This is a genomic window from Bradyrhizobium sp. Gha (assembly GCF_900113735.1).
Classification (GTDB): Bacteria; Pseudomonadota; Alphaproteobacteria; order Rhizobiales; family Xanthobacteraceae; genus Bradyrhizobium.
Window position 1 is genome coordinate 1 of the sequence record NZ_FOQM01000033.1, and the last position, 55,882, is coordinate 55,882.

Annotated in this window: 56 protein-coding genes and 5 pseudogenes (1 of these 61 cut by a window edge); 27 read left to right on the forward strand and 34 right to left on the reverse strand. The window is 60.8% G+C overall.

From position 1 onward, the window contains the following. Positions 1-154, reverse strand: a 154-nt coding sequence (locus BM222_RS30100; protein ID WP_143106094.1) for a DUF4372 domain-containing protein, incomplete at its 3' end; no start/stop codon positions are given. A gap of 261 nt (positions 155-415) precedes the next feature. Between BM222_RS30100 and curA the strand changes: the two genes are divergently transcribed. Together curA and BM222_RS30110 are read left to right on the forward strand one after the other, a co-directional pair. After that, entirely contained in the window at positions 416-1,438 is a 1,023-nt protein-coding gene (gene curA, locus BM222_RS30105) for an NADPH-dependent curcumin/dihydrocurcumin reductase (protein ID WP_177243560.1), read from the forward strand. Positions 1,439-1,634: 196 nt separating this feature from the next. Further along, the gene (locus tag BM222_RS30110; protein ID WP_092236351.1) at positions 1,635-1,934 is read left to right on the forward strand and encodes a hypothetical protein; all 300 of its coding nucleotides are present in this window, start codon (positions 1,635-1,637) and stop codon (positions 1,932-1,934) included. A 33-nt stretch (positions 1,935-1,967) separates the two neighbouring features. Here BM222_RS30110 and BM222_RS30115 read toward each other — a convergent pair whose 3' ends face one another. From BM222_RS30115 to BM222_RS30130, 4 genes and pseudogenes are all read right to left on the reverse strand, one after another. Further along, positions 1,968-2,339, reverse strand: a complete 372-nt coding sequence (locus BM222_RS30115) for a VOC family protein (RefSeq protein WP_092236354.1) — start codon at positions 2,337-2,339, stop codon at positions 1,968-1,970. Positions 2,340-2,431: 92 nt separating this feature from the next. Further along, positions 2,432-3,109 carry a helix-turn-helix transcriptional regulator gene (locus tag BM222_RS30120; protein ID WP_092236357.1) on the reverse strand — a complete coding sequence of 226 codons (678 nt, stop codon included), beginning with the start codon at positions 3,107-3,109 and terminating at the stop codon, positions 2,432-2,434. Between the two features lie 166 nt (positions 3,110-3,275). Then, positions 3,276-3,386, reverse strand: a pseudogene (locus BM222_RS43120) (metallophosphoesterase); the annotation flags it as partial. A 68-nt stretch (positions 3,387-3,454) separates the two neighbouring features. Further along, a pseudogene (locus tag BM222_RS30130) lies at positions 3,455-3,793 on the reverse strand (acriflavin resistance protein); the annotation flags it as partial. A gap of 135 nt (positions 3,794-3,928) precedes the next feature. On the opposite strand from BM222_RS30130, the gene BM222_RS30135 reads away from it, so the two are divergent. Together BM222_RS30135 and BM222_RS30140 are read left to right on the forward strand one after the other, a co-directional pair. Then, positions 3,929-4,351 carry an MAPEG family protein gene (locus BM222_RS30135; RefSeq protein WP_092236564.1) on the forward strand — a complete coding sequence of 141 codons (423 nt, stop codon included), beginning with the start codon at positions 3,929-3,931 and terminating at the stop codon, positions 4,349-4,351. Positions 4,352-4,385: 34 nt separating this feature from the next. Continuing rightward, entirely contained in the window at positions 4,386-5,687 is a 1,302-nt protein-coding gene (locus BM222_RS30140; protein WP_092236366.1) for an RsmB/NOP family class I SAM-dependent RNA methyltransferase, read from the forward strand. A 259-nt stretch (positions 5,688-5,946) separates the two neighbouring features. On the opposite strand, the gene BM222_RS30145 is transcribed toward BM222_RS30140, so the two are convergent. The 3 genes from BM222_RS30145 to BM222_RS30155 form a co-directional block, all read right to left on the reverse strand. Then, entirely contained in the window at positions 5,947-6,156 is a 210-nt protein-coding gene (locus BM222_RS30145; RefSeq protein WP_027532363.1) for a cold-shock protein, read from the reverse strand. 267 nt (positions 6,157-6,423) lie between these two features. Continuing rightward, a complete protein-coding gene (locus BM222_RS30150) occupies positions 6,424-6,756 on the reverse strand; it encodes a DHCW motif cupin fold protein (RefSeq protein ID WP_092236368.1) in 333 nt (110 codons plus the stop codon). A gap of 65 nt (positions 6,757-6,821) precedes the next feature. Then, a complete protein-coding gene (locus tag BM222_RS30155) occupies positions 6,822-7,193 on the reverse strand; it encodes a nuclear transport factor 2 family protein (RefSeq protein ID WP_092236371.1) in 372 nt (123 codons plus the stop codon). 149 nt (positions 7,194-7,342) lie between these two features. On the opposite strand from BM222_RS30155, the gene guaA reads away from it, so the two are divergent. Both guaA and BM222_RS30165 read left to right on the forward strand, forming a co-directional pair. Further along, on the forward strand, positions 7,343-8,941 hold the full coding sequence (gene guaA, locus BM222_RS30160; RefSeq protein ID WP_177243561.1) for a glutamine-hydrolyzing GMP synthase: 1,599 nt from the start codon (positions 7,343-7,345) through the stop codon (positions 8,939-8,941). Between the two features lie 290 nt (positions 8,942-9,231). Further along, positions 9,232-10,488 (forward strand): tyrosine-type recombinase/integrase, encoded by a 1,257-nt coding sequence (locus BM222_RS30165; RefSeq protein ID WP_092236568.1) that lies wholly within the window; start codon positions 9,232-9,234, stop codon positions 10,486-10,488. Here the strand turns inward: BM222_RS30165 and BM222_RS30170 are convergent. After that, positions 10,454-10,738 carry a helix-turn-helix transcriptional regulator gene (locus BM222_RS30170; protein ID WP_092236377.1) on the reverse strand — a complete coding sequence of 95 codons (285 nt, stop codon included), beginning with the start codon at positions 10,736-10,738 and terminating at the stop codon, positions 10,454-10,456. The genes BM222_RS30165 and BM222_RS30170 overlap by 35 nt on opposite strands. 554 nt (positions 10,739-11,292) lie before the next feature. Here BM222_RS30170 and BM222_RS40415 point away from each other — a divergent pair. From BM222_RS40415 to BM222_RS30245, 15 genes are all read left to right on the forward strand, one after another. Then, the gene (locus BM222_RS40415; RefSeq protein ID WP_143106095.1) at positions 11,293-11,628 is read left to right on the forward strand and encodes a hypothetical protein; all 336 of its coding nucleotides are present in this window, start codon (positions 11,293-11,295) and stop codon (positions 11,626-11,628) included. Positions 11,629-11,767: 139 nt separating this feature from the next. Beyond that, positions 11,768-13,246, forward strand: a complete 1,479-nt coding sequence (locus BM222_RS30185) for a DUF3631 domain-containing protein (protein ID WP_092236387.1) — start codon at positions 11,768-11,770, stop codon at positions 13,244-13,246. A 166-nt stretch (positions 13,247-13,412) separates the two neighbouring features. Then, on the forward strand, positions 13,413-13,574 hold the full coding sequence (locus BM222_RS41455; RefSeq protein ID WP_177243562.1) for a hypothetical protein: 162 nt from the start codon (positions 13,413-13,415) through the stop codon (positions 13,572-13,574). 222 nt (positions 13,575-13,796) lie between these two features. After that, a complete protein-coding gene (locus tag BM222_RS30190; protein WP_143106096.1) occupies positions 13,797-14,228 on the forward strand; it encodes a hypothetical protein in 432 nt (143 codons plus the stop codon). 109 nt (positions 14,229-14,337) lie between these two features. Further along, positions 14,338-14,595, forward strand: a complete 258-nt coding sequence (locus tag BM222_RS30195) for a hypothetical protein (RefSeq protein WP_143106097.1) — start codon at positions 14,338-14,340, stop codon at positions 14,593-14,595. A gap of 12 nt (positions 14,596-14,607) precedes the next feature. Beyond that, entirely contained in the window at positions 14,608-15,270 is a 663-nt protein-coding gene (locus BM222_RS30200) for a hypothetical protein (RefSeq protein ID WP_092236395.1), read from the forward strand. 11 nt (positions 15,271-15,281) lie between these two features. Then, a complete protein-coding gene (locus tag BM222_RS30205) occupies positions 15,282-16,100 on the forward strand; it encodes an ATP-binding protein (protein ID WP_092236398.1) in 819 nt (272 codons plus the stop codon). Between the two features lie 41 nt (positions 16,101-16,141). Further along, positions 16,142-16,717, forward strand: coding sequence for a hypothetical protein (locus tag BM222_RS40420; protein WP_143106098.1), 576 nt, complete (start codon positions 16,142-16,144; stop codon positions 16,715-16,717). After that, positions 16,717-17,190, forward strand: coding sequence for a hypothetical protein (locus BM222_RS30215; RefSeq protein ID WP_143106099.1), 474 nt, complete (start codon positions 16,717-16,719; stop codon positions 17,188-17,190). The genes BM222_RS40420 and BM222_RS30215 overlap by 1 nt, the downstream gene beginning before the upstream one ends. Positions 17,191-17,317: 127 nt before the next feature. Then, on the forward strand, positions 17,318-18,034 hold the full coding sequence (locus BM222_RS30220) for a hypothetical protein (protein WP_092236408.1): 717 nt from the start codon (positions 17,318-17,320) through the stop codon (positions 18,032-18,034). After that, positions 18,031-18,525: a hypothetical protein gene (locus BM222_RS30225; protein ID WP_092236411.1), complete on the forward strand. Its 495-nt coding sequence runs from the start codon at positions 18,031-18,033 to the stop codon at positions 18,523-18,525. Before BM222_RS30220 ends, BM222_RS30225 begins: the two co-directional genes overlap by 4 nt. After that, entirely contained in the window at positions 18,500-20,776 is a 2,277-nt protein-coding gene (locus tag BM222_RS42415) for a VapE domain-containing protein (protein ID WP_244547321.1), read from the forward strand. The genes BM222_RS30225 and BM222_RS42415 overlap by 26 nt, the downstream gene beginning before the upstream one ends. A 414-nt stretch (positions 20,777-21,190) precedes the next feature. Beyond that, positions 21,191-21,610, forward strand: coding sequence for a DUF5681 domain-containing protein (locus BM222_RS30235; RefSeq protein WP_092236414.1), 420 nt, complete (start codon positions 21,191-21,193; stop codon positions 21,608-21,610). Next, the gene (locus BM222_RS30240) at positions 21,594-21,953 is read left to right on the forward strand and encodes a hypothetical protein (RefSeq protein WP_092236417.1); all 360 of its coding nucleotides are present in this window, start codon (positions 21,594-21,596) and stop codon (positions 21,951-21,953) included. Before BM222_RS30235 ends, BM222_RS30240 begins: the two co-directional genes overlap by 17 nt. A 406-nt stretch (positions 21,954-22,359) precedes the next feature. Further along, entirely contained in the window at positions 22,360-23,046 is a 687-nt protein-coding gene (locus tag BM222_RS30245) for a recombinase family protein (protein ID WP_092236574.1), read from the forward strand. A gap of 1,002 nt (positions 23,047-24,048) precedes the next feature. Here the strand turns inward: BM222_RS30245 and BM222_RS30250 are convergent. The 6 genes and pseudogenes from BM222_RS30250 to BM222_RS30275 all read right to left on the reverse strand — a co-directional run bounded on the left by BM222_RS30250 (position 24,049) and on the right by BM222_RS30275 (position 31,386). Next, positions 24,049-25,704 (reverse strand): GMC family oxidoreductase, encoded by a 1,656-nt coding sequence (locus BM222_RS30250; RefSeq protein ID WP_092236420.1) that lies wholly within the window; start codon positions 25,702-25,704, stop codon positions 24,049-24,051. 22 nt (positions 25,705-25,726) lie between these two features. Then, positions 25,727-26,815: a mandelate racemase/muconate lactonizing enzyme family protein gene (locus BM222_RS30255; protein ID WP_092236424.1), complete on the reverse strand. Its 1,089-nt coding sequence runs from the start codon at positions 26,813-26,815 to the stop codon at positions 25,727-25,729. An 11-nt stretch (positions 26,816-26,826) separates the two neighbouring features. After that, positions 26,827-27,780, reverse strand: a complete 954-nt coding sequence (locus BM222_RS30260; protein ID WP_092236586.1) for an ABC transporter permease — start codon at positions 27,778-27,780, stop codon at positions 26,827-26,829. 27 nt (positions 27,781-27,807) lie between these two features. Next, a pseudogene (locus tag BM222_RS30265) lies at positions 27,808-28,803 on the reverse strand (ABC transporter permease); the annotation flags it as partial. Beyond that, entirely contained in the window at positions 28,796-30,340 is a 1,545-nt protein-coding gene (locus BM222_RS30270; protein WP_092236427.1) for a sugar ABC transporter ATP-binding protein, read from the reverse strand. The pseudogene BM222_RS30265 and the gene BM222_RS30270, both read right to left, overlap by 8 nt. Before the next feature lie 71 nt (positions 30,341-30,411). Then, positions 30,412-31,386: an ABC transporter substrate-binding protein gene (locus BM222_RS30275; RefSeq protein ID WP_092236589.1), complete on the reverse strand. Its 975-nt coding sequence runs from the start codon at positions 31,384-31,386 to the stop codon at positions 30,412-30,414. Between the two features lie 81 nt (positions 31,387-31,467). Between BM222_RS30275 and BM222_RS30280 the strand changes: the two genes are divergently transcribed. Then, positions 31,468-32,382, forward strand: coding sequence for an FCD domain-containing protein (locus tag BM222_RS30280; protein WP_244547322.1), 915 nt, complete (start codon positions 31,468-31,470; stop codon positions 32,380-32,382). A gap of 1,188 nt (positions 32,383-33,570) precedes the next feature. Here the strand turns inward: BM222_RS30280 and BM222_RS43470 are convergent. The 10 genes from BM222_RS43470 to BM222_RS30335 all read right to left on the reverse strand — a co-directional run bounded on the left by BM222_RS43470 (position 33,571) and on the right by BM222_RS30335 (position 45,099). Beyond that, positions 33,571-33,897, reverse strand: a complete 327-nt coding sequence (locus BM222_RS43470; RefSeq protein WP_502690956.1) for a DUF6894 family protein — start codon at positions 33,895-33,897, stop codon at positions 33,571-33,573. Next, on the reverse strand, positions 33,839-34,042 hold the full coding sequence (locus BM222_RS30290; protein WP_092236436.1) for a hypothetical protein: 204 nt from the start codon (positions 34,040-34,042) through the stop codon (positions 33,839-33,841). Before BM222_RS30290 ends, BM222_RS43470 begins: the two co-directional genes overlap by 59 nt. Beyond that, positions 34,039-34,239, reverse strand: coding sequence for a hypothetical protein (locus tag BM222_RS30295; RefSeq protein WP_092236439.1), 201 nt, complete (start codon positions 34,237-34,239; stop codon positions 34,039-34,041). The genes BM222_RS30290 and BM222_RS30295 overlap by 4 nt, the downstream gene beginning before the upstream one ends. A 301-nt stretch (positions 34,240-34,540) precedes the next feature. Then, complete coding sequence (locus tag BM222_RS30300; protein ID WP_092236442.1) at positions 34,541-34,939, reverse strand: response regulator; 399 nt, start codon at positions 34,937-34,939, stop codon at positions 34,541-34,543. A 1,652-nt stretch (positions 34,940-36,591) separates the two neighbouring features. Continuing rightward, positions 36,592-37,224, reverse strand: coding sequence for a LabA-like NYN domain-containing protein (locus BM222_RS30310; RefSeq protein ID WP_092236591.1), 633 nt, complete (start codon positions 37,222-37,224; stop codon positions 36,592-36,594). Between the two features lie 1,181 nt (positions 37,225-38,405). Further along, a complete protein-coding gene (locus tag BM222_RS30315; protein ID WP_092236448.1) occupies positions 38,406-40,097 on the reverse strand; it encodes a methyl-accepting chemotaxis protein in 1,692 nt (563 codons plus the stop codon). Positions 40,098-40,678: 581 nt separating this feature from the next. Next, positions 40,679-41,224 carry a hypothetical protein gene (locus BM222_RS30320; RefSeq protein ID WP_143106100.1) on the reverse strand — a complete coding sequence of 182 codons (546 nt, stop codon included), beginning with the start codon at positions 41,222-41,224 and terminating at the stop codon, positions 40,679-40,681. Between the two features lie 1,054 nt (positions 41,225-42,278). Further along, on the reverse strand, positions 42,279-43,784 hold the full coding sequence (locus tag BM222_RS40425) for an alpha/beta hydrolase family protein (RefSeq protein WP_143106101.1): 1,506 nt from the start codon (positions 43,782-43,784) through the stop codon (positions 42,279-42,281). Beyond that, positions 43,781-44,191: a hypothetical protein gene (locus BM222_RS40430; RefSeq protein WP_143106102.1), complete on the reverse strand. Its 411-nt coding sequence runs from the start codon at positions 44,189-44,191 to the stop codon at positions 43,781-43,783. The genes BM222_RS40425 and BM222_RS40430 overlap by 4 nt, the downstream gene beginning before the upstream one ends. 407 nt (positions 44,192-44,598) lie before the next feature. Further along, positions 44,599-45,099 (reverse strand): recombinase family protein, encoded by a 501-nt coding sequence (locus BM222_RS30335; protein WP_349509888.1) that lies wholly within the window; start codon positions 45,097-45,099, stop codon positions 44,599-44,601. A gap of 171 nt (positions 45,100-45,270) precedes the next feature. Between BM222_RS30335 and BM222_RS30340 the strand changes: the two genes are divergently transcribed. Continuing rightward, complete coding sequence (locus BM222_RS30340; RefSeq protein ID WP_092236457.1) at positions 45,271-45,510, forward strand: hypothetical protein; 240 nt, start codon at positions 45,271-45,273, stop codon at positions 45,508-45,510. A gap of 29 nt (positions 45,511-45,539) precedes the next feature. Here the strand turns inward: BM222_RS30340 and BM222_RS30345 are convergent, their stop codons facing one another. From BM222_RS30345 to BM222_RS42420, 3 genes are all read right to left on the reverse strand, one after another. Continuing rightward, a complete protein-coding gene (locus tag BM222_RS30345; RefSeq protein WP_092236460.1) occupies positions 45,540-45,818 on the reverse strand; it encodes a hypothetical protein in 279 nt (92 codons plus the stop codon). Continuing rightward, positions 45,818-46,261, reverse strand: coding sequence for a hypothetical protein (locus BM222_RS40435; protein WP_143106103.1), 444 nt, complete (start codon positions 46,259-46,261; stop codon positions 45,818-45,820). Before BM222_RS40435 ends, BM222_RS30345 begins: the two co-directional genes overlap by 1 nt. Before the next feature lie 1,058 nt (positions 46,262-47,319). Beyond that, the gene (locus BM222_RS42420; RefSeq protein ID WP_244547323.1) at positions 47,320-47,556 is read right to left on the reverse strand and encodes a manganese catalase family protein; all 237 of its coding nucleotides are present in this window, start codon (positions 47,554-47,556) and stop codon (positions 47,320-47,322) included. Between the two features lie 617 nt (positions 47,557-48,173). On the opposite strand from BM222_RS42420, the gene BM222_RS30365 reads away from it, so the two are divergent. The 3 genes from BM222_RS30365 to BM222_RS30375 are packed head-to-tail and all read left to right on the forward strand — an operon-like array spanning position 48,174 to position 49,551. Beyond that, a complete protein-coding gene (locus BM222_RS30365) occupies positions 48,174-48,737 on the forward strand; it encodes a phosphatase PAP2 family protein (RefSeq protein ID WP_092236471.1) in 564 nt (187 codons plus the stop codon). Beyond that, positions 48,734-49,081 (forward strand): DUF3147 family protein, encoded by a 348-nt coding sequence (locus BM222_RS30370; RefSeq protein ID WP_092236474.1) that lies wholly within the window; start codon positions 48,734-48,736, stop codon positions 49,079-49,081. Before BM222_RS30365 ends, BM222_RS30370 begins: the two co-directional genes overlap by 4 nt. After that, entirely contained in the window at positions 49,078-49,551 is a 474-nt protein-coding gene (locus BM222_RS30375; RefSeq protein ID WP_177243566.1) for a DUF3147 family protein, read from the forward strand. Before BM222_RS30370 ends, BM222_RS30375 begins: the two co-directional genes overlap by 4 nt. Before the next feature lie 27 nt (positions 49,552-49,578). Here the strand turns inward: BM222_RS30375 and BM222_RS30380 are convergent. Together BM222_RS30380 and BM222_RS30385 are read right to left on the reverse strand one after the other, a co-directional pair. Further along, positions 49,579-49,945 (reverse strand): annotated as a pseudogene (locus BM222_RS30380) (YciE/YciF ferroxidase family protein); the annotation flags it as partial. 329 nt (positions 49,946-50,274) lie between these two features. Next, positions 50,275-51,546 (reverse strand): DUF892 family protein, encoded by a 1,272-nt coding sequence (locus BM222_RS30385; protein WP_092236477.1) that lies wholly within the window; start codon positions 51,544-51,546, stop codon positions 50,275-50,277. A gap of 184 nt (positions 51,547-51,730) precedes the next feature. On the opposite strand from BM222_RS30385, the gene BM222_RS30390 reads away from it, so the two are divergent. Then, the gene (locus tag BM222_RS30390; protein WP_092236480.1) at positions 51,731-52,228 is read left to right on the forward strand and encodes a ferritin-like domain-containing protein; all 498 of its coding nucleotides are present in this window, start codon (positions 51,731-51,733) and stop codon (positions 52,226-52,228) included. A 226-nt stretch (positions 52,229-52,454) separates the two neighbouring features. Here BM222_RS30390 and BM222_RS30395 read toward each other — a convergent pair whose 3' ends face one another. The 4 genes and pseudogenes from BM222_RS30395 to BM222_RS30410 form a co-directional block, all read right to left on the reverse strand. After that, the gene (locus BM222_RS30395; protein ID WP_092236483.1) at positions 52,455-54,077 is read right to left on the reverse strand and encodes an alpha-amylase family glycosyl hydrolase; all 1,623 of its coding nucleotides are present in this window, start codon (positions 54,075-54,077) and stop codon (positions 52,455-52,457) included. Positions 54,078-54,284: 207 nt separating this feature from the next. After that, positions 54,285-54,790: pseudogene (locus BM222_RS43475) on the reverse strand (inorganic diphosphatase). Positions 54,791-54,962: 172 nt separating this feature from the next. Next, positions 54,963-55,442, reverse strand: coding sequence for a DUF2269 family protein (locus BM222_RS30405; protein ID WP_092236486.1), 480 nt, complete (start codon positions 55,440-55,442; stop codon positions 54,963-54,965). Then, positions 55,442-55,882, reverse strand: the 3' portion of a protein-coding gene (locus tag BM222_RS30410) for an SDR family oxidoreductase (protein ID WP_092236489.1). The gene runs 834 nt beyond the window's last position; 441 of the gene's 1,275 nt are visible here — the last part of the coding sequence; the start codon falls outside the window, past its right edge; it ends in the stop codon at positions 55,442-55,444. Before BM222_RS30410 ends, BM222_RS30405 begins: the two co-directional genes overlap by 1 nt.

Below are 55,882 nucleotides of genomic sequence, written 5' to 3' on the forward strand. Positions count from 1 at the left end.
CAGAAAGTTGGCCGTACAGCATCGCCACGAATTGCGACTTGGTCGGCAGCCGCCGTACCCGCGCATCCGCATCATGTTCTTCCACAAGCCCTTCAAACTGACGCCACGGCATCAGCTTCAGGACGTCGCGAAATACTGTATTGTGGTGCGGCATGGCGCTGATCTCCTGTCGTGTCCCGGAACGCTTGCAGACGTCCAGAACCGACTAGAATCAACGCCATGCGCCTTGTCCACAAAATCTAAACCGGACAGCCGTGGGCTTGACCGGGGCATCCAGTACGCCGCAGCTTCTCGGCTCATTCACAACCGCCTCTGGAATACTGGGTCGCCCGATCAAGTCGGGCGACGACGGGTGGGAATTGCTTCATTCCCACGTACCTCCTAAATGACTGCAACAAGCAATCAGGAGGAAGCCATGTCCCAAGGCAAGCGCATCGTTCTCGCCGCGCGTCCCGTCGGCGAACCAAAGTCATCCGATTTTCGTCTGGAGGAATTCGCACCTCCTTCGCCCGGCGCAGGCGAGGTGCTGCTGCGCACGATATGGCTGTCGCTCGATCCCTATATGCGCGGGCGCATGAGCGAGGGGCCGTCCTACGCCGCGCCGGTGCCAGTCGGCGGCGTCATGGAGGGCGAGGTGGTGAGCGAGGTCGCGGCCTCCAACAATCCTGATTTTGCCAAGGGCGACATCGTTCGTGCACGGAGCGGCTGGCAGACGCACGCAATCTCGAACGGCAAGGGTCTCATCAAGGTCGATCCCAAGCTCGGTCCGGTCTCGACCTCGATCGGCGTGCTGGGCATGCCCGGCATGACCGCCTACACCGGCCTGCTCGACATCGGCAAGCCGCAGGAAGGCGAGACCGTCGTCGTCGCAGGTGCTTCCGGCGCGGTCGGCTCGGCGGTCGGGCAGATTGCGAAGATCAAGGGGGCGCGTGCCGTCGGCATTGCCGGCGGCAAGGACAAGTGCGACTACGTGGTGAAGGAGCTCGGCTTTGATGCCTGCATCGATCATCGCGATCCCGATCTCGCCGCGAAGCTGAAGGACGCCTGCCCCGGGGGGATCGACGTTTATTTCGAGAATGTCGGCGGGGCCGTGTTCGAGGCTGTCTTCCCGCAGCTCAATGCGTTCGCACGCGTGCCGGTCTGCGGCTTGATCGCCCATTACAACGATACTGAAGCGAAGCCTCCGAAATGGGCGGGCGCGATGATGCGCAACATCCTGACCAAGCGGCTGACCTTCCGCGGCTTCATCGTCTCGGATTTCGCCTCGCGCCACGGCGATTTCCTGCGCGACATGTCCGGCTGGGTCCGCGACGGCAAGGTGAAGTACAAGGAGTTCGTCACCGAAGGCCTGGAGAGCGCCCCTAGCGCCTTCATCGGGCTCCTGAAGGGTGCCAATTTCGGCAAGCAGCTGGTCCGGGTCGGGCCGGACAAGGCTTGAGCTTTCAAAGCTTGGGACGTCGCGTGGCGGCTTGGAGCGTCTTAACATTGCTCCAGCGCCACACCCCCGGCCTCAATGGTTAACGAAGAGTGACCCATCGGCCACAACTGTCCGTAAATGGCGCAGCGTGTGACCGGCGGTTCATTGACGTCAGGGCGAAGGCATTGAATCAGTCGCGCATATTTAGGGTGTTGCGATGTTAGAGATCGGTATTTTCTGCGTAATTCTGCTGGCTGCCGCCTATTGGGCGGCCATGTACGTCATGGGCCGCCATGACGACGTCATCCACGGCAAGTTCGTGCACAGCGAGGACGAAGGCACGTCCGTGCAGCCTCGGATGCCGGCACCTCCACCGCGCTTCCCGAAACGCCCGGTCAGGGCAGTCGAGCCCGCCAAAATCGCTCCTGGCAATGATGCGGCGGGCAAGCTCGTGACCAGCGAAGCGTTGCAGTCCTTGCTGGCCGCGATCCAGCAGGACCTCAAGAACGTCGCCTGAGCGGCGCGCTCGGAAGCCGCCGGTGCAGGTGGCTCATGCGGCCTCCGGCGCGAACACGCGCAAACGATGACCATCCGGATCGAGCGCGACGAAGGTCGTGCCGAAGTCCATTCGGGTGGGCGGCTGGGCGATGGCAAGTCCGCGCGTTTTCCAGGCGGTGTGCGTTTCCTCCACGGCGGCCGCGTCGGAGACCGTGAACGCCACCTCGCTGCAGCCAGGCTGCCCTGCGGTCTTCGGTTCGACGCTGGCGCGCGACCACAATCCGAGCATCACGCCATCGCGCAAGGGCAGCATCGCGAATGTCGGCGACTGCTGGATGATGGGGATGTCCAGCAACTCGTTATAGAACTTGGCGCTTGCACCCGGGCTTCCGACATGGAGCAACAGGAAGCTGAAGTCTGGCATGTGAGGTCTCCTTGTTCAGCGCTCTCTGAAGTGAGCGCGATGCAGAAACCCATAGCGCGGTATGCTGTCAGTTTATGTCAGTAGTGTCGATGTCACTGTTCCGGCACGCCCTCCAAGAGGTGCCATTCCTTCAGCAGCGCGGCGCGCCGTCGCGGATAACGTTTGGCCGTCGATTTGAGCGCCGTGATGCGGTCGGTCCGGAAGTGCCGATAGCCCTCGCGAAGTTCGCACCAGGCGACGACGACGCGCACGCGATCGAAAAACGGCCAGATCGTGCGCCTCGATGGACTTCCCTTGCCGTCAGCGTAAGCGATCTGCAGCTTGCGCTCGGCACGAATCGCGTCGCGGATGGCGGCGAGCTCGGTATCGCCGGCCGCGCTCGGTTCGCAGGGGCCGATCAGCAGGCTCGAGCCATCAAGGTTGTTGCGCAAATCCTCGGGAAGCACCGCTCCGATCTTGGCGGGCGCGTTGCGGGCGGCGGCACCGAGCGGCTCATCCGCGCGTTCCGACACCCAACGTGAGCCGAGCACCAACGCCTCGATCTCCTCCTCGGTGAACATCAGTGGCGGCAGCATGAAGCCGGGCCGCAGCACGTAGCCGACACCAGCCTCGCCGTCGATATGTGCGGCTTGCGCCTTCAAGGTCTCGATATCGCGGTAGAGCGTGCGGAGCGACACGCCGAGCTCGTCGGCAAGCGCGCTGCCTGCGACCGGGCGTCGATGCCGGCGCAGCACCTGAATCAGATCAAGCAGTCGTTGGGAGCGGGACATGGACGAGCCTCGGACGAAGCATACTACGTCATATGCTGCCAGGAAATGGCAGCATGAGAATATCGGCTCGAGGCGCTGCCAGTGTCGGGGCGAAGCGGACGTCTAGTGCTCGCCGCCCATCTGGGCCAGGAGCTCTTCGATATCGACATCGACCTGGCCCGCCGCGCGGACGTGGCGGGTCGATGTGCTCGCTGACCGCCTGAAAGTTCGCGATCAGGCCGGGAAAGCGCCGGCCGAGATGCGTGTCGGAAATCTGGGTGAGACGAAATTCGGACATGCGCAAAGTATCGGCGCGGCGAACGTCGGAACGATGACGTCAGCGCAAAACCTACGATGAAACGAAGTTTAAAGCACGCGATAGCGGATCGTGTAGGCATCCTGCGGCGCGACGGAGCCGACGACCGGCGAGGCGATGCGATCGGCGAGGTGCCACGGGCCGAACTGCTCGGTGGGATGCGGCTCGGCAGGCAGGCGCAGGCGGAACTCGAACGTGCCCTTGCCGGGCAGGTTCACCACCGACACCCGGTCAGCGGTGCGATAGTTCAGCGCCACCGCGCCGCGCAGCAGCGCGCGTCCGTCGGCGAGGTCGCTGACACCGTCAACCAAAGCGAGGGTCTGGTTGCGGTCGGTATGCAGTTCGATCTGGGTGTCGGCCGACGCTGTCGTCAGGGTCTCGCGCGGCACGCCAGCGGCCAAAATCGCTTGAGCGATCGGCAGTTGGTCGTGTGATCGGGAACGCCGGTTCAACTGATCGATTGTCATGACCAGCACTGACGGCTAATGGACGCGGGCGGCGGCTTCCGCCCGATGGGAAAATCGATGTCCGTTCAAATGGTTTTGCTGCCGGTCTTCGCTCAGATCGGGCTCACCTTCGCGCTCCTGATCGGCATGGTGTTCGGGCGGCGCAATGCGCTGGTCTCGGGCGAGACCAAGATCCGCGACATTGCACTGGGAGAGCCGAACTGGCCGAAGGGCGCCACACAAATCGCCAATTGCTACCGCAACCAGTTCGAGCTGCCGGTGCTGTTCTATGCCCTGATCGCGCTGGCGCTGCCTTTGCGACATGCCGATCTCTTCATCGTGCTGATGTCGTGGGTGTTCGTGGTGACGCGCTTTGCCCATGCCGGCGTGTTCGTCACCTCGAACAATTTCGGCCACCGCTCCTCGGTCTGGCTTGCCAGCGTGCTGGTGCTGCTGGCGATGTGGATTTACTTTGCACTGAAAATTCTGTTGCTGATCTGACGCTTACAGGTCGGATCTGATCCGAAAGATTCAAATGACTCCCGCTGCCCGGCTGTCCGCAGCCATCGAACTGATCGACACCATCGAGAAGGACCGCGTGCCTGCGGCCAAGGCGCTGAAGGAGTGGGGCACCGCGCACCGCTTTGCCGGCTCCGGCGACCGCGCCGCCATTGCCGGCCTGGTCTGGGACGTGCTGCGCCGTTACGCCTCGAGCGCGTTCCTGATGGACGCCGACACGGCCCGCGCGCGGCTCATCGGCATGCTCCGCCTGGAGCGGAACATGGACACCGCGACCATGGCCGCGCTGTGCGACGGCAGCCGGTTTGCGCCCGAGCCGTTGACCGAGGCCGAGCAGGCCGCGCTCAGCCAGCGCTCGCTGAAAGATGCGCCGGCCGCGATTGCCGGCGACTATCCGGAATGGCTCGATTCGCATCTCGCCAAGGTGTTCGGGGAGGACCGCGTCGCGGAAGCCGCGGCGATGGCGAGCCGGGCGCCGCTCGATTTGCGCGTCAACACGCTAAAATCGAGCCGCGACAAGGTGCTGAAGGCGCTTGCTCATCTTCATGCGAAACCGACGCCATGGTCGCCAAATGGCCTGCGCGTCGAGCTTTCGGCCGATGCGCGCAATCCAGGCATTCAGGCCGAGGAGGATTTCATCAAGGGCGGCGTTGAGGTGCAGGATGAAGGATCGCAGCTTGCGGCCCTGTTCACCGCGGCAAAGCCCGGCGAGCAGGTGATCGATCTCTGCGCCGGCGCCGGCGGCAAGACGCTGGCGTTGGCCGCGATGATGCAGGGCAAGGGCCGGCTGATCGCGACCGACAGCGACAAGCGCCAGCTCGCACCCATTCACGAACGCCTGTCGCGCGCCGGCGTGCACAACGCCGATGTCCGCACACCCAAGGGCGACGCTGATACGCTGGCCGACATCAGCGCCACGGCCGACCTCGTCGTCATCGATGCGCCCTGCACGGGAACCGGGACCTGGCGCCGCAATCCCGACGCCAAATGGCGCATGCGCCCGGGTGCGCTGGAGATTCGTCTGAAAGACCAGGCCGAGGTGCTGGAGCGCGCGGTTCCGTTGGTGAAGGCGGGCGGCCGCATCGCCTACATCACCTGCTCGGTATTGTCGGAGGAGAACGGTGAGCAGGTGAGGGCCTTTGTCGCCAAGCATGCCGGGTTCACGGTGGTGCCGCCGGAGCAGACCGCGAGCGTGCTCTGGGACAAGGCCGAGGCGTTTGCGGACGCCGCGTTGCAATCGCCTGAGGGCTGGCTGATGACGCCCCGCCGCACCGGGACCGACGGGTTCTTCGTGTCGATTCTTCGTAGGGCGGGTTAGCCGTGCGGGACTGCGCGCAGCGCAGACCGCTCGGCGTAACCCACCATTTCTGTTTCCTCGGATAGAGCCAGTGGTGGGTTACGCCGAGCAGACGCGCTTCGCGCATCTGCGGGGCTAACCCACCCTTCGGAACTGCCACATGAGGCAACACCGTTGACCCCAAACAAAAACCCCGCGAACCGGGTGCCGGTCGCGGGGTTTCTGAACTCGACGATTCTGACCGGTACGTCCGCGATCAGATCGCGAATGTCGCGGTCAACTAGCCGGCGCGGAGGTTGTCGGCCGAGGACTTGCCGCTGCGGCGATCAGCAACGATGTCGAAAGAGACCTTCTGGCCCTCATTGAGGGTCGACAGACCGGCGCGCTCGACGGCGCTGATGTGAACGAAGACGTCCTTTGCGCCGTCATCCGGCTGAATGAAGCCAAAGCCCTTTTGGTTGTTGAACCACTTCACGGTGCCCATTGCCATAGTCATTTCCTTTCAATTGACGATGCACTCAGGGGGACAAATGCGCATCGTTGCGCCCATCGTCCCGGTTGGTCGATTTTGGAGAAATACCTGAAACGTGCTCGTCCATTGAAATAAGACGGAGCGGCCCAGTCGTTCGGCCAAGGATCGATGTTCACAACCTAGCGATTTTTTGGGGCAACTTCAAGGCGGCACGCGCTCGTGGCGAGCCAGCCAGGTTTTGCTATTTTGCGCTGCACACCGCCCTCTGAAAGATAGTTCCATCAGTCAATCCACGATGAAAAGCGTCGCGCCGACGGATGTCGACGAGCGATGCGCGGCATCACCGAAATCCGAGACCTGGTAGCTCATCCCGGGCGTCAGCTTGAATTTGCGCCCGTCGCGCAGCTCGCTATCGAGCTCACCCGCGAGCACGTAGAGGACGTGGCCACGGTCGCACCAGTGATCGGCGAGATAGCCCGGCGAATACTCGACCATCCGCACCCTGAGATCGCCGATATCAACCGTGCGCCATTTGGCTTCGCCGGTCTCGCCGGGATGCGTGGTGACCTCGACCTTGCTCCAGTCGGTGACGGTGAAGGGCGAGGTGGGGAGCTTCATGGGGAGGGTCCTGTCGCAGTAGCTGATAATGCCTGTGTTAGCGCACGCTCACGCCGCAGTCTCCGTCACTGCGGCAAATGGTTCGCCGATCCCTGCACGATCAGCCCCGCATCATTCACACGCAGATATTCGCAAATCTTCTTGCCGCGCTCGTTTTCGTAAAACACAACCAGACTGTCAGGGCTGACATACACATCGATCAGGGTGAAGTGCAGGTTCGGTATCAATCCCAGCGCCTTGCGCCAATAGGCCCGCAAGCTCTCCTTGCCGCGCACGGTGCCGCTGGCATCGAATCCCAACCCCGGGATGCGATCCGAGGTCATCACGGTCGCGTCGTCGTAGAGCGTCAGCACGCGCTCGAGATCGCGCGCATTCCAGGCCTCGACCCAGGTCCGGCCGAGCGCGGCAAGCGTTGATGGCGGATGAAGCTTCGACATGGCGTTCTCCCTGATAGCCCCTGTTTGCTGGACGGGCCATATTAGGTCAATAATACTTACCTATATGCATCGGTCCATACCCAAACAAGCATGTGGGCGCGCGCGGACGCGCGGTTGCGGGCCAAGGGCTCATCGCGTATTGGCTTGCCATGACAGCAGCACAGAACGACCGCTCCGCGTCGACGCCCTCGGTGGCCTCGGCGCACGACAAGATTCTCATCGTCGACTTCGGCAGCCAGGTGACGCAGCTGATTGCGCGTCGCGTGCGCGAGGACGGCGTTTATTGCGAGATCGTCCCGTTCAACAAGGCCGAAGCCGCGTTCAACGAGATGAAGCCGAAAGCGGTGATTCTCTCCGGCGGCCCTGAATCGGTGCATGAGGCCGGCTCGCCCCGCGCCCCGCAGGCGATCTTCGAGTCCGGCGTGCCCGTGATGGGCATCTGCTACGGCCAGATGACCATGGCGGCCCAGTTGGGCGGCACCGTCGAGGGCGGCCATCACCGCGAATTCGGCCGCGCCGATGTCGAGGTGAAGGCCGAGAGCAAGCTGTTCGAGGACGTCTGGTCGTCAGGCAGCAAGAACCAGGTCTGGATGAGCCATGGCGACCGCATCACCAAGATGCCGCCGGGCTTCTCGGTTGCCGGCACCTCGCCGAACGCGCCGTTCGCGATCATCCAGGACGAGACGCGCAAATATTACGGCCTGATGTTCCACCCCGAAGTGGTGCACACGCCCGACGGCGCCAAGCTGATCCGCAACTTCGTCCGCAAGATCGCAGGCCTCTCCGGCGACTGGACCATGCGCGCCTTCCGCGAGGAGGAGATCGCAAAGATCCGCCAGCAGGTCGGCAAGGGCAAGGTGATCTGCGGCCTCTCCGGCGGCGTCGATTCCGCCGTCGCGGCCGTGCTGATCCACGAAGCCATCGGCGACCAGCTCACCTGCGTGTTCGTCGATCACGGCCTGCTGCGTCTCGACGAGGCCAGGACCGTCGTCGACCTGTTCCGCCACCACTACAACATTCCGCTCGTGCACGTGGATGCGTCCAGGCAATTTCTCGGCGAGCTCGAAGGCGTCACCGACCCCGAAACCAAGCGCAAGACCATCGGCCGCCTCTTCATCGAGGTGTTCGAGCAGGAGGCCAAGAAGATCGGCGGCGCCGACTTCCTCGCGCAAGGCACGCTCTATCCCGACGTGATCGAGAGCGTCTCCTTCACGGGCGGTCCCTCCGTCACCATCAAGTCGCACCACAATGTCGGCGGTCTCCCCGAGCGCATGAACATGAAGCTCGTCGAGCCCTTGCGCGAGCTGTTCAAGGACGAGGTGCGCAAGCTCGGGCGCGAGCTCGGCCTGCCCGAAATCTTCGTCGGCCGCCACCCGTTCCCGGGCCCGGGCCTCGCCATCCGCTGCCCCGGTGACATCACCAAGGACAAGCTCGACATCCTGCGCAAGGCCGATGCGGTCTACATCGACCAGATCAGGAAGCACGGCCTCTACGACGACATCTGGCAGGCCTTCGCCGTGCTGCTCCCGGTCAAGACCGTCGGCGTCATGGGCGACGGCCGCACCTACGACTACGTCGTGGGCCTGCGCGCCGTCACCTCGACCGACGGCATGACCGCGGACTTCTACCAGTTCGACATGAAATTCCTGGGCGAGACCGCCACGCGCATCATCAACGAGGTGAAGGGCGTGAATAGGGTGGTGTACGACGTGACGAGCAAGCCGCCCGGGACGATTGAGTGGGAATGATTCGGAGCCTGCCGGCGATATCCAAGTCTACGCCGCGGTTCGCCATAAGCTACTGAAAATAAAAATAGTTCTGCGCGAAAGCTATCGGCATCTATCGGTGGGCAGCAGTCGACGTTCACGTGCTGCCTGACGGTACGCCCGGATATTGCGGATCCGCAAAAACGAGAATACCGTCACGCCAATCGAGGCGTGACGGTATTTTTTTTGGAATAAGATGCTGAAAATTCATCTGAATCCTGCGTGGCGGCCTCGAAAAATTGCCTGACGGTATTTGGGTCGAGGAGGTCGCCGTGCTCACCGATGCTGCGCTTAAGTCATTGAGACCGAAGGAGAAGCCGTACAAGGTCACAGACCGTGACGGGATGTACGCGCATGTGTCCCCGAAAGGGAGCATCAGTTTCAGGCTGGACTACCGGCTTAACGGTCGGCGCGAGACTGTCGTTTTCGGCAAATACGGCCCGGACGCCCTGTCCTTGGCCCGCGCTCGAGAGAAGTGCATCGACGCTCGCCGGGCGATCGGCGAGGGCAGGTCTCCTGCCATCGAGAAGCAGCGCGAGAAGCGCCGGCTGAAGGAGGCGAAGAGCTTCGGCGAGTTTGGCGAGAAGTGGTTGACCGCCGCCCCGATGGCGGACAGCACACGGGCCATGCGGCGCTCCATCTTCGAACGTGAGCTGCTTCCTGTCTGGCGCAATCGCTTGCTGACAGAAATCACGCCGGACGATCTGCGAGCACACTGCGCCAAGATCGTCGAGCGCGGCGCCCCTGCCACGGCTATCCATGTGCGGGATATCGTGAAGCAGATCTATGGCTTCGCGATCCTGCACGGAGAGAAGGTGGCCAATCCTGCAGATGAGGTTGGACCAGCTTCGATCGCGACATTCGTGCCGAAGGACCGCGCGCTGTCGCCGGCTGAAATTCGCATCATGCTCAAGCAGCTTGAGCACGTTGCCACATTGCCCACCATTCGACTGGGCATGAAGCTTTACTTGCTGACGATGGTGCGCAAAAGCGAGCTGCAGGATGCGGTCTGGGACGAGGTGGATTTCGAGAATGCTGTCTGGAGTATTCCCAAGGAGAGGATGAAGCGCGCGAAACCTCACAATGTCTATCTATCGCGGCAGGCCTTGGACATCATGATCGCACTCAAGACATGCGCCGGCAATTCCCGATATCTCTTGCCGTCGCGGTACGATGCTGACGCTCCCATGTCGCGAGCAACGTTCAACCGAATAACGTACGCCGTGGTAGAGCGGGCGAAGGAGCAGGGGCTGCCACTCGAGCCGTTCACTGTTCACGATTTGAGACGCACCGGATCAACGCTGTTGAACGAACTGGGCTTCAACAGCGACTGGATCGAAAAGTGTCTTGCCCATGAGGATGGTCGCTCCTCCCGTGGGGTCTACAACAAGGCGGAGTATGAGGTTCAGCGCCGCCATATGTTGCAGGAATGGGCGGATATCATTGATGCGTGGGTTGAAGGGCGCAAGCGGGTCCCCGTGCTCATCCCGCCCTTCATGCCCTTGTTTGAACCGGAGCCTGCTCTTTGACAGGCCGGCTCTTCCGCCGGCGCACATCAGGATGCTTTGCCCGATCGACAGGAGACGCGCGGCGGCTCTCCAACCAGGCTTGAACTTCGGAGAGGTCCCACACGATGCAGCGAGGCGACAAAGCAAACCGCCTTGGAAATTCGCCGCGCTGTTCCATCTCGTAGATGGTGCTGTCAGCGAGCGGTACCATTTCCCTCAGTTGATGTCGTCTGATTGTCTTTCGGATCGCCGAATGTTCGGTCTGGCTCATCCTCAATTCATCTCCACGATTGTGTGAGGCGATTGAGGACGATAGATATAGATGCCGACGCTGCAACCATTCTTGGAAGGCGTGCGGCAATTTCGGGCTACAGCGCGCGCATCGGCGGGGCGATTGAAACGTGTCCGGTAAGGTCTCCATCGCAGGCCTCTCCGCACGATGATCGTCAAGCGGGTCGCCTTCACCCTCTCAAGGCTGAAACAGGGGTTCGATTCCCCTAGGGAGCGCCAATTGAATCAAAGACTTAGCTTTCGTGCATTTCGGCAAACCAAACATCGACCAAACATCGCGGGCCGTGCGCTGCTGTTTGCGAAAGTTTTGAGGTTAGGCTAAGTTAATAGTCGCAGCGCCGTCAATGAGCGCCTGCACGAGAGCACCAATCCCCCGCTGTCCCTTCTCGGGGACGCGTTTGAAGTTATCGGCCCCGGCACCGCGCCTGCGGTGCGACCCAGCGACGTTGACGCCAACGAGGTCGCCTAGCGCAACAAGATTTGCGCCGGGGCGGCTCATGTCCTTTGAGACCTCCCTCGGCCAGGAGGTTCTCGATGCCGACGAAAATTAGCGATGCAGCATTAGACGATCCCGCACAAACGATTGCGCAATTTTGCCGCGCCGAGTCGTTGTCTAAGTCGAGCTACTATGCGCTGCGCCGACGCGGTCTAGGGCCGGACGAGCGGCGCGTGCCCGGCACGAAAATAATACGAATCACTGCCGAAGCGCACGCCGCATGGCGTGAGCGGATCGATGCGTTTGCTCGCACCGAGGCCGCACAGCTTGAAACCGAACGGCGGCGCAAGCTGGCATCGATCGCCGGACAAATCGCGGCGCAATCGCCCAGGCATGTAAGCAGACGTCGCGCCGGTCAAAGGAGGCCGCGATGAATTCGCGCGACCGCGACGGCTGCTCGTGGAGGTACGTCGCCACGGGCGACGGCTTGAGGTCATCTGGCGTGACGTCAGGCCTGACGGCTCTAATGGCATGTAAGCCCCTGAAATCCCGCACTTCTGACGGGTTGCCGGTATGACGGGGCATAAGGCCATCGCCCAGCATTTCGGCGACCGCGAGCGCCAGCTCATTGACAAACTTTTTCGCGCCCTCGCTACGGACAATACGCACGAAGCCGAGGCAGCGCGCGGCCGGATCGACAGCTTGCTGCGCGACTATAAAAAGACGTGGGCCGACATCATTCAATTGCTCGGCGGCGCAGCTAATGCCATTCGCGCTGAGCTTGCCCGCGACATTGTCGCGCTTGGCGCCAGCGACGCTGACGAGCGTGCCAAGGCCCGTCGCAATATTTTCGATTTACTCGCTGGCCACCGTAAGTCCTGGAATGATCTCGTCGACGTGTTGTGCTCAAACTCGCACGCCGCGTGGGCGTGTGATCCTTCAGCAGACGCTCCCCAGCGAGTCAATCCATTGGCGCTGGTTCATCATTTGCTTCAGGAATATGTCGCGCTACAGCCGCATGAGTATGTTGTTGTCGCACTGTGGGCGTTGCACACTCACATTTGTGACCGGTTCATGGTGACGCCGCGACTGGCCTTACGCAGCCCCGTCCCCGATTGCGGCAAGACGACGCTGCTTGATATCCTGGCAAGGCTCACGACGCGGCCTGAAAAGTTCGACTCCGTAACTACCGCGGCATTATATCGAGTGATCGACGCGGCGCATCCGACCCTACTGATCGACGAAGCTGACAATCTTGGCCTTGCGCTGCGCGATAACGGAAGGCTTCGCGCCATCTTCAACAGTGGGCATCGTAAAGGCGGCACAGTCGCGATCATGGAGCGCGGCCGCGTGCGCAAATTCTCCACATTCGCCCCGTTAGCCTTGGCGCTGCCAGATACGTTCGGCGCGTTGCCGCGTACTCTGAATTCTCGTTGCATCACTATCGCGATGGAGCGTCATGATGGTCAGCGCAAACTCAAGCGCTTCGACGCTAGTCATCCTGATCCCGCGCTCGACGCCGCTTATATGCAAATTCTTCTCTGGCGTGAGGTCAAACTCGATCCCGACCCGGCAATGCCAGTGCATAATCGATGGGCCGACAACTGGCGACCGCTCATCAGCATCGCCGACGCGTTAGGCTGGGGCGAACAGGCACGCGATGCGATGCTCATATTCGCCCGCGAATATCACGACGCTGATATCAAAATTTTGCTACTCGCCGACATTCGCAAAGTGTTTGACATACGCAACGTCGACTACCTACCGACCAAAATCCTACTCGACGCGCTGCATAACCTCGACGAAGCTGACTGGTGCGAGTTTCGCGGTGTTCGCAGCGATCAGCGACCGCACAAGCTTAAAGACACCGAGCTTGCGAGCATGCTGCGTGAGTTCAAAATCAAGCCGAAGACGATTTGGTCCGAAGGCACGAGCGCGAAGGGCTATCGCCGAGCGTGGTTCGAAGAACCATGGCGCGCCTATTGCGACACGACAGGGTCACAGCCAAGCAATGCCACGGGTTTGCGGGTTGTTCGCGATGGCACGCCATGAATCGGGATTGTCAGCATCAATGACGGACTCGAGGCTGGGACAGTCACGGGATGAACTGAAGAGGTAGGCAGCGCCATGAGGATCGAGGAAGCGATGGGATGTTGCGCAACACGCCACTTCTTCGTCGGCGGTACGGCTGCGCCAACGGGATTCGGCGACTTATGTCATGATCATCGCCTCTACCGTGAAGATTGTACTGCATCGACCCAGCGAAGATGCTGGTGAGGATTTCCGCACGGATCAAGGTAGTGGCGCGCGAGCATTCGAGCTGTTCAGGCATTCTATCGATTGCTCGACGCCGATGACGACGCCGCGCCGAAAAAAGTGATGTTTGCGACTCGCCGGGATGTCAGGGCGATAGGAAGCTGAGGCAGGATTTTGCGTTGATGCCGATATTTTTCCGGAGACGCGGTTTACCTCTCCTGACGAGTTGAAGGTTATCGCGCCACGGAGCCAATCTGATCAGCGGCGGAAGGCTAGCTAACCGAACGCGCGGCTTCTGCACCGCGTTGCCGCCGCGCTCCCATGCAGGTGCTTAAGGAGAAGCGCGATGCCGAAACGGCCGAATAAGCGGCACAGTATTGCTCCGAAACGGCGCGAGAAGCCGCACCACATTCCTGCTGAGCGGTCCTCACAGATATCTACGCCTCAAGATTTTCCGTGGTTCGTCCCGCTGTCGGAGCCGGTGCGGCCTCTCGCGCGTGAGGAAATCGCCGATATACGGCGCGAGGAAGGGGACGAAGGACGGAATGAAGCGTTAGCGGACCAAGCCAAGAAGGCAGGAGCCGCCGCGGCGAAGAGCAAACATAAAAGGCGCCAGGTGATGCTTGCTATAGTCCAGGAGGAGGAGGCGGGTGCTACGGATACGAAGCGTAGCTTGCTAGACAACGTCAATGCTCGCCTGCTTGCGGTTGGGCTCCAGAAGATCAAGCTTAAAACGCTCTATCGGTGGCGCGACGAGGTGAGAAGGTTGAGAAAGTAGAGGGCAAGCTTATTTTCTCAGTTCTTTTAGAACTGAGAATCGCCGAGCGTGACTGATCGCAAGGCTAAGATAAATCGGGATGGCGGACGAAATTTCCGGAGCCTTCCCGATGTCGACCGAGAAAATCGAACCACATAGTGAATCAGGGCAGGGCGCCGCAGCGCCCAGATTCCGTACGCGCGTCGAGGCTTGCGACTACGTGCGGGAAAAGCACGGCGCGCCGCTATCGCTTTCGACCGCGGACAAGCTCGCAGCCCTCGGCGCATTCGCGCGCGTCGCGGCCTATTGGGGCCGTCGGCCTCTCTATGCCGATGCCGACCTCGATGCTTGGGTTGAGTCGCGGTTGCGGCGACGAGGCAAAGCATAGTCGGAAGCCCCCATGACAACAATCGCCCTCACCATCCCGACCCGCGGGCACTTGGACGCTTTCTTTGCCAAGATTGATCCCGCTCGAGCGCGGCTGGTCATCGCTATCGATGCCACAGCATCGCGGCAAAAAACCTGGGATACTGCTGCAAAGCTCACAGCCCAGATGTTCGACGCTGTTGCCGGCATCGGCGGGCTCGACACCCAGCTGGTCTATTTCCGCGGCGCCAGCGAGTGTGTCGCCTCGCGCTGGCTATCTGATGCCAAGTCGCTCACCCGCATCATGTCGGGCGTGATGTGCCGCGCCGGCGAGACCCAGATCCGGAAAGTGCTGGTGCACGTCAACAAAGAGCATGCGCGACAAAGAGTCGACGCGCTGGTCGTGATCTCTGACGCCTGCGAGGAATCTCCCGGCGACCTATACAGCGCCGCGCGCGAGCTCGGCAACGTGCCCGTGTTTCTGTTTCAGGAAGGCGACGCCGAAGACGTCGCCAAAGTCTACGGCGAGATCGCCCGCATCACCGGCGGAGCCGTGGCGAAGTTCGATCTCGGCGCAGCTGGACGGCTGGCGGAGCTGCTCAAGGCCGTCGCTGCCTTCGCCGCCGGCGGCGTCAAGGCGCTCGCCGCCCAGAACAGCGAGGCGGCGACGCTGCTGCTTACTCAACTCAAGAAATAAAGAGCCGCACCATGCAGATCATCAGCGCAGACGACAGGTTGCGCGAACGCCGCGGCGCCAAGGTGCTGATCGTGGGCCCGCCCGGCGTCGGCAAGACGTCGCTGCTGCGCACGCTAGATCCCGCACGCGCGCTGTTCATCGATATTGAAGCAGGCGATTTGGCCGTGCTCGACGTGCCAATCGCGACCATCAGGCTGGACGACTGGCCGACCGCGCGCGATCTCGCCTGTCGGATCGGCGGGCCGAACCGGAGCTTCCCACCCACCGCCTGCTACTCGCCGGCCCATTACCAGGCGGTCGGCGGCAAATTGGAGAACCTCGATCAGATCGAGACCGTGTTTGTGGATTCGCTCACGGCAATCTCGAGGCTTTCTCATCGCTGGGCGGAACAACAGCCGGAGGCGTTTTCCGAGCGCAGCGGCAAGAAGGACGTCCGCGGCGCCTACGGCCTGCATGGCCGCGAGATGATCCTCTGGTTGAATCAGCTTCAGCACGCGCGCGCCAAGAACATCGTGTTTGTGGCCGTTCTTGAGCGCAACGTTGACGACTTCAACGTCGCCACCTGGCAACTGCAAGCCGAAGGTGGCAAGACCGGCCGCGAGCTGCCGGGCATCGTCGATCAGATCATCACGATGCAATTTCTTGACTTTGGCGACGGCAAGCCACCGATCCGTGGCTTCGTTTGTACTACGCCCAATCCGTGGGGCTACCCCGCCAAGGACCGCAGCGGTCGCCTCGCGCAAATCGAGGAGCCGGACCTGGGCAAACTACTTTCCAAACTCACTACCACCAGCCAAGGAGACTTAGACCATGCAACTGCAACTCGATGAGTCCCACTGCAACTACCAAACCGCAAGGAAGGAAACCCACCATGTCTGCTGATTTTGACTTCAATACCGCCAACGGCGAGCAGCGTACTTTAAATATGATCCCCGCAGGCACTATCTGCATCCTGCAACTCAATATCCGGCCTGGTGGCATTGGCGACGATGGATATTTGACCCGCGCGCAGGACGGTAACAGCGAAGGCCTTGACTGCGAGTTCGTTGTTGTTGAGGGACCGCACGCCAAACGCAAGCTGTATCAGCGACTGACCCTGCACGGCACAACAGAAGGGCATGCAAAGGCAGGTGAGATCTCCCGCAACACGTTGCGGTGGGTGCTCGAAAGTGCGCGCGGCGTTTGTCCCGACGACAAAAGCGAGGAGGCGCAGGCCAAGCGGAAAATCACCGGATGGGGCGAGCTCGATGGACTCCGCTTTGTGGCACGTCTCGGTATCCAACAACCACAGAACGGTTACGAGGCGAAGAATACGATCGCGGAGATCATCACGCCGGAACGGCGAGGATGGTCGCAACCTGACCAAGTCCAGACGACCAGCGCGAATGCATCGACGCCAAGCGCGCCCCCGGCCAAGGCGATCGCGCGACCCTCATGGGGTGGGTGATGGGCGAGCTGTCGGAAAAGGAAGACGAGTGGCAGCGGCAGGCAACCGCTGCCGCCATCGCAGAGGCCCGCAGGGCGGTTGGCTCTGCTCCGTTGCTGAACACGCCGGTAGGGCGATTGAACGATCGAGAGTGGGGCTGGATTGTCTGTGGCGTGATCTTTGGCTGGATTCAGGCTCGCTATCAGCAGGCAATCGCCGAAGGTCTCGATCCAGAAGAGCTTATGTGCGCGATCGAGCATTCCCCATCGCCCGGTGATGTTGCAGCCGCGCGCTCGGTCCTGCCACTGCTGGCTGGCAAGAGCGGCATCGATTGGTCGAAGCCGCTGATGGCGTGGTCGAAAGACGAGATGATCAACTTTGTGTTGATGGTGCGACAGTTAATCGATCAGGCCGCGCTCACACGCGATCAGGGCGCGGCCCTGCTTCGTAAACCAAGTCTCGATGAAAAGAATGGGGATGCAATTCTTTTTTAGAAGACGACACGTCCGTACTGACGCTGCGACCACTGCCTGGCGTTGATGCCATCCGGTCGTTGCGCTGGGTTCTCAAGGGGGTGCTACGTCAGCATGGCACGCGATGCGTCGACTTAAGGCGTAAAACATGAGTACCGTCCGGAACTTCAACCACTCCAACTTGTCGGACCAGCCGATCAGCCAACTCATCAACGAGTTGATCGAACGCGCTGAGCCGCCAAGCGAGAACTACCGGCATTATCTCGGCGCCAGCGCGATCGGATCCGAGTGCTTGCGCAAGGTGCAGTACGATTGGATGTGTGACCCGGTGTTCCCGGCGCGCATCAAGGATATCTTTGCCCGCGGGCACTTCTTCGAAGAAGCCACGCGCCAGCACCTGGTCGCCGCCGGGTTCAAGTTCGCGCCAGCTGATCGCCTCGAGTTTGTGGCCGCCGATGGCCAGTTTCGGGGCCACGCCGATGGCATCATGATCAGCGGACCTGGGCTGCCGAATATTCAATATCCTTGTGTGTGGGAGCATAAATGCCTGAAGGCCAAGAGTTGGCGTGCGATCGAGCTCGACGGTCTAATCGGGCTCCACGAGATCTACGCGGCGCAAGTCGCGATCTATCAAGCCTATTTTGATTGTACCAACCCAGCACTATTCAGCGTCGTCAACGCCGATACCTGCGAACGCCTGCATTTTCTAGTGCCGTTTAATTCGCAACTGGCACAAGCGATGAGCGACCGCGCGGTCATGGTGATCGAAGCGACGCGCGCCGGCGAGCTGTTGCCGCGCATCACCGGAGATCCCGATGACTGGCGTTGTCGCATGTGCTCCCACCGTGTGAGGTGCTGGTCATGAGTACACTCAACGAGCCCGTAGCCAAGCGCATAGCCAAGCTGTTCTGCATGTTGGGCTCAGATTTCGACGGCGAGATCCTCAATGCCGCGAAGAAAATGAAGAAGCTACTGGTGGCGGAAGGGTTGAGCTTCCCTGACATCGCCATGGTGATCGAGAACTGCAACGGTGAAATTGAGGAGCGAAAATACTCCGACAAGGACGCTGAGATCATCTTTGCCCGTGGCGTTGACAAGGGACGCGCCGAACAGCTGCGCGCGCAACAAGCGCCGCCGGAATTTTACGATAGCGACGGGAAGCCGCGCTGGAACGAGATCGCGCTGTTCTGCCAGGGTAACCATGCACGCATACGCAATAACTGGGAACGCGACTTCGTCAATGACATGGCCGGCAGAATGCTCTTACGCCAGCCGACTGAAAAGCAGGCCAGGTGTCTGCTCGCCATCTTCGTCAAACTGGGCGGGCACTATGACCCCCAAACCATGCCGTGGTGAGGACGACCAGGAGACGATGATGGCTACCGTTGCAAAGCCACGGACCTTTTATGCCGATCTTGCGCATCTGCCGGCAGCCTTAGGGCCGTTGACCATGTTGAAGCGCTGGGTGGTCTGGAAATGGCAAGAACGCAAGGACGGAAACGGCGAAATCAAATGGACCAAGCCGCCATTCCAGGCGCGCTATCCGAATAGCAAAGCCAGATCAAACGATCCCAGCACCTGGGGCAGCTACGAAGATGCGGTGCTAGCCTTTGCCAATGGGCAGTGTGATGGCATCGGGTTCATGCTGAAGGACAGCGAGCTCGGCGCCATCGATCTCGATCGCATTCGCAACTTTGCCACTGGCGAAGTGCTGCCTTGGGTGGAGGACTTGTTTGTCGAAGCCGCCACTGCCGGTTGCTATCTGGAGTGGACGGTGTCCGGCACCGGCGCGCGCATCATTGGCATTGCCCGTTGCAGCAAGCTGCACAAGAAGATCAGTCTTGGCGCCAATGGCTGTGCCGTCGAATTCTATCGGCACTGCGAGCGCTATATCACCATCTCCGGATTCCAGATCTCAGTTGATTATCCCGGACTCCCGGTGAGCACCGAACTGCGAGAATATGATGCGCTGTTTGACGCGCTGGTGGCGCGCTTCTCTGATAACGCCCAACGGCCGACGCGCTGCGAACTTGATGGTGGGATGGTGATCTCGGTTGAATCGCTGGACGAGGAGAATGAGCTTGATTTCAATAACGCCGGACCGCAACAAGTTGCTCCGGATTACCCGGATCTGATTGAGAATGGCGCCCCGCAAGGGATGCGTAGCGAAAAATTCCAGCGGGTGGTCTGGCATTTGGCCGGTCAAGGCTGGTCGCCCGATCGGATCGCCGAAGAGCTCGCCAAACATCCCAACGGTATCGGCGCAAAATATGCTGGACGGCTGGTGACTGAGGTCATGCGCTCGTTCGAGAAATGGCGCGCTACAGCTGGCGGTGGTGCTGGTGGCGCTGGTGGTGCCAGTGCTGCTGCTGGAGGTGGGGCTAGTGCTACCGCTACTGGCAGCACTACCGGCACATCGGGACAGTGGTGGCTCAGGTTCTGCCAGCGCGACGGCAAGGGACGGCCGTTGTCCAACTTGGCTAACGTTATGCTGGCGTTGCGCAACGACGAGGCCGTCAAGAACATGCTCGCCTATGACGAGATGTATTGCGGCGAGGTTATGATCCGGAAGATCGGGAGCCAAGTCGACCTGGCGACACCAAAGCCGGTCGAAGATGTCGACGCCACCGCCATACAGGAATGGGTTCAGCTCAATGGTCTGCCGCTGATAGGCCGGGATGCCGTGCACAGGGCAATCGACCTGCGGGCGCACGAGCGACGGTTCCATCCGGTGCGGGATTATCTCGATGGTTTGGTTTGGGATGGCATACCGCGGGTGGCGCAGTGGCTGGTGACCTATCTCGGCGCTAAACGGAGCGAGTACACCACGTCAATTGGACGGATGTTTCTAGTCGCTACTGTGGCACGGATCTATCAGCCAGGATGTCAGGCCGACTACATGCTGATCTTGGAAGGGTTGCAGGGCGAGTTCAAGTCGTCGGCCTGCAAGATCATCGCCGGCGAATGGTTCTCCGACAATCTGCCTGACATCGCCACGGCCGGAAAGGATGTCAGCCAGCACCTGCGCGGCAAGTGGATCATCGAGATCTCCGAGCTCAACGCCATGAGCCGGGCGGAAAGCGCGCAGCTGAAGTCGTTCATCTCACGAACCACCGAGCGCTATCGCCGCACCTATGGCTACAAAGAATCGGTTGAGCCGCGGCAGTGCGTCTTCATCGGTACCACTAACAAATCGGTCTACCTGCGCGACGAGACCGGAGCTCGGCGCTACTGGCCGGTCAAGACCGGCACAATCGATCTCGCTGGCCTGCGCAGGGACCGCGACCAGCTGTTGGCCGAGGCCGTGCAGCTGTTTCGCGACGGTGTTGAGTGGTGGCCGGACAAGGCCTTCGAGGCTAACTACATCAAGCCGGAACAGGACGAGCGCTACGAGGCTGATCCTTGGGAGGTGCCGATTGCCGATTATCTTGAGACGCTATTGACGAACGCGAAGGTCACAGTCTCACAGGTGGCTAAGAATGCGCTCGGCTTTGTGTCCGACGCCAGAATTGGCACCGCCGACGCTCGACGGATCGCTGCGGCGCTGGAGCGGCAAGGCTGGCACCGGGCACCGCGACAGGCCAATGGTCGCTGGTGGATTAAGTGACGTACAGGCGCGGGAACTAATGGCAAAGAAGAAACCATGGCAAGATGGTGGATCAAATTAGTGACGTACAAATGCGTCATTATGCGTCACGGGAGCGACGCACTGACGCGTGTGACCCCTGTTTCTCCTTATATATCCCCCATATCGCGCGCGTGAAGTTAGGGGGAAGTTTAAATGCGTCACTATGCGTCATGCGTCACTAAGAAAGTGTCGTGAATGCAGCTCATTCACCGCCCGCCCGTTTTTTCCACCTCATAGCAGAGGGGGTGTGTCACCTTTTTTCGGACGGTAGGTGGACCGAAGGGGCCATCCGTCTTTTAAGTGCTTCTGCAGTTCAGCCAATCACGTCTGATGCCAATTGGCAGGCGTTGTGGTAGGATTCGCCGCTGTTAGCTCCCTGTGACGGGAAAAGGCATGGCCGAGAAGTTCACGGATGATGATGCACGGGACCTACAGCCTGTCGTGCAGCTCAGGCCGAAGGGCAACGGCAATTTGAAGACGGCGCGGCCTTGGCAGCCTGGGCAATCGGGCAATCCTGCCGGTCGGCGGCCAGGCTCGCGCAACAAGCTGAGTGAAGATTTTCTGCAAGGGCTGCATCGCACTTGGCAGAAGCATGGCGACCGTGCGCTGGAGGCGATGGCGATCGACGATCCCTCAAACTTCTGCCGGCTGGTCGCGGGACTAATGCCGCGTCAGATCGATTTGAGTGTAGGTGTTGATGCGGCGCAGTTTGTCACGACCTTCCGGGAGGCGGTCGAGTTGCTCGGAAACGAGCCCCCGCGCAAGCGTGCGAAGGTCATCGAGGCGGAGGTAATAGATGCCGATGATCAGTGATGCAGAGATTGCTGAAATCAGGCGCAAGGCCGCTAACGGTTATGAGCCACGTGAGCGCTACGACCTGTCTCCGCTGCGGACGCGGGCGGAAGTCTTCGCTTTTTGCGTTGAAGTCGCGCGGCAAAATAGTTGGGATGAAGTCGAGGTGATCGATGCGTTGCTTAAGGTCACCACGCCGTGGCGCGAGGACATCCGCCAGGTCGAGCAGGTATTGCGGCCTTTGGGCTACGTTGCGGTGGCGGATCATCTGCACAAGAGCGCGCGTTATCTGGAACCGAGGCGGCCAGGCCAGCGATCGCACCTCTCACACTTATCGCCGCCACCCCGGCGGGCGCAAAGTTAGATCAACATGCGTGCCCGACGGGACGATCTTCTACGTTTCGAGCATCTAGCCCACAAGCGCGCGGTGGCCCGGAAGTGCTCACGGCGATATAGGCAACGGCGCCGAAACAACATTAAGTGCTTGCGGATCGAGATTTCTAATTGGGCTACGACGATCGACGCCTTTGTGCGAGCAGGCGTGCTGGCGGAGGAGCAACGCCATGACGACCGAGCCGTCGGGGCCGCGATTGCACGGCTATGTCGGGCAGGCTTTCGCGCGATCCACGCGGGATTTGAGAAGGTCCGCTGACCGCGCCGTGATCTTTTCCATCATGCAAAAGTGTTGATTGGCGCATGGTTCAAACGCCCTTGTGATGCCGACATTTCTTCTATGCGAAATCCGAATGCAAAAGAGAGTGGGGATTTCCATGAGTGATATCATTGGCTATGCGCGGGTCTCGACGGACGGCCAGAGCGTCTCCGATCAGATCGTGCAGCTGAAGGCCGCGGGCGCGACCAAAGTACTGTCCGAGAAGCTGAGCGGCGCGCGTTTTGACCGGCCTCAATTGCGAAAGGCAATCACTGCGCTTGGGAAAGGTGACGTGCTGATCATCACGCGGCTCGACAGGCTGGCGCGCTCGAGCCGCGATCTGCTCAATATCCTGCACGAGGTCAGTGAGTCGGGAGCGGCGTTCAAGAGCTTGGCCGATGCTTGGGCCGATACCACCACGCCGCACGGCAAGCTGATGGTGACCATTCTGGGCGGACTGGCTGAGTTCGAGCGCAGCTTGATCAAGGCGCGCACCGACGTTGGCATTCGGCGCGCGAGAGAAGCGGGCGTTAAGTTCGGTCGACCGTCGAAGCTGACCAAGCATCAACAGCGGCAGGCGATCAAGCTGCTCGATGCCGGCGAGCCGCAGAGCGCGGTAGCGCGGCTGCTCAATGTGGACCAATCAACGATCAGCCGGCTGGTCGCGCGCGCGAGAGGGAAAAACGGCGGAATGCCTGCGTCCCTAGACCTATCCGGTTGTCAAAAGGCGAGGCGAACCCTGTTACGTAGCGGTAGTTTTGGCAGAGGGATACCGTCGGGCCAACGCAGGCGGGCTCCAGCTTGATGTTGTAGCTGCACTTGTAGTCCCGGCAACACACGAGGAGATCGCGAACGCCGGCGGCGCGCTGACCCCGATGTCCCCTCTAACTAGCGCCACCAGGCGTCTCCAGCGCGCTCAATCCGGAACGGCTATTCGTCCTCTCCTGACCACCCGAAAGCTGTCTGTCGCCCGCAGCAACGACGGGAGGCCCTCAACGCGAAAGCGCATGCCGTCTTCCGAGACCCATGTGACCCTTGCGCGCCGGCCGTCAGGCCATTCAATGATGTACTCGGGTGCCAGCTTCGGTATCGATTGGGTCATTGCCTAATTCTCACCGTTGCGCGCCCGGCCGTCCGTTACAGGAAAATTGCGGCCTTGCGCTGCGCTTCGATGCCCCAACCGCTGTTGCCTTGGCGATCGGCTGATGAAGACATCATCGATGTACATCTCCCGCAGCTCGTCGCGCGGCCGACCAGGGCTCACACCGACATGGCCCTGCAAGAAACGGCCACGTGCATCACGCTCGGATGACGGCGATGTTGGCGTCGGCGCGCCAGTTCCCGGCGGCAAAGCATATCGCCGGATGCGAGCCCGACTTGCGATCCGCAACGCTCGATCAATCCTCACCGCGGCCTCCACCGCAACTGTAATGCGTTAACAGGAAGCGGGGGCAATCGTCCTGCCCTCACATCAATAGTTTAGCACTTCCAAGGCGTTAGGACCAATCGGAATCGAATTAGTCGTTGAAGGGAGCTAGTGCGTGACGCTATGGCGCCTGGACGCGGCCAGCCCAGAAACACTCCTGCCGGGAGACGTCATCGTGCGGTTGGGCCGCTGATCCAAGCTCTTGCGTGAGGAACACTTTCCGCGTGCGCTGCTTTGGAATGATAGCAGAGCACGTGAGCAGTAGCGCGTACTGTTGGATTTTTTGGAAGGCTCGTCTCGGCTGGCCTTAACAGCTGCGTCAGAGCAACCCGACTTTCAACAGCATTGGCAAGGCGACTCGCGGCGGTACTCACTGCCTTTCTAAGAAGCCGCACTCGGCACCGATGCTTGAGGCGACGCGGCGTGCGTTGACACAAACTCGGCGCAGCGGCTGCCCATCATCAGAGCCGGCGCGTTGGTGTTGCCGGCATTGATGTTGGGCATCGCAGAAAGATCGCAGACGCGCAGACCCTCGATGCCCCGCACGCGCAAGCGCGCATCGAGCACCGCCATCGGGTCGCCGCTCGCACCCATGCGGCATGTTCCGCTCGGATGATAGTTGGTCTTCACGAAGCGTTTGCAATGCTTGAGAATGGCTTCATCAGATAGGTTAGTCGGATCGGGGGTGCGAACTTCGCGAATCCGCTCCCTCAGCGGGGTGGTTTGGAACGCCTGTATAAAGAAGCGCTGACCGTCGATCATGGTCCTGATGTCGGCCGGGTCGGATAAGAGGTTCGGTGAAACGAGCGGCATGTCGGCTGAGTTCGCGGAGGCGAGCCTTACGTAACCACGCGATTTTGGCTTCACAACTACGGTTGTGACCGTCAGCCCGTAAGTGTTCGGGATGAGATCGAGCGCATCCCGATCGAGATACACGATCGGCACGCAGAATGCCTGGATGGTCGGCTCGCCGCTTCTGTCAGTTGGATTGACAAATGCCCCCGCTTCAACGCCGGCTGATAGGATCGGGCCCGTGCCGAACAATTTGAATTGCAGGCCGTTGCGCAGCATGCGCCATCCTTCGCCCTGCCGATGGTAGCCGTACGCCCCGTTCGCAATGGAGACGATCGGAACTTCGGGATGGTCAATCAAGTTTTCGCCGACGCCAGGCAAGTCGAGCCGGCAGGGGATGCCGTGCTGACGGAGCTGGGCCGCCGGTCCGATGCCCGAGAGCATCAGGATCTGAGGTGTCACCAGTGCACCGGCAGCGAGAATGATTTCGCCGTCGGCGAACATCGTCCTTTCCTCGTCGTTTTCGTCCCGGTAAGTGACGCCGTTCGCCCGGCCGTTCTCGATATTTATCCGTTGCACACGAGCGTGGAGCCGGATCTCGAGGCGTGGATCGTTCTGCAGGGGCGCGATGAAAGCGTACGCCGCGCTGCTGCGTTTACCGCTCCGATTCATAAACTGGTAGAACCCGACACCACGCTGGCTCGGCCCGTTGAAGTCGGTGTTGTAGGGCTCACCCAGGCTCTGCACCGCCTGCACGAACCAGCGCGAAAGATCGTTAATGTGGCCGGGATCAGAGACCAGCAGCGGGCCTTCCGAATTGTGGAGATCGTTAAGCAGTCGATTGTTGCCTTCCATTCCGCGGAAGTGCGGGAGAACGTCCTTCCAGCCCCAGCCGGGATCGTCATTGTCGCCGCGCAGCATGACATCCCATTCGTCATAATCCGAGGGCCGGCCGCGCATGTAGACCTGCGCGTTCACCGAGGAGCCGCCGCCAAGCACGTTCGCCTGCGGGATATCGTGTTGGCGGCCGTCGAGATGCGGCTGGGGCACCGTCTTGTGGTAGCGCATGTACTTGCTGCCATTGATCATCTTGAAGATGCCAGGCGGCATGTCCAGCAGGGGATGCCGGTGCGAGTGACCGGCTTCCAGTACCAAGACCCTTGCGCCGGCGCCCACGAGGCGTGCAGCCGCTACGCAACCTGACGAGCCGCCTCCGACAACGATATGGTCGAATCTCTCTTTCATGGTGATCACTCAGCGAAGAAACCTAGGAGCGGATGGCCTCGAGGCCTTTCCAGTCGAACGCGATGCCGTGACCTGGACGGTTAGAGGCAATCGCCAGGCCATCCTCGATGCGCAGCGGCTCAGCGATGTAGCGGTCAAGACCGAAGCCGTGCGCCTCGAGAAAACTGCGGTTGGGACATGCCGCGAGCAGGTGAACGGTCACGTCATGAGCGCCATGCGTCGTGACCGGAAGGTTGAAGGCCTCAGCCAGCCGGGCGATCTTCATGAACGGCGTCACGCCGCCGCAATTGGTCACATCGGGCTCAGGATAGGTCACGGCCTGGGCTGCGATGTACTGCTTGAATTCCCATAAGGTGCGCAAGTTTTCACCCGCTGCCACCGGAAGTCCACCCTCGCGAACGATACGCGCATGGCCGGCCGGATCGTCCGGTATGGTCGGCTCCTCGAGCCATGTGAGATCGTAAGGCTGGAACGCGCGCGCGGCGCGGATGGCTTCGTCGACGGTCCACTTCATGTTGGCATCGACCATCAGCGGGAAACCCTCGCCCAGGAAGTCGCGCATTGCACTCACCTTCGCGACGTCCTCCGAGAGGCGGGCGCGACCAACTTTCATCTTGATAGCCCGGAAACCCTTGGCGAGATTGCCTTCCGTCTGCCGCAACAACTGCTCCGGCGATAGCTCGAGATCAATGCCGCCGGCATAGCACGGCACTTTCGGGTCGAACCCGCCGAGGTAATTCCACAGCGGCAGCCCAGCGCGCTTCGCCTTGAGATCCCACAACGCGATGTCAAATGCGGACATCGCTAACACGGTCGGTCCGCCCCGTCCGCCATAGTGAAGCGCCCACCAGGCCTTGGTCCAGAGCCGCTCGATGTGATCGGCTTCCTCGCCGGCGAAGATCTCCACCAATTCGCGCCTCAGCACGGCATCGACCGCCGCGCCGTTTCGGCCGACCGTATAGGTGTATCCGACACCTTCCACGCCATCGGCATCACGCAACCGAACGGTGTTTAGCTCGAACGCCCGCATTTCGCCGTGCGTGCTGTCGGTGAGCACCTCGGGAAGAGGAATGCGATAGAACCCTGGTTCGATGGAGCTGAGTTTTGCCATTCCTGGACCTTTCACCTGGTCTGTAACGGGCGCCGGACAAGACGGGCCTGAACGATCACCACAAGAAGAAGGAAGAGGCCGCGAACGACGGATTGCCAGTAGGCGGAGAGGCTGATCCAGCCGAGACCGTTTTCGAAGTTCAGGATGTTGAAGATCAACCCGAGCAGCAGGACGCCGGCCAGCGTCGAACCGACCGAACCCTCGCCGCCAGTCAGCAGTGTTCCGCCCACGACCGTGGCCGCGATCGCAAAGAGCTCCCAACCGACGCCTTCGATCGGCTGGCCGGCGCCGAATTGCGCCGCGAGGATGGCCCCGGCAAGTCCGGCGAGCGCGCCGCTTGCAAGATAGGTGATGATCTTGGCGCGGTCGGTGGAAAGGCCCATCAATCGCGATGCATCTTCGTTGCCGCCGACGGCGAGGACGGTGCGGCCGAACGCGGTGAAGGTCAGGACGATGGACCCCCCAATATAGGCCAGCAGGGCGATCCAGGCCGGCACGGGAAAGCGGAAGACATCGCCCTGGCCCAGCCACGTGAAACCGGTGTCATAGGAGACTGAGACCGATTGATTGCCTGCGAGCAGCAGGGCGCACCCGCTGGCCGCGAGCATGGTGGCCAGCGTCGCAATGAAGGGCAGGATGCGCAGCTTGATGATGCAGAAGGCATTGAGCACTCCGATCATGAGGCCGGCTGCCAAGCCGCCTGCAATCCCGGCAACCGTGCCGTAGGGCGAGAGAAGGGCGGCGGTGACGCTGCCGAATGCCGCCGTCGATCCGACGGAGAGGTCGATTCCGCCGGACATGATGACGAAGCACATTCCGAGCGCGACCAGCGCGAACATCGCGTTGTAGCGCAGGAAGCTGAGGACGTTGTACTCCCCGAGGAAATTGTCGTAGCGGAGCCAGCCGAAGAGAATGAGCAACAAGAGCGCGGCGAACACGCCATAGCGACCGACGGGTCCCATCATGGTGGGGCGGGCCTGAGGGGAAACCTGCGCCGCACCGCGCTGGCGTGCAAGCCAGACCGCAAGCACGATGATGGCGGCTTTGGCGACCAGAGCCGCCGAATCGGGAACGCCGTTGGCGAGCAGCGTGTAGCGCACGAGTTGGATGATGAGCGCGCCCCATAGCGTGCCGGCAATGCTGGCGCGGCCGCCTGTCAACGGCGTCCCGCCCACCGCAACTGCCGCGATGGCGTCGAGCTCGGTCCCGAGACCAACAAGGTTAGCGTCGGACGACGAGTTGATCGCGATGACGATCAGACCGGCAATACCCGCGAGCGCGCCGCTGATGGCATAGACGGCCCGCACTACCAGAGCTACCGGAACGCCGGCGAGCGCGGCGGCACGCTCGTTGCCGCCGATGACGAGGATCCGGCGACCAAACACAGAACGGCGCAGCATCCACGCCGCCAGGGCCACCATCGCAAGCATAAGCAATGCCTGAAAGGGAATCCCGCCGATGCGTCCGAGACCGATAAACTGAAACTCCGGAGTGTGGAATACCTGCAGGTTGCCGTTGGTCAGCACCTGCGCGATTCCGCGGCCGGCAATGAAGAGGACGAGCGTTGCGATGATGGGCTGGATCTGGAAGCGCGTGATCAGCCAGCCATTGAACATTCCGAGCAAGCTTGTGACCAGCACGGGGAGGACGAACGCCAGCGCGATAGCAACACCAGGAGGCAAGCCCGGAATGACGTTTCCAAGAAAGATCAGCGGCGCCAGCGCACCGGCGATCGCCATCAGAGAGCCGACGGACAGGTCGATGCCACCGGTCGCGATCACCAGCGTCATCCCGACGCCCACGATCACGGTCGTGCAGACCTGGGTCAGGTTCACGTTGAGCGTCTGCCAACTCAGGAAATTCGGCGTCACGGCGGCGTTGAAGAGAACAAGCGCCAGGAGAGCGAGCGGAGGACCGTGCCGCTCGAGCAGGCGCTGCAGATCCAATCTCCGAACCGCCTTGGGCGGGACAATCACCCTTTCACCCATCGGCGCGCCCCGCGCTGCCGCTGCCGATCTCATCTGCAAGGCCAGGTCCGTGGGCCATCGCCGTCATCACCGCGCCCTCACTGATGCGATCGCCGGCCATTTCCGCGACGGTGATACCGTCCCGCAGCACAAAGATGCGACTGGCCGCTTCGATTAGCTCCTCGAGCTCCGATGAGATCATCAAAACCCCGAGGCCGTCATGAGCGAGTTGGCGCACGAGGCCGAGAATCTCGGCCTTTGCGCCGACGTCGATGCCGCGGGTCGGCTCGTCAAGGATCAATAGCTTCGGGCTCATGCAGAGCCAGCGGGCGAGCAGGACTTTCTGCTGATTACCGCCCGAGAGCTCGCCGACGGGCTGTTCGGGCGAGCTGCAGCGGATGCCCAGGCGGGCGACGAACGCGTCGGCAATTGACTTGCTTCGGGCTTCGTCGATGATGCCTCGGCGCGAGAGCTGGGGCATCAGAGCGAGCACGATGTTTTCGCGCAGCGAGAGCCAGGGAACGATCCCTTCCACCTTGCGGTCTTCCGAGCAAAAGCCCATGCCTGCGGAGATCGCCTGCGCCGGTGTATGGACCTCATGACCTTGGAACCGAATCGTCCCGCGCTCCGGCTGGTCCGCTCCGAACAGCATCCGTACGGTTTCGGTGCGTCCCGATCCGAGCAGCCCGGCCAGTCCCACGATTTCCGCCGGTCGCACCGTGAAGCTCACGTCGCGCACCTTGGGGCCGCCGGCGAGTTGGTGGACTTCGAGAAGCGAGGCCGCCGTGCTGGTGGCTGTACGCTCGCTCGCCCCGGCATGCAGCGTTTGTGAAAGTTCGCGGCCCAGCATGGTGGTGACGAGATCCATCCTTGACACCTCGGCCATCGGGGCAACCAGAACCGTGCGCCCGTCGCGCATGATGGTGACGCGATCGCAGACGGCGTAGAGCTCATCGAGCTTGTGGCTGACGAAAATGACGGAAACGCCCGAACTCTTGAGCTGACGAATGACCTCGAACAGCACTGCCACTTCCTTGTCGTCAAGCGATGACGTCGGCTCGTCCATAATGACGAGCCGTGCAGCGAAGCCGATTGCGCGAGCGATCGCGACGATCTGCTGGACCGCGGTCGGGTACTCGAGAAGGGGACGCCGGACGTCCACGCCGCTCATATTGAAGCGCGACAGTAGCTCTTTCGCCTCGACATGCATTGAGGCCCAGTCGAGCAGCCCGAAACGCCGCTTTTCGCGCCCGAGGCAGATATTCTCCGTGACGGATCGATATGGAACGAGATTGATCTCCTGGTAGATCGTGCTGATTCCGGCGGCCTGGGCGTCCTGCGGCGCGCTGAACGCAACCGGCGCGCCGGCGAACAGGATCTCTCCGCCGTCGCGCGGGTGGTAGCCGGTAAGAATCTTGATCAGCGTCGACTTGCCGGCGCCGTTTTGTCCGATGAGCGCATGGACTTCTCCCGCCTCGACGTCGAGGGAGGCGGAGCGCAGCGCGGCTACGCCTCCGAATCGCTTCTCGATGGCTCGCATCGACAGGAGGGGCGCCATTCTACTCTCGTGCTGTTCGCTGGATCACGCAGGCGGTGGGCGCGCCTGCTTGGGCGCGCCCGCTCTCTGGCCTAATAGGAATCCGCGATCATGTCCTTGGCATTGGACGCGTCGAAGAAGCGATCGGGATTGATGACCCAAGGTTCGATCTTCTCGCCCATGGCATAGCGCTTTGCGGTCTCGAACGCCTTTGGTCCGAACTTCGGGTTGCATTCGACTGTCGCAAGCATCTTTCCATCCGCGACCGCGCGCAAGGCGTCGCGCTCGCCGTCGATCGAGACGATGATGATGTCCTTGCCCGGCTTCTTGCCAGCCGCTTCGACCGCGGCGATTGCGCCGATTGCCATCTCGTCGTTGTGAGCATAGATGGCCGTCGCATCCGGGTGAGCCTGCAGCAGCGTTTCGGCCACCTGGCGCCCTTTGTCGCGAACGAAGTCGCCCGATTGGGACGCGACGATCTGCATGTCCGGATGATCCTTGATGTATTCCTTGAAGCCCTTGGCGCGATCGTTCGCCGGCGATGATCCGGTCGTACCTTCCAGCTGGATGATCTTCGCCTTCCCCCCGACCGCCTTGTCGAGTGCCTCCGCCGCGCGTTTGCCTTCTTGGACGAAGTCAGAGCCGATGAAGGTCACGTAGTCCACGCCGGGTTTCGCGAGATTGGGATCCACGCTACGGTCGAGCAGGATTACTGGAATTCCAGCCTTCTTGGCATTCATTACCGCGGGGATCAGCGGCTTCTCCTCGCGCGGTGCAAGGAAGATCAGGTCGACGCCCTGCGCGATCATCGAGTTGACGTCGGCGACCTGCTTGGCCGCAGAACCGGCCGCGTCGGTGTAGACGAGCTGCCAGCCTTCCTTTTGCGCCTGCGCCTTCATGCTCTCGGTCTGCGCGATGCGCCAAGGATTGTTACTTTCAGTCTGGGCGAAACCGACCTTGTACTTATCCTTTTGCTTCAACTTGGGCAGCTCCTGCGCCCAGGACGGCGCGGCCACGGCCAGGCTCGTAAGGCCGGCGGAGAGGAGCAGGAAAGATCTTCTGTTCATCTTGTTCTCCTTGGGAAGCTTTATGGGCCCCATCTGGCGGGGGTTTTTCTTGGGCTTGGCAGAACCGTAGCGGAAGCGACTTTGCTCCATCCAAAGGCTTTTCTAAGTCGTCTTGGTCAGACCGAAGTGATCCTACCACCATCAATAATTACCGTGTCAACGGCATTTCAGCTTAGGATAGTGAGTTTCGCGTCGAAATCTGCTGACATGAGCTATTTTTGGTCGTACCATAATTTTGCAGGTTTAGCTTCAGAGGGGGACAGATTGGGAGGCGACGACAACACGTTGACGCCGCCCTCCGGACGGCTCGGCGACTTTGTCTCTGATGAACTCGCACGCATGATCATGGCGGGCGAGATCGCGGAAGGCGAACGATTGCCCACGGAGCGCGATCTGATGAGGCAATTCGGCGTCAGCAGGACCGCGGTACGGGAAGCGATCGAAAGTCTGTCGCATCGCGGCCTGGCGAACAGGAAATTCGGTCATCGTCCGGTCGCACGCAAGCCGAACTACGAGGTGGCACTCGACCGCTTGGGCAATTTCATCTCGCATCTGGTGGCGGACAAGCAGGGCATGACCGAGCTGTTCGAATCCCGCGTCTTCGTCGAAGCGGGGCTGGTGCGCTGGGCGGCCCAGCACGCGCGACAGCGTGACCTCGACAATCTGAAGCAGGCCCTCGAGGCGAACCGCGCCGCAATCGGAAATTGGAGCGAGTTCTACGGTACCGACATTGCCTTTCACGCCATGCTCTACCGCATTCCCGGCAACGCGATTTATCCGGCCGTCCACAAGGCCTATGTCGAATGGCTGGTGCAGCTTTGGCGCTCCATGCGCACGAGCGCCGAGCTGGATCGGATGAACTACGCCGGCCATCTGTCGATCTTCGAAGCGATCTCAGCTCGCAATCCGGATCGCGCTGAGGACGCGCTGCGGCGCCACTTGGCGGCGGCCTGGGAGTTGATCCGGTCGGCGGTCTTGGCAGACAACACGGATTAAGCACTGCGGCTCAAGACATTCAGCCTGCAAGACGAACGCGGTAAACAGCGCCTGGGACAGCCGCGGCCGTCTCCAAACAATCGCGAAATATCTTTGCGTCGGATCGGCTAACAGCCCAGCAGCTCGATTGGACCCGAACTTAAGGAGCCAAAAATCCTGGCCGGCGCTTTTGCAGTCTTGCGTCGCAGCTCGGGGTCAGTTCTGCGTAACGATGGTCATAGGTCCTCGCCCACCTCCGTGTAGAAGGGGACGGGCATTCCATTCCCGGGCCGCTCGAACGACGCTGTCGCTCCGGTGCTGTATGGCGCAGCAGGATCGGATGAAATGCGCCGCTTGACACGTGCCCGGGCCGCGATTGCAAGTGCTCGCTCAATCTTCACGATGGCCTCCAGCGATCGCGATCTGACCAAGACCATTAACGCAGCGATATCTTAGCACTTTCAACGGCTTGGAACCAAGCACCAACGCTTTCAATTCGAGACTTGGACTTGCTCAGCTTGCTCAGAGGCAACTGAGGCGGCCTTACTCAGCAGGCGAGAGAGGTGGCGGGTAGTGCCGCTCGCCGAGAAAGGTTGTCGGAGGGCCCACCTCCAGGAGCGCTTTGGAATAGGCAATTAGGTCGCGGGATCTGGCTATAACCTCAGCCGCATAGGCGGCCATCCGCTTTCGGCGTTCAATATGCGCGGCGATTTCCGATAGATGGGTCATCGGCGAACTCCCTGTCCTATGCAGGCGGGAGCGCGAACGGTCTCTCAGCCATCGACGCCTACGGGCTGAGCCTCGGCCGGTGATAGAGGTAAACTACCACAGGTCGCGTTCGTTCGATGTTGAACTTAGGATAATCGAGGCGGCCTTAATCGTCCTAGATGCGTTCGCCGCACTGGCATTGGTAAAGCCGGACGGTCTTGCCTCGCCGGGGATCAAGCATCAAATGCTTTAGCTGAGGAAACGCAGTGCAGGACGGGCACCTGGGCCGATTATCCTGCTCTCGGGGCTTGGGCAACTGCTTTTCGTTGTCCGTCATGGCAACACGCTAGAGCGCAGTAACGCGCGGCGCCTTGTCATGGATCAATCTTCGGGGACACTTCTTCCTTTGCCGCCTGCGTTGCCAAGCACTTGTACCCATAACCATTCCGGGTCGTCCGGTCTCACGACACGCTGGCCAAATGCCGAGAAACTCAATTCGCATTAAGAGTGACTCCCATGCCTGTTGATCGCGAACACAAGGGAGACCTGAGACACCGGCCCGTCATCATTACGGACATCAATAATCATGTCTCGGCCCTCTGCCGCAGGCTCAACGTCGCGCACCAAACCACCTAAGGCGCGGACCGCCTCCACCTCCGCAGCCCGCACGGTGGGAAGCTCGACGCCTTCCTCATCGCGGAACAGTTCAGCTCCGTCTCTCAGGTCGAAGTAGTATCGCGCCATGGTTTGCGTAGAATACGGACTCCGATCAAAAAAATCCCCAACGCATGTTATGGTCTGCCAAAGGAGGGCTGACGACCCCAGCATCGATTGCGCGTGCCTGCAATTCCATCCGATCGGCAAACATCAAAACCACCCGAGCGTGGGCGGGTGGTAAGTCGTTCGCGAGCCTTCGCAGCTCTGCAAGATCGCCCTGAATTTCGATGAGTAGCTCTAAAGCCGTTTTCGTCATTGAGGGCGCCGTAAGCCAGGCGAGGTGAGCCAATCGCTCAATTGCGCGCCGATTTCGGCGATCCTGGCTCGCTTGAGCAAAGCTTCACGTTCTGCCCCGGCTGGCAGCTGGTTCGCTTCATCCTTGAGCTTGGCCGCTTGTTGGGCCATCCGTTCTTCAAGTGAGCGAGTCTGCTTCACTCTGCGGCGCTCGGTCATCCCGGCACTCCCTGAGCCGCAAGCCATGACTCATAACCAAGTTAAGTACATACAGTTCCCGGAACGAAACTAGGACCCGGCGAGTCCGCCACGCACATGCCGTCCCTTAAAGGGGGAATAAACGGCGACCGGTCGCCAAGTGCTGAAATGAAAGAGGACGCTAACTGAGGCGACCTTAGGACAGGAACATTCCTGCAATTGCCGAGTTTCCCGATGCCCTTCCCCAAGGGCGACCCCGATAGGCCCCAGCTCCATCGCCCCCCTTGCGAGTTGGGGCCTCTTTTTTCCGACTGACGCAGTCTTACTCTGATGGAGCGCCGGGCAGAGTTGCGTTGAGCAGATTGGAAAGGGCCGTCACCAACTGTGCTGGGGCAAATGGCTTTGGGAGCAAGACGCTTTTTGGGACGCCCTGTATCGGCCATTTGTCCGCACTGGCGCCTGACATGTACACGACGGGGAAGTGGGGGTCGATGGCTCGGGCGCACCTTGCCACCTCCCAGCCATCTACGGTGCCGGCGAGATTGACGTCGGTGACGAGCGCCCGATATTTTCTATTCGGTCCCTGCAACAGGGTAATTGCATCCTCGCCCGTAACGGCGATTTCGGCTTCATATCCGCCGTCAACGAGAGCGTCCTCAACCAGCTCCCAGATTAGCTGTTCGTCTTCGACGACGAGAACGGCAAGCGATAGCTCTGACACTGATGGTCTCCCCAGCCGCCGGTGTACCACGCAGAGCTAACAGATTGGTTCCAATGTGCGAAAGTGAACTTAGGCCACTGCCACAGTCAAACGAGGCACTGAGGTCGGAAACAGACCGGTCCCACCGTCGCGCGGGAACAAACCGTGACACCAACACGGATCGGGCTTACTCTTTGGGCTTCCGCCCAATGGCCCTCAGTAGTTCAAGAAAGCGGTCCATGAACGCCTGAATCCAGGTGTCCTCCCCCACATCGATGAGCCGTTCCTCCTTCCAATCAAGGAATATTTGAGGAGGGCTGCTCTTGCTTCGATCCTGATCTGGCATTGCTCCCTCTCTGGGAATAGAGGCCCCGGGGCGTCCGGTCCCCGTGGCCTCATTGCCGGACAAACTCGGGGTGGTGAGCAGCCAGGCAACTGCGACTATATCCGCTCACCGTATGGTTGAATTGATCTAGAACAAACAACTCACGAAAAGTAGACCGTTAAAGTACGGCACGAGCAAATCAGGACATTCGGACACTTCGCGACTAGCGAGGCAACAGCCCCGCGGACCGGCTCGCAGGGCTGACCCGCAGCGCGCGATGTCGGTCTCGGTCGTCTGGTATCCTGAGCCGCCGAACAAGTTTGCCTCAGTTTGCTTGAGTTAGATCAAGCTTCCCCGCTGTCACAAGCGAACTCTGCGGGCCATGCCCAACGCTGACAAAAGGCCAAATGGTAACGAAGCCAAGCCGTCGCGGCTGGAAGAAGTACACCGGATCGTCGAGGAGTATGCTGCTGACCTTCGAGAGATCACCAGGAAGCTGCGCCAGAAAGTGAACTCAAGTCCGCCTCCGTTGGCGGCGTCTTTCGTTCTCGAATGGCGCCTCTTGGCGCGCAGCTGTCTCTCTGCTTCTGCGCCCTGATGTCGGCGCGCAGAGAGCAAAGGCCCAAAGGACCGCGACGCCCGCAGGGCCGTAACGGACCTTCGCTACTTTGCTTGTTGCAGAAAAGGGCTTGAACCAAGAGGGGACGAAAAGAGAAGGTCGAAGATCTAAGGCAACGCGCAATGAGCTAGAGCAGCAGCCGCCAGATGCTCCCAGTACTCTGCTTCAGCGAGCAGCTTCCAGCTCCTCTCAGGCTGTCGCGCGGCACTCTGCCGGCAAAGCAAAGCCATTGCGCGAAAGCGGCGGGCAGCTTCCATTCCAACCTCCCATGTTTTCCCCAAACATATTTTTCAATTTCGCGACGGAGTCATCATGATTACAGGCGATAACCAAATTTATCGTTTGGTGGCAGCCAGTTGGGTTCCGCTGAAGCCGCTAACCGGAACTACCTTCGGTTTAGACTTCACATTACTTTCGAATGCAATTTGCTGAGGCCTTGTTGCGCGTCAAAGCGCACCTCGCTGGCGCCTCTTCTCAGAATACGAGCGCGACAAAACAGCAACACAATTTACGGAGCTCCTTTGGCAAGCATCGCAGTGTCAGAAACCGAACCGACGGTGCGCTCGGACTGTTCTCTGATCCGGTCTATTGCTGAGAACCGATCCATATTGGCGATCAGCCCGGCGCAAATGCCGGGCTTTATTCGGCGCGCTCCGGGGGCTGCTCCGTCACTAGCAACGACCTATACAGCGACTGGACGGCCGACCAGCGGTCGGGGCTCGATCGAGCTCACTCGTCGAGCACGCTATCATTTCCCCTATGTCCTGCGATGGTTTCTCGCTCTGGGACCTGGGGTGAGCGCGAGCGCGTCTCGCGCTCTCGCGACACTGGCCGTTCGGACGGGTTCCGACCGATCTTAGCTTGGAGCTCGACAAGATCGGTGAACACGTCGGCTCGGCGGCGCAGCTCGTCGGCGATCATAGGGGGATGGCTCGCGGTCGTGGAGATCACGGTGACGCGGACGCCGCGCCGCTGCACGGCCTCGACCACGGAGCGGAAGTCTCCGTCACCCGAGAACAGCACCATCTCATCGATGTGCTCGGCGAGCTCCATAGCGTCGACGGCGAGCTCGATGTCCATGTTGCCCTTGACCTTGCGGCGGCCGGAGGCGTCGATGAATTCCTTGGTCGCCTTGGTGACGACGGTGTAGCCGTTGTAGTCCAGCCAGTCGATCAGCGGGCGGATCGAGGAGTATTCCTGATCCTCGATAATCGCTGTGTAGTAGAACGCGCGCAGGAGCGGGCCTCGACTCTGAAATTCGCTCAGCAGGCGCTTGTAGTCGATATCGAAGCCGAGCGCCTTCGCTGTGGCATGGAGATTGGCTCCATCGATGAAAAGGGCAATCTTACCGGCAAATGGCATGATGGCGATCTCTGGAGTGCGAAGAGTCACAGCAGGCTCATCGCACATGCGCCCGCCAATGAAGCAGCACTCCCAAATGTTTCAGGATAAATTGCCCCAATAGGCTATACCGCAATGCTTTAACCTTCAAACACTTTTCTGGTCCGCAAGATTAATTCGTGAGCAACTTCCTAAGCTCGGATGGTCCAGCGGCGTCGATGAGGAGACGTTCGAGTGATAAGTTGGGTCAGCGCTATCGGTGTAATCCCTGTGCCGCACCTCTAGTAAGGTGCGATCGCCCTCTTCCACCGCCAGGACGCAAAGTCCAGCTGCGCGAGAAGATGGACGACAATGCTGCTGGAGGTTGGCGGGTTTGTAGCTAACGGCATCAGGCCGCCGTCGCTCAGTTCGGCCTGCCGAATCTTACGCCAGCGACTTCTCCCCGTCGTGGGCGCGGACTTGGCTAGTGCCCGCAGCTTCACTGGACAGGTGGTTCAGACGCGATCGCTGCTCCCTCGACACCGCCGACGCGAGACGTTGCGCGACTAGAGCGTCATTCGCGAGCACCGCCATGGCGCGGCAAGATCGCGGATTGCCGCCGTGTGACCCGTGGCTGCGCTCGCTGAAATCAGGATGCGGTCCGCGCATTGCGTCCTGCGCCTACTTGGTCCTGCAGTGGCGCGCCCATGCGACCCAGTGCCGGTTGTAGAGCCATCGCCGATTTCCGCTGCTGGTCCCATCTGCGAAGTTGCGCCGCGTCTGCCGGAGGTCCGCTCATCGCGGTGGAGCGGACCAGATGTGCTCAACCTGCTCAACCTGAGTTCTTCGCATTTTGACGCCCTAGGCGGACCTCGCGTCATAAGCCTGTGGCATAGCCGTTGCACCCTAAACGCCAACTGGGATTTCAGCGCTCAGTTAGAAAATAGAGCGCGGCCGGGACGCTTATTTCGAGCCCGGCCGCGCTTTCTTCTCGACAGCGGAAGCGCCCCAGCGCTGGTCAAACGGAGCTGTTGACCCAACCTGCGCCAAACGGCTCAACCGCCTGGGATCTCGTCGAGCGGGACGAACCATGCGCCAGTATGGCGCGAAAGCGGAGGCGCCAATTTTATGCAGCTGTCACGGTAGTTCTCTATTCGAACACTTGTTTACCGGTAGCGCGAGGCGAGACCCGATCTGCCAAGTACTTGCGTTGAAGGAACCGATCATGCGCGAACAGTGCGCAGGAAATTCGCGACCTCGTCCTTGAGGCGGGTCGAATCGCGCGACAGCAGCGTGGCAGATGACAGGAGCTGCGCCGATGCGCTGCCCGTTTCGGCCGCGCCCCGTTGCACGTCCGCAACCCCGGCACTGACCTCGTCGGTGCCCTGAGCCGCCTGCTGGATGTTTCGAGCAATCTCGTGCGTCGCTGCGCCCTGCTGCTCCATCGCAGCGGCAACGGTGGCCGCGATTTCGGACATTCTAGAAATGGTGCTGCTGATGTCCGTGATGGCTGCGACCGATTTGCCGGTGGCCTCCTGCATGCTCCCGACCTGCTGGCTGATCTCTTCGGTCGCCTTGGCGGTCTGTTCGGCCAACACCTTGACCTCGCTCGCCACCACGGCGAAGCCGCGACCGGCGTCGCCTGCACGAGCTGCCTCGATCGTAGCGTTGAGCGCCAGGAGATTGGTTTGGCCAGCAATGCTGTTGATGAGATCAATGACGTCGCCAATTCGCGCGGCTGCCTGCGCCAAACGCGTAATCTGTTGATTCATTGTTCCGGCCTGTCGGACCGCCTCGCTTGCGATGCGCGAGGACTCCTGCACCTGTCGGCCGACTTCTCCCACTGAGGCCGCCAACTGTTCGGAGGCGGACGCCACCGACTGGACGTTGGTCGTCGCTTCCTCGGAAGCCGCGGCGACGCCGGTCGCCACGTTCTGCGTGTGTTCGGCCGTCGACCTCAGCGCGCTTGCAGACGATTCAAGTTGACTTGAAGCTGAGGAGACCGTCTGAACGATTTCGCCCACCGCAGTCTCGAATGCGTCGGCAAGTTGATCCACGTTGCGCCGCTGGAGCTTGGCCTGCTCCCGCTCCTGCTCGGCCCTGGTTTCCTCTGCCCCCTTCTTGGCGATCAGCGCCTCCTTGAACACCTGCAAGGCATCGGCCATTTGCCCGATCTCGGTGCGCTCGCCCTGACGCGTGACCTCTGCCGACAGATCACCGGCACTGAGCGCTTGCATCGGCGACACGATCGCGGCGATCCCTCGCGAGACGCTTCTCACCAAGAAGAAGGCGACGAGGGCGCCGAGGACGCCAGCGGTCGTCGCCATCGCCACTACAGTAGTGAAGGTATGCTTGTAGGCGGCCGCGGCCTCCGCTCCGGCCTCGTCCGCGCCCTTGTTGTTCAGGTCGATGGCACTTGTCAGGACCTTGTCGGCCTTCAGGCCGACGGGATTGACGGTCTTGCTGTTGAGCTCGTTGGCCTCTTGGGGGAAACGGCCAACCGCGGCGCGCGACAGACGCAGCACCTCCTGCGCCCCCTTCATGTACTCGTTCCAAATCCCGCGCCATTCGTCGTAGAGCGCACGCTCCTGCGGACCGGAGATGAGCTTCTCGTAGTCCGCGGTATTCCGCGCCATCCTTTCGGCGATCTGCTCGATCCGCTTGTCAAAGTCCGCCTTGTCCTCTGCACGGTCGTTCAAGAGGTGCTGTCGCACCGCGTTGCGGTAAGTGATCGTGTTTGCGCGCAGCTCGCCGAGCACGCGAACGCTCGGAAGCCAGTTGGTCTGGATGTCAACGACCGCGGCGTTGATCACCTGCATCTTCCAGATTGCGAGCGCGCTGGTGGCGATCAGAGCCACCAAGAAGCCGACGACGACGGCGGTAATCTTGGTTCGTATGGAAATATTGAAAAACATGGCATGGCTCCCCAAAGGACATCATTAATAACGCCCTCCGTCGCAATGCATCTGACGGTGGCCGTCTCGCTCCCGGGATCGAGGCCGATTGCCGATGGCCCCATGCTAGCACAAGTTGTATCGATATTCCTTTAAGCGATTCTTACCTGCGGCCGTAACTTGCGTGGGGTAGATGGCCACTGCGCGAAATGCCGAAAGGCACGCCGAGCGAGGTCGTATTGTACCTGTAGGAGAACAGCAAGAGAGTAGCTGCGGTTTTAGACCTCCAGTCATCCGTTGAGCAGGGCGGCGGGAGCCGAGCCAAAACCTCAACCACCGCGAGTCGGGGAAACGGCGCGAGATCGGTGAAAGGCTGCCAGCATACCTTAAGGATGAAGACCTGCCCGCCAGCCTCAGAGTTCAGCTTCACCGACTGCACCAACTGGATGAACGATCGCCGCAGACTTCAGCGATCATCGACCGCGCAAACACACAGTAGTGCGTTGGTTTATTTCTCGAATGCGTCGGCAGAGAGGCCGATAAGGACAAAAGGGTCCCGACGCGTTTGGACGTCGGGGCCATTTGGGCTTTGGACTTCACATTCAGGCGATCAGCCAAGGATCAGCTGGTACCGTTATGGTGGTCCCATCGATCAGATTGACGGTATGGTCAAGGGCAAATGACATGCTGCCACCGTTCCCGTTGTTGTCCGCCAACATAAGATTGTGAGACCACTCACCACCTGACCCATAGTAAATCTTTTCTAACGTGTCGGGCACAGCAGGGTCTCCCAAGCCCAAGTTTTCCGCGGAAATGCTCTGCTCCACTTTGACCCCAGGAAGAAGGTCTATAAACGCAATCGTATCCAGCCCCGGATCAAAGCCCTGTAGCTCTGTATATTGTTCTCCGCCGACCCCGACGCCATGCGCGATCTCGGCCCCGACATCGAATACGAAAACATCAGCATGCCCCGCATGGCCTTGCAGGATTTCCGGGTTGCTAAGTGTGTTGTGGACTTCCGTGGGATTGGCCCAGACGATATTCGGTCCGGGCGGCTGGAGAGTGGGCGGTAGATGATCCGTGGCCTTCTGCGGTAACTGATTGGCGGCTTGCTGTGGCAGGGTAACGTTGGATGTCGTTCTCGACATTTTGGCCTCCCTTGCAGTGATGTGTTCAAGCGGATAGCGCACAAGATCAGGCGGCGGATGCTGAACCCGACTTGGAATACGTCAGCGATGGCGAGTGTAGAGTGCCGTTACTCTGGCGTGGTGCTGCGCTGCCCCGCAGGGACACGACGACTATGCGTGTTGTAATAATGCTGCGCCAATGGTGGGATGCGGTCAAGTTAACATGCTCGTCTCGAATGGGGGAACACCGACGCCTCAATCGAGGAGCATTGCTTAGCTAACTGTGGAACTGAACGCCTGCGTTTCAAAGTGAACAATTCCTTGAGGCGATAGCGACACCAAAACTATCGAACCGTTCAATCGTGCTCGTGATCATCAGAGGTAGTCGAATGCAACCCCACGAGCGACCAAGGCAATCACTTCCTCGCTATACGCACGCCAATAGCTCGTCGCGGTAAGCCACACTCAGCCCGGCATGGCCGTCCAGACCATGGTCCGCACTAATCGCTGTACTCCACCTAGCTGACATGGCCGGGCCTCTGCACGTACAAGTGTATGCTCCGGTCCTCATCTGCATTACACGTTTCATCTGGCTGGCTATGTGCGCCAAACTTGGAATCTTCCCCGGCTGTGTAGCCGCCGCTGGAAAATTGGATTGCTTTCTTTTGCAAGGTCTTCTGGAAAGCCTCAAGCCCGAACATGAGCGCGGTAAAGCCATGTCGCGAAGCGTTAGTGACCCTGACGGCGGCTTCGGCAGCTTCTGTTTAAACTTAGATGGCTTGCCAAATCTAGGCAGCAACGCAATTCGCTGTCCCGGCGTGTCATTTCCGTAGTTCATCACGGGATAGTGGGCGAGGCTGTTTCGTATTTTGGATAGGCGTTCCAGATCGACTCTTAGCGGTTTCCAAGCTTTGGCGTTTGTTTCCGTCCAGCGATGGAGGCGCGGTTCCCCACGAGTTGCCCTAGTTTCCGATGCGTTCTCAATTCCGCTTATGTTCGCATCGTCGGTACGAAGCGGGCCAAGGAGATGCGCCAAGTTAGGATCACGGAAACGACCGATTTTTTGGGGGCGGGGTTAGTCCTCTGCCCACGCTGTTAGCGCGTCCTTGAACGCGCGTTCCCCCGGCTCGCCCTTCTCGAAGGCTATGATGGCGCGGCGCTGGTTGGCGTAGACCAGCGGCACGTCGAACCAGGAGCGCTCCTTCAGGAGCTGGACGTTGCGGGCGCGATCGGCATCGAGATTGGAGAGGCCGACCAGGAAGAAGCCGTCGGTGACCTTGACGAGGAGCCCTGCGAGCGGCGTGCCGCGCGCCTGCTGGTTCGACTTCATCAGGATGCCCGGCACGTTGGAGACGCTGCCACCCGGAAAGTCCGGCGGCAGGATGAAGGTCAGCTCGGCCGTGTGACTTGCAAGCAGCGACGAGTCGGTGTTGCGGCGGAACGACATCGTCATCTTGAACTTGCGATCGGGGATCTCGATGTCGGCGCGCACGGCGACGCCGGCTTTCTGGTTGCCCGACGCCTTGATCGGCTCGAGCCGCCACACCACCGAGCCGACATATTGCTTGCCCTTGGGGTCGGACGGATCCTCGTCATAGAGCACGACCTTCTGCGCCATGAGCTTGGCTAGTACTGGAGGTGCGGCGGCCGGTGGCACGGCGCCCGGGTCCGCCGAGAGCAACTTGATCGCGTTACTGGGCACAGGACCGACGCTTGCTAGCGCCACAGCGGACGGCCAGGCAGGCGGCGCGAGCTGCGGCGGGTTCGGATGGGCGGGGGGCGGCGCGAGTACTCCGGAGAACGCGCCCGGCGCGATCGAGACGTATTTGCTGCTATCCGAGAGCGCGACCACTGCCTCGATCTCACTCTCGCCAACCACCACGACTCGCACGACGCGCGATCGTCCAGCGTTAGCGGCGAAAAGGACGCGTAGCGTCTCCCCTTCGCGCAGGCCCCCGTCGCGCCCGCGCGCGCCGAGAACCGCTGTCAGTGCAGAGATATCCTCTGCCGAAGCGCCGAGATCGCGCAGGATGGTCGCGACGGATTCGCCCTTCTTCACCGTGATCGCGCGCTCGCTCAGGCCGCTGGGGGCATTGATAAGGTCGTATTCCCGATGGGCACAATCGACTGCGAGCCGGAGCCCTTGGTAAAATAAGTCATGGGAGTTCTTGTCTGTGGCCGTGGCAGTTACTTGCGTAATTGAAAGATTGTAAGCCTTTACGCGTTCGACAAATTCAAGCTGGGAGCGGTAGGACACAACCTTGTCGTTGCGATCCGAGACCACGAACAGCCGTAGATCGGGCCGCTGCTTTAAGACATCCACGTGGTCGATCGGATCGTAATATGGATACTGGCCGACAATCGGGTGCCCGCTGTCGCGCATCTGTGAACGAAGGGAAATTGCGGCGGATGCGATCACGGCGCAGCCAATGTCGGTTCGCAGCTGCACGAGCCCGGCGACGGTGTGCCCACCTCCGGAGTGGCCGACGAGATGAAACCGCTTGAAGCCATACTGCTGCTTAAGAGCATCTAGAACGGCATTAGCAACACGGATTTCTAATAAGGTTCTTCGAATCTTCACATGGTTGCCGGACGATCCAAACGTGCCCGGCCGAGCGATCCAGATGTAAGGGCCCTATAGAGGCGCGAACTGGAATCGGCATGGTTTTGTAGGAATTCATCGCTAATTGATCTTGCCTGCTCTACAAGTTGCAGCACGCCGTCTATCCTAGCGCCAATGTCGCCATGAAAAGCAACCAGCGCTTCATCCTTAATTCCGCCGACGGTTGAAAGCCAAAAGCGGCTGCAGAAACCGCTGTTTTCAACTCTTACCCAAACTCTTCCAGTTTGCGCCCTGCAATCCGCCTCAGTGACAGACACCCCAATAAGCATGTCACTGTCAAAGGCGAGCGGCGTTGCCTCGGCAGCAGCTCCTATCGCTACGGCGAAACCGAACAAAAGAATTGTTGTGCGTGCAAAAAGCCTCATGGGAGTATGTAACGTTCGGCAAGGGGCTGGACTTGTCTTCGCTATTCGGTTTGCTCCGGTGCCCATCTCCCAGGGCACCAAGGAAGCCGTTCGACGCTACGTAAGCCGTTCGTCTAAAAATCGCTGCCCTCAACACGGAGTTGGCCTGCAACGATGTCGCACGGCTTCCGCTCTCATTCGCCATTGTAGCGCCAGCGTGTCGCGAGGCAAAGAAAGTTTGTTCCATGTCCATTGCGGGGGGTACGCCTCGGTATCCGGACGTGGTCATGGTACCTAGCGGAGGTAGCTCGGTATTGTTTTGGATTATTGTAGGCGTTCGAGCACGCGTCTCACCTGCGTCTCGGTCCATGCGTTCTTGCCGCGTGCGGTCGCAATGGCTTTTTCGGTAAGGCCAGCTGCTATGGCCTTCAGACTCGTTGCGCCGCTCGCCCGTAGCTCCGCAATGACTGGCGCGATATCGGAAGCCCTTGCAGCCGCGCGCTGACGTAGCACCTCGATAGCGAGCTTACGGGCCTTGCGGTTGGCCTCACGCCGCGATCTCCCCCGAGCTTCACACCGCGTCGCTTCGCCGCCACCAGCGCGTCCTTGGTGCGCTTGCTGATCGTGCGCCGTTCTTCCTCCGCCAGCATCGCCATGATGCCGACGGTCAATCGGTTGGCGTTCGGGATATCGGCGGCGACAAAGTCAACGCCAGCCTTCTCAAGCCCTAACAGAAAGTGAGCGTCACGAGACAGACGGTCGAGCTTCGCGATCACCAGCTTGGCACCATAAGCACGGCAAGCTTTGAGTGCCGCTTCCAACTGCGTCCAGTTGCCGCCGTTCAGAAACTCATCGACGGTATGGCGCTGGGCTTCAAGGCCAAGGCCCGATTTGCCCTGCCTCTTGGTGGAAACCCGCAGGTAGCTGATCCACTTTCCCGGTCATGGTTTGTTACACAAACCAAATGTAAGAAGAGGTGAGGGGACTGCCAGAGCGGAAGGAAAATGGTGAAGAAGATGCTGGCATAGCGAATTCAATCTCTGGAGTCAGGCAGATGCCTTCTGCCGCGCGTTAATAGATTGAAACCCCTCCCTGCAAAGTTGCGCAACGGCCCGCTCGATCGCCGCATCATTGTTTCTCTCCGCTTCCGCGAGCACGCCAACCCTCACGAAGGCATCAAGTGTCCGATCAGCATCGCAAATAACGATGCGCAGACAGCGAGCGCCATTCTGTTGCCGCTGGCGATGGCGACGCTGGCAGTCGCGAACAACCATCCGGTGATGCACGAGGCGCTGCATGTCCTCATCAGAGATGTGCGGAATATCAGGCAGCCTCTCTAGTCGCCTCCGGAGCGCGTTTTGCTTCCTGTTCATTTGCGTGGCCACCGGCTGGACGGTTTCGTCTTCAGGCCACGCCGCAGCTTCCGCAAGCGATCACCAACCGCAACATAGCCAAGCGACCGCAGCAGCGGCTCCGCTTCCTCGACCCGCTCGCGGTAAGGCTTCGCTTGCATGACGAACCGTTCAACGACCGCGACCTCATCCAACCCGCGCTCGCGTGCCACAGCGACCAGATATCCGATCAATTCTGCGACTGTCCTGATCCCAGACAGATCATAACGGATCACGCGGATCGTGATGCTCAGCATCAGTGATGGTCGGTATCATCGACATCGATCACCTTCATGCGCCGGCTAGACGGCAACTCGTTGCCCAATAGCTCAACTGCCTGCCGGAAATTCGTGGCAAAGGTCGTGGCATCAACATCGAGCGTGGCTTTGAGATTGATGTCCTTCGGCAGCAGACTCGCCGCAACTTTTACGAACGTCGGGGGATCGCTGCGTGCAACGCGAAGGATGGCGGCCAGACCTTCTGTTTCCCAGATCGTCTGGAAATCCGTGATGAATGCTTCGGTCAACCGTCGCCGCCGCCCACCGGGGTTCGGATGACCACACTCGCCGGGCTTCCAAGGTGGTCTGGGCCTCAGATTGGGATAACCGGGCACTGGGCCGGGGTCACGCGGCTGCGCCGCTGGGTGCAGCGGCGTAACATCAGCAGTTGGCTTTTCTGGCGGAATAAAATCGCTCATCATCGAGCCTCAGCTTGATTCCGTCACATCTTACACCATGGCCTTAGCAGCAACAAAGGCGCTGGGCTGACGTTTGTTCCCAAGCGAAGTGCCCATTGACTGCAGGCGGCGGGGTCGTGCGGATCGATTGTGGGACGGGGCTCGTGCAAATGTCTCGGCTGCCTCTATTCGTGTATCTGTGCTGGGTAAAACGGCAATCGTGAAGAATGGTTGCTCTGCTTAAACCTATTGCCTGTGTCAGGCTGCTAACATTTGTTATGAAGAAGCCGAAGTACGCTCAGCTAAGATTCCAAAACGGGCCAAGTCGTCAGAGCAAGCTGAGTAACCAACCGAACAAGCCCTTGATGGGCCGACATTCCTCGCCGAGTGACTTTGCCGCTTCAACGATCGTCCGAGATTAACCTGTGTTGTGGGCGCGTCGTGCCGAATTGCATATCCTCATCAAATCAAGAAAAGGAAACGCGATGGGATTGAAGCGCAGGCGGATCAAGCAAACAACCTCTCTGGAAGACCGCTTGGCTCAATTCGCGGAGCACATGAGGAAGCGAGCTCACGCCAAGCCGATCGGGGCTGAGAAGAACGAACTTCTCAAGAAGGTCCGCAACGCAGAGCAAGCTTTGGACATAGAGCGGCAGCTCCGGCAACCGCATGGAAGTTCACTCGGGCGGATGTACCCCAGTGAGCCAGAAGGCTTCCGGTCCGACCCCGGAGGCCTTCTAGCGTTTAAGTTGAAGCAGTAGCGGGCCCGCTATACCACTTCAGCTCAGCGCATTCGTACATGGGCGGCTCGTTCATCTGCTCCACCTGCGCGCTGCTGTCAGGCCTCGACGGCCCGAGTACCGGCTTTTGACCCAGGGGCTCGAACCCGCCGCTGAAGGTGAACGTCCCCTTGCCGTTAAGTGAAGGACCCTCGCAATAGCGGCCGGCTTTGCAGAGAGCCGTCGCCGAGCTCGGGGCCCATGAACATGTAACTGAACTCGGTCGCTTCCTTTGCGATCCAAGCTGTTGGGGATCGGCAGCGATGCTTTGGCTCCCATCTCCTCTATCACCGCAAGCCACTGCTAATGGTACATCATGTCGCGCGCGATGAGGTAGCTCAGCATTCCCTGCATGCCGGGATCGCTCGTCGACTTGTAGAGACGTACGGCGAGCGTGCGTCGGGTGGATTCAGCCGCGTTGCAACACATGTCGCCTGTTGGATTGCCGCTGGCGCAGATGTGCGAGCGACCGAACGGCACGCGGTCGCAATCCGCGGGGAATGCCGACATGCCGGTCGAGAGGATGTGCCGATGCAGCATTCACTTGGGTGACGCGGTCTTTCGCCGCCGTTCACGACGGCGCCGACGAACGGATTGGCTTGACGCAGAAGATCTCGCGCTCGGCGCCACCGATGGCCTGCGAGCTCTTTCCGCATCTCGCGGCCCAAGGAGTCGCTGAACCGAAAAGCGGGCCGGTGATCGCCCACATCAGCACGGGGGTGGACGCGAGCAGGAGGCGATCGGCGTCCGGACATACGCGATGTCGCGGGCGCAGCACCAGTCGCCCTTGCCTTGTGACGCCGGCGAGGCGCCGTCACGACGGGCAAGTTTGCGCGCATGAGGGATTATTTCGATTCGGTTCTCAGTTGCGGATAGGTGGGCAGGACGCTCGCACGGGCGCGCTCGGCAGCCTTCTTGGTCGTGACACCGTAGTCAGCCCGCACCGCATCTGAATCCCTGCCACCAAACCGGAGATAGCCGGCCGCCGCAGCGAGCACCGCCATCGCCAAGAGCGTCAACGTAGACCGCGCTTTCGTTTCACGGCGCCGCCAATCCTTTCGACAACAACGGGTTGCCCGACCGCTTCCGTTGCCGGAGTTGAACCCCGGCACCTGCTGCGGCGTTATGGTCTCCGCCGATCGAAAAGCGGAGGACCGATGGCTCTTCTTAATGTGAAACCCACAAGCACCGATGTGCGGATCGCGCGGACCGTTGCGCGCAAGACCAACCATCGCACCGAGGCGGTGGCCCGCTTGCTGACCTGGGGAGCCGACGAAAAGATCCTGCTGGCTTTCACGGCGGCAGGCTGGATCGCAACCCGCAGTCAAGGTGAGCCGCTGCGTCGCGCCGGTAACCATGCGCTGCTTGTGGCTGCTGCCGCTGCGGTGCTTCCGCACCTCATGAAGTCCGTCTTCGACCAGACCCGTCCGGACCGAAAGACGGTGCTCGGTCACCTTAACGGCGTCTCGTTCTCGGGCAAACGCAAGGACGCCTTTCCGTCGGGGCACGCTCTGCACATGGGCGCGCTCGCATCGGCGGCTGGTCCGCTGCCCGTTTGGCCCCGCCGGGCGATCCGAGCTCTGGCGGTAGGTCTCTGCCTGACGCGTATCGTAGTGCTGGCGCATTGGGCCAGTGACGTCGTAGCCGGCTTCGCGCTCGGCGCTATTCTCGAGCGAACTCTTCGCCTGCTGACCGGTTATCCCGCCCAGGGGTCGAAATGAGCGAGTACGTCATCCGTTTTTTGGTCGGCGGTGCCGTCGTGTCGGCATTCTCGATGCTGGGAGACGTGCTGAAGCCGAAGAGTTTCGCAGGATTGTTCGGCGCAGCCCCTTCTGTCGCGCTGGCGACGCTCGGCATCGCGATCTACCGGCATGGTCCGGCCTACGCGAGTTCGCAAAGCCTCACCATGATGGCGGGAGCAGTCGCGCTGGCAATCTACAGCATTGTCGTCTGTCAGCTTCTCATGCGCGCTAGGATGCGGGCCCTGCCTGCAACGCTGATCACGATCATTGTCTGGCTGGCCGCGGCTTTCGGCCTCTGGAAAATCGCGGGGGGCCAGGCATGACGCTCCCGATCCAGCTCTCGTCGTCATCGCTGAGAGAGGGCCGCTGGTACGAGTACCTCGTGCGCTTCGCTCTCGGTGGCGCCGCGACCGTATTCACCGGCTTCATCAGCAGCCGCTACGGCGCCTCGATCGGCGGTCTCTTTCTCGCGCTGCCTGCGATCTTCTGCGCCAGCGCGACCCTCATCGAATCCCATGAAATTCGGCGCAAGAAGGAGGCCGGCCTCGAAGGAAAGCGGCGTGGCCAGGAGGCCGCGGCACTGGATGCCGCCGGCGCTGCGCTGGGCGCGCTTGGCATGCTGGCCTTTGCGGCAGTGTTCTGGATTCTCGTCGAGCGAAGCGTGGCGGGCGCCTTCGCCGGTGCATCGCTGGCCTGGCTGGTTGCCGCCGTGACCGGCTGGTTGGCTCGGCGCAAATTGCGCACGCGCTCGGCACAACGAGACAGAGGCCCCGCGATGTCGCGGAGCCGCTGAGGACGACTTCTTCTGGGCCGATCTGGCTGCGTCGGAAGCCTTGGCGTTGACGCCCTTGCGGAGCGCCACCGTGTTGAGCTTGGTGTTCGCCACCTTCTCTTCGTTCAGGTTCGTGGTGAGAAAGCGCACGATATCGTCCTGCCCGAGTTCTTCGGCCCACGCGATCAGGGTGCCGTAGCGGCACATCTCGTAATGCTCGACGGCTTGCGCGTTTGCGACGATGGGGGCGTCGAGCACTGGCTTGTCCTCGATCTCGCCGGCGATCTCGTCCGCCTCCTTTGATGATGCCATCGATGGCAGGGCACTTGGTGCCGCTCGGCTCCTTCCCGAGCTTCGCGAAGGCCTTCTCCAGCCGCTCCACCTGCTTGTTGGTCTCTTCAAGCTGGTTCTTAAGGACCCAGAAGAAGGATAGCTGCCGTCAGGACTTCTATTCACAGGACGGGCCTCACTCATCTCCCTCTCGGGGGCCTTAGATACCGTCTTGCGGCCAACGAGCTTTCCAGAAGAGCCGCACTTTCGCCTAGCACTCGGTAGCTCCGCTCCAGCGGCTCGAGATAGCATCTCGCGACAGGGTCCGTAGCATTCACGATCGCGGCTAGGTAACGGTCCGCGATTTCAATATAGAGTTCGGCTTTGCTCATAGTCTGTATGGGCCAACGCGACCAGACACCGGCCGCCGGTGTCGGACGGGACCGACCGGCGGCCGGTTGCGGATACTTTTGGCTACTGCGCCGGCTCGATCGCGGCAGGCATCTTCGCGACCGACATCAATGACCGCGCAACCTGGTTTAGCAACTGATCGGCATTCTCCTCTTCGGCAAGCGACTTCGACAGCAAAGCGACGATGGCAGTGTGGCGAAGCTGCTGCGCGAGGTTGCGGGCGGTGGTGTAGCCCGCGATCTCATAGTGCTCGACCCGCTGCGCGGCTCCGATCAGCGCCAGGTCGGCGGCGGCGTCTTCCTTCTCTTCGCCCTCACCGATGATCTCCTCGCCTTCCTCGATGAGGCCCATCATGCCCTTGCAGGGCTTCGCGCGGGCCGACTTGCCAAGCAGTTCGAAGCTTTCATTGATGCGCTCGATCTGAGCCTCGGTCTCTGCGAGATGCTGCTCGAACAATTCGCGCAACTGATCGTAGCGCGCCGCCTCAGCCATCTTGGGAAGTGCCTTGGTCAACTGCTTCTCGGCATGAAGGATGTCGCGGAGTTCATCCATGAGCAGGTCACCGAGACCTGCCTCGTCCGCGGGCGGCGAGCTCTCCGTGACGATGGCGCTCGCAGAACCCGGGTCCCCGGCCTGGATCGCCGGCGATTCCGTGAAGACCCATTCCCCGCCCTCATTCCAGGGCCCGCGGGTATCGATCTCGCCATGGTCGCCGGTGCCCGTGGAATCGTTGAAGAACTGGTCGACCAGGCCGGGCGTTGGGGCGATGCGGCCGATGCTGAAAGCCGGCTTGGCCATGCTTTCGAGTGCAAGCGCGAACGCCTTCATGTGAGTGATCTCCCGCGTCATCAGGAATTGCAAGGCGTCCCTGGTGCCAGCATCCTCGGTGAAATTGATCAGCCGCTCGTAGACGATCTTGGCCCGGGCCTCGGCGGCGATGTTGCTGCGCAGGTCGACGTCGAGCTCGCCGGTGATCTTGAGATAGTCGGCGGTCCAGGCGTTGCCTTGCGAGTTGAACAGGTTCACCCCGCCGCCGCCGGCGATCGCGATCAGCGGATCGGCCTCGGCCGCCTGACGGTCGAACTTCGACGGCTTGAGGTGCATCCGGGCCAGCGTGCCGACGACTTCCAGATGGCTAAGTTCCTCGGTGCCGATGTCCATGAGCAGGTCCTTGCGATCCGGATCCTCGCAATTGAGCCCCTGGATGGAATACTGCATCGCGGCCGCGAGTTCGCCGTTGGCGCCGCCGAACTGTTCAAGAAGCATGTTGCCGAAGCGGGGATCCGGCTCATCGACCCGAACCGTGAACATCAGCTTCTTGACATGGTGATACATGGAGGACCTCTGGTTATGGAATGTGGATCAGGCCGCGAACGGCGATGTCGTCCCGTTTGTTCCTATTGCGGCACAAGGATTCGGGGGGGCGTCCGGGATGCGTACAGACGCCGCAGGCCGCGCGCGATTAGGAACGTAGCTCCGCAGCCGATGTTCTCGCCTTCAGCAACCAGCGGAGGAACAGATGACACAAACGGCTCGCGATATATTCGTGGTCGGCTTGAGGAACGCGCACGCGATGGAGACCCAGGCGCGCGAACTGATGGAACGGCAATCGGAGCGCCTGGATGAGTATCCTGAAGTCAAGGCGAAGGTTGCAGCTCACCTTCAGGAGACCAACGAGCAGCTGAAACGGCTCGAGCGGTGCCTGGAATCCTGCGGCGAGAGCACGTCCAGTCTCAAGGACACCGCGCAGTCCGTGATGGCCAACATGCAGGCGATGGCGCACTCGGCCACCAATGACGAGATCCTCAAGAACACCTTCGCCAACAATGCATTCGAGAACTTCGAGATAGCGGCCTACAAGTCGCTCATTGCACTCTGCGGCGCCGCTGGTGTCACCGAGGCCAAGGCGGACCTAGAGGCATCTCTGAAGGAAGAGCAGCGTATGGCTGCGTGGATCGACTCAAACGTCGAAAAGGTGACGATGGAGTTTCTGACGCATCAGCGGCAAGCGTCATAGATCACGGCCCTGGTGAGATCGCCCGTTTACCTTGCGCGGATCGGATATCGTCGCTCGCGCGACGGACCAGTCTTCGCCCCCAGATCGTACCCGTCGTATCCCATCCCACCCCGCGGGATGATTGAAGGTGCCGGTGCCCGAGAGCGTCTAGTTCAGTCGCTGCATAAGTCTCAAAGAATTTGGCGCGATAGGCAGCGAACTGCGCGTGCTGGCATACAGGAGCCGATCAAAGGTTCGGAGTTCCGAAGTTATCATCAGAGATGAATGCGATTACGCCTTCATTGCCCCGAAGCAGGATCGCCGCGTCTGGCAATGGCTCGCGCGGCCGGTCCAGATGAGTCGACATCAGCACGCGGCCGCGGCCCCGCCAGTGCCATTTCCGTGGCTCGGAGGTGGTGTTGAGCGCCACCAGCATCTCGGTCGCGCCCGCCACGCGCTTGAAGGCGAGGACATCGTCCCGCGATCGCAGCGGGGCGTAGCCGCCCTCGCGCAGGCAGGCATGCTCGCGCCGCAGCCCGATCAGCGCGCGAAACAGCGCAAGGAGGGAACGGTCGTCCCGCTGCTGCTCGGCCACGTTGGGCGCTTCGCCCCGCTCCAACGGCAGCCATGGGCCGCCGGTGGTGAATCCGCCGCTCTCGCTGTCATCCCAGCGCATCGGCGCGCGCTCGGGATCGCGGCAAAGTCCATAGCCCGGTACCAGCCTCTCGAAGGGGTCACGAACGCGATCGGGCGCTATGGGCACGCGTTTGCGCCCAATCTCGTCACCCATGTAGAGGAATGGCGTTCCGGGCAGCGTCATCAGCAGCATGGCCAGCACGCGCATCTGCGCCGTGCCGATCTTGCTCGCGATCCGCTGCTTGTCGTGACCGCCGATCAGCCAGACCGGCCAGGCCTTGTCGGGGATGGCATTGAGATAGGCATCGATGGCCGCTTGCAGCGACAGCGCCTGCCATTGCGCGTCTAGCAGTGCGAAATTGAGCGGCAGATGCAGGCGCGGCCGACCGTCACCGTAGAAATGACCGATCCGGTCGGTCTTGCCCTGGACTTCGCCGCACAACAGCCGATCCGGGTAGCTATCGATCACCTCGCGGATGAATTCGATGCAATTCATCGTCTCTTTCCGGTCGTCGGTGAACACCGGTGTCTGCCGTTGCGGCGGCGGTTTGCCCTTGGCCTGCGGGTTTGGCGGATTGTCGCGCAAGAGCTCGTCCTTGATCAGCACGGCGCTGGCATCTACGCGGAAGCCGTCGACGCCACGATCGAGCCAGAAGCGCATCACGTCGGCCATTGCCTTTTGCACCTCTGGATTGCGCCAGTTCAGGTCGGGCTGTTCGACCAGGAACGAGTGATAGTAGTATTGCCGCCGCGCCTCGCACCATTCCCAGCCGCTGCCGCCGAAACGGCTCAGCCAGTTGCTGGGCGGCCCGCCGCTCTCGGCCGCATCGGCCCAGATGTACCAGTCGGCCTTCGCACTGTTTGGTGAGCTGGAGCTCTCGACGAACCATGCGTGATCGATCGCAGTGTGATTGGGAACGAGATCGAGGATGAGGCGGATGCCTTCGGCGTGCAGCGCCTCGAGCAGGCGGTCGAACTCATCGAGGCTGCCGAAGGCAGGATCGATCGAGCAGTAATCCGAGATGTCGTAGCCGAGATCCCGGAACGGGCTCTTGTAGATCGGCGTCAGCCAGACCGCGCCGATGCCGAGCCATTTCAGATAGTCGATGCGCGAGATCAGGCCGGCGAGATCGCCCTTGCCGTCACCATTGGAGTCCTGGAACGAGATCAGCGCGATCTCGTAAATGGCGGCGGACTTCCACCATGGATGTTCGCAATAGCGCTCGGCCGTCATTGCCTCTGCTGACCTCGACTCTAAAGTTTCGTCGGCCGTCCTGAGACGTTTCAAAGGACTTCTACGTTTCTAAGCGCATGAAGCGACAATGGTTGCTAGTGTTGCCGTATCTTCGTCTGTTGCCGTCGCGCGCTGCCCAGTCCGACCGCTGCTGCTTGATCTAGCGACGTCACAAGCGAGCCATTGAGGTGCTATTAGAACCCCGCGCTATAGTCGACACCGATTTATAAGCTTGATGGCTCGGCCCGGACCGCACCAGCCAAGAAACTCGAGCTTTTTGCTTTTGAGAGCGTTCGTAGTATCGAAGAACTTTTCCAATTGCTCGGTCGCTGTCGCGGGTAGGTTACGAACTTCAGGCAAATCACCAGCAAATAAGGAGTGCTCAGGCACCGCAACAACTCGGTCGTTCCGCTTTTTTTTGCGTTCGGTCAACTGAAGGAGAACGCCAATGGGCCTGCACCGAAGGACGGTCCCGGATACGTGGCGCCATCGTGGATCACCAAGACGTCCAATGGATCACCATCATCCGCCAGAGTGGACGGGATAATCCCCAGTCGTATGGATAGGTTAAGCCAGCCATAAAGGCCTTTGAAAGCGTAAACACCCGCAGCTCGCGATCGAATTCCAATTCGCAGCAACTCCCACGAGGAGTTTCCACCACCGCCAGGATATTCTCTTTGTCCCCAAGTAGGCAGCTTCAAATAGTTGGTCATCTCAGACGTCCTGGTGTCTGGAACGTGCGGTCAACTTCTGGGTTCATATTTGGCAAAGACGCAGGTGGGAACCCAGAGACGCAGTGGTCAATCAGCGGAATCGGAGCACGTTGGGCTCAGGGCAGGGCGGCGTCTGTTAGAGCCGGGGACGATCCGACCCAACAACGTCATGTTAGTCCCAGTAAGGGATAGCTGGGCGGGCGATCATCAGCCAGAAGGTAGCCAACACGGCTGCGAAGGCCGGGAATCCGAAGGCGAACCACCACCGGAAAAGATTGTAATATTCAGCAGGCAGTTTGCCGTCGGTCTCGATCGCGCGAACGGCGAGGTCGCGCATTCGCATTTGCATCCAAACCACCGGCAGCCAAAAGGCGCCGGTCACCATATAGAGTGCGATGGACGCCGCAACCCAGCCGTCGACAAGGGAATACCCGCTCGACCAGGCGAGCCATGTGCCCGTGATCGGCTGCAGGATGACCGCGCTCGCCGTGAACAGGAAATCGGCCAGCACCACCGTCCGCCCGACCCCCGCGATCTCGCGCGGGTCGCCGCGAAGATGAGCCACCAGCATGAAGAAGGCGATGCCGGCACCCGTGCCAAGCAGGACTGCAGCCCCGATGATGTGCACCATCTTCACCAGGAAATAGAACATCAGCGATCCTCTCGGATCGCCATGGCGACGAGATTGAGCATGATAACCGGCCAGATCTTCAGCATCGGTCCAAGCGGATCGGCCCACAACCGCGGCACCAGCGCCGTACCGATCACGGCATAGCTGAGCGAGATGATCAGTGCTGCCCATAGCCCATAGAGGCTCAGAGGCCGCCAAAGAATTGCAAGGCCAATGGCGATGTCGGCGAGCGCGCCGGCGACGACTGTGAGAGCTGCGACATTTTCTGGCAGCCTGCCTTCCCGCAGCAACGACATTCCAATTTCCCAACCCGGACCGAGTGAGATGATGCCCGTGCCGATCCAGAAGAGGCCGAAGACGCCGAAAATCAGCGGCTTGAGCACATATAGCTGTGCAAACCAGCGTTCCTGCACGGAGGCGGGCTCGCGTGCGAGCGCGCCTTCGATGTCGCGCGGCCTTAA

Bases quoted from the DNA above. Each gene is read 5' to 3' on its own strand.
- curA (WP_177243560.1), top strand. From the start codon at position 416: ATGTCCCAAGGCAAGCGCATCGTTCTCGCCGCGCGTCCCGTCGGCGAA.
- BM222_RS30110 (WP_092236351.1), top strand. From the start codon at position 1,635: ATGTTAGAGATCGGTATTTTCTGCGTAATTCTGCTGGCTGCCGCCTAT.
- BM222_RS30115 (WP_092236354.1), bottom strand. From the start codon at position 2,339: ATGCCAGACTTCAGCTTCCTGTTGCTCCATGTCGGAAGCCCGGGTGCA.
- BM222_RS30120 (WP_092236357.1), bottom strand. From the start codon at position 3,109: ATGTCCCGCTCCCAACGACTGCTTGATCTGATTCAGGTGCTGCGCCGG.
- BM222_RS30135 (WP_092236564.1), top strand. From the start codon at position 3,929: ATGTCCGTTCAAATGGTTTTGCTGCCGGTCTTCGCTCAGATCGGGCTC.
- BM222_RS30140 (WP_092236366.1), top strand. From the start codon at position 4,386: ATGACTCCCGCTGCCCGGCTGTCCGCAGCCATCGAACTGATCGACACC.
- BM222_RS30145 (WP_027532363.1), bottom strand. From the start codon at position 6,156: ATGGCAATGGGCACCGTGAAGTGGTTCAACAACCAAAAGGGCTTTGGC.
- BM222_RS30150 (WP_092236368.1), bottom strand. From the start codon at position 6,756: ATGAAGCTCCCCACCTCGCCCTTCACCGTCACCGACTGGAGCAAGGTC.
- BM222_RS30155 (WP_092236371.1), bottom strand. From the start codon at position 7,193: ATGTCGAAGCTTCATCCGCCATCAACGCTTGCCGCGCTCGGCCGGACC.
- guaA (WP_177243561.1), top strand. From the start codon at position 7,343: ATGACAGCAGCACAGAACGACCGCTCCGCGTCGACGCCCTCGGTGGCC.
- BM222_RS30170 (WP_092236377.1), bottom strand. From the start codon at position 10,738: ATGAGCCAGACCGAACATTCGGCGATCCGAAAGACAATCAGACGACAT.
- BM222_RS40415 (WP_143106095.1), top strand. From the start codon at position 11,293: ATGCCGACGAAAATTAGCGATGCAGCATTAGACGATCCCGCACAAACG.
- BM222_RS30185 (WP_092236387.1), top strand. From the start codon at position 11,768: ATGACGGGGCATAAGGCCATCGCCCAGCATTTCGGCGACCGCGAGCGC.
- BM222_RS41455 (WP_177243562.1), top strand. From the start codon at position 13,413: ATGATCATCGCCTCTACCGTGAAGATTGTACTGCATCGACCCAGCGAA.
- BM222_RS30190 (WP_143106096.1), top strand. From the start codon at position 13,797: ATGCCGAAACGGCCGAATAAGCGGCACAGTATTGCTCCGAAACGGCGC.
- BM222_RS30195 (WP_143106097.1), top strand. From the start codon at position 14,338: ATGTCGACCGAGAAAATCGAACCACATAGTGAATCAGGGCAGGGCGCC.
- BM222_RS30200 (WP_092236395.1), top strand. From the start codon at position 14,608: ATGACAACAATCGCCCTCACCATCCCGACCCGCGGGCACTTGGACGCT.
- BM222_RS30205 (WP_092236398.1), top strand. From the start codon at position 15,282: ATGCAGATCATCAGCGCAGACGACAGGTTGCGCGAACGCCGCGGCGCC.
- BM222_RS40420 (WP_143106098.1), top strand. From the start codon at position 16,142: ATGTCTGCTGATTTTGACTTCAATACCGCCAACGGCGAGCAGCGTACT.
- BM222_RS30215 (WP_143106099.1), top strand. From the start codon at position 16,717: ATGGGCGAGCTGTCGGAAAAGGAAGACGAGTGGCAGCGGCAGGCAACC.
- BM222_RS30220 (WP_092236408.1), top strand. From the start codon at position 17,318: ATGAGTACCGTCCGGAACTTCAACCACTCCAACTTGTCGGACCAGCCG.
- BM222_RS30225 (WP_092236411.1), top strand. From the start codon at position 18,031: ATGAGTACACTCAACGAGCCCGTAGCCAAGCGCATAGCCAAGCTGTTC.
- BM222_RS42415 (WP_244547321.1), top strand. From the start codon at position 18,500: ATGACCCCCAAACCATGCCGTGGTGAGGACGACCAGGAGACGATGATG.
- BM222_RS30235 (WP_092236414.1), top strand. From the start codon at position 21,191: ATGGCCGAGAAGTTCACGGATGATGATGCACGGGACCTACAGCCTGTC.
- BM222_RS30240 (WP_092236417.1), top strand. From the start codon at position 21,594: ATGCCGATGATCAGTGATGCAGAGATTGCTGAAATCAGGCGCAAGGCC.
- BM222_RS30245 (WP_092236574.1), top strand. From the start codon at position 22,360: ATGAGTGATATCATTGGCTATGCGCGGGTCTCGACGGACGGCCAGAGC.
- BM222_RS30250 (WP_092236420.1), bottom strand. From the start codon at position 25,704: ATGAAAGAGAGATTCGACCATATCGTTGTCGGAGGCGGCTCGTCAGGT.
- BM222_RS30255 (WP_092236424.1), bottom strand. From the start codon at position 26,815: ATGGCAAAACTCAGCTCCATCGAACCAGGGTTCTATCGCATTCCTCTT.
- BM222_RS30260 (WP_092236586.1), bottom strand. From the start codon at position 27,780: ATGATGGGACCCGTCGGTCGCTATGGCGTGTTCGCCGCGCTCTTGTTG.
- BM222_RS30270 (WP_092236427.1), bottom strand. From the start codon at position 30,340: ATGGCGCCCCTCCTGTCGATGCGAGCCATCGAGAAGCGATTCGGAGGC.
- BM222_RS30275 (WP_092236589.1), bottom strand. From the start codon at position 31,386: ATGAACAGAAGATCTTTCCTGCTCCTCTCCGCCGGCCTTACGAGCCTG.
- BM222_RS43470 (WP_502690956.1), bottom strand. From the start codon at position 33,897: ATGCTGGGGTCGTCAGCCCTCCTTTGGCAGACCATAACATGCGTTGGG.
- BM222_RS30290 (WP_092236436.1), bottom strand. From the start codon at position 34,042: ATGACGAAAACGGCTTTAGAGCTACTCATCGAAATTCAGGGCGATCTT.
- BM222_RS30295 (WP_092236439.1), bottom strand. From the start codon at position 34,239: ATGACCGAGCGCCGCAGAGTGAAGCAGACTCGCTCACTTGAAGAACGG.
- BM222_RS30310 (WP_092236591.1), bottom strand. From the start codon at position 37,224: ATGCCATTTGCCGGTAAGATTGCCCTTTTCATCGATGGAGCCAATCTC.
- BM222_RS30315 (WP_092236448.1), bottom strand. From the start codon at position 40,097: ATGTTTTTCAATATTTCCATACGAACCAAGATTACCGCCGTCGTCGTC.
- BM222_RS30320 (WP_143106100.1), bottom strand. From the start codon at position 41,224: ATGTCGAGAACGACATCCAACGTTACCCTGCCACAGCAAGCCGCCAAT.
- BM222_RS40430 (WP_143106102.1), bottom strand. From the start codon at position 44,191: ATGAGGCTTTTTGCACGCACAACAATTCTTTTGTTCGGTTTCGCCGTA.
- BM222_RS30345 (WP_092236460.1), bottom strand. From the start codon at position 45,818: ATGCTGAGCATCACGATCCGCGTGATCCGTTATGATCTGTCTGGGATC.
- BM222_RS40435 (WP_143106103.1), bottom strand. From the start codon at position 46,261: ATGATGAGCGATTTTATTCCGCCAGAAAAGCCAACTGCTGATGTTACG.
- BM222_RS42420 (WP_244547323.1), bottom strand. From the start codon at position 47,556: ATGCTGCATCGGCACATCCTCTCGACCGGCATGTCGGCATTCCCCGCG.
- BM222_RS30365 (WP_092236471.1), top strand. From the start codon at position 48,174: ATGGCTCTTCTTAATGTGAAACCCACAAGCACCGATGTGCGGATCGCG.
- BM222_RS30370 (WP_092236474.1), top strand. From the start codon at position 48,734: ATGAGCGAGTACGTCATCCGTTTTTTGGTCGGCGGTGCCGTCGTGTCG.
- BM222_RS30375 (WP_177243566.1), top strand. From the start codon at position 49,078: ATGACGCTCCCGATCCAGCTCTCGTCGTCATCGCTGAGAGAGGGCCGC.
- BM222_RS30385 (WP_092236477.1), bottom strand. From the start codon at position 51,546: ATGTATCACCATGTCAAGAAGCTGATGTTCACGGTTCGGGTCGATGAG.
- BM222_RS30390 (WP_092236480.1), top strand. From the start codon at position 51,731: ATGACACAAACGGCTCGCGATATATTCGTGGTCGGCTTGAGGAACGCG.
- BM222_RS30395 (WP_092236483.1), bottom strand. From the start codon at position 54,077: ATGACGGCCGAGCGCTATTGCGAACATCCATGGTGGAAGTCCGCCGCC.
- BM222_RS30405 (WP_092236486.1), bottom strand. From the start codon at position 55,442: ATGTTCTATTTCCTGGTGAAGATGGTGCACATCATCGGGGCTGCAGTC.